The 55,767-nt window shown below is 71.3% G+C and carries 53 protein-coding genes; 19 read left to right on the top strand and 34 right to left on the bottom strand.

The window, feature by feature from the left end; translation table 11 throughout:
• Nucleotides 1–118: 118 nt before the first annotated feature.
• Entirely contained in the window at nucleotides 119–1,663 is a 1,545-nt protein-coding gene (gene hflX / locus QCD68_RS06120; protein WP_111075530.1) for a GTPase HflX, read from the bottom strand.
• A 61-nt stretch (nucleotides 1,664–1,724) separates the two neighbouring features.
• On the opposite strand from hflX, the gene QCD68_RS06115 reads away from it, so the two are divergent.
• A complete protein-coding gene (locus QCD68_RS06115; RefSeq protein WP_301222402.1) occupies nucleotides 1,725–2,336 on the top strand; it encodes a class I SAM-dependent methyltransferase in 612 nt (203 codons plus the stop codon).
• A 202-nt stretch (nucleotides 2,337–2,538) separates the two neighbouring features.
• Here QCD68_RS06115 and dapF read toward each other — a convergent pair whose 3' ends face one another.
• The 14 genes from dapF to QCD68_RS06045 form a co-directional block, all read right to left on the bottom strand.
• Nucleotides 2,539–3,429, bottom strand: a complete 891-nt coding sequence (gene dapF, locus QCD68_RS06110) for a diaminopimelate epimerase (RefSeq protein WP_111075494.1) — start codon at nucleotides 3,427–3,429, stop codon at nucleotides 2,539–2,541.
• Complete coding sequence (miaA, locus tag QCD68_RS06105; RefSeq protein ID WP_301222401.1) at nucleotides 3,426–4,439, bottom strand: tRNA (adenosine(37)-N6)-dimethylallyltransferase MiaA; 1,014 nt, start codon at nucleotides 4,437–4,439, stop codon at nucleotides 3,426–3,428. The genes dapF and miaA overlap by 4 nt, the downstream gene beginning before the upstream one ends.
• Complete coding sequence (gene miaB / locus QCD68_RS06100; protein WP_301222400.1) at nucleotides 4,426–5,934, bottom strand: tRNA (N6-isopentenyl adenosine(37)-C2)-methylthiotransferase MiaB; 1,509 nt, start codon at nucleotides 5,932–5,934, stop codon at nucleotides 4,426–4,428. Before miaB ends, miaA begins: the two co-directional genes overlap by 14 nt.
• A 73-nt stretch (nucleotides 5,935–6,007) precedes the next feature.
• Nucleotides 6,008–6,703, bottom strand: coding sequence for a regulatory protein RecX (locus QCD68_RS06095; RefSeq protein WP_301222399.1), 696 nt, complete (start codon nucleotides 6,701–6,703; stop codon nucleotides 6,008–6,010).
• Nucleotides 6,704–6,924: 221 nt separating this feature from the next.
• Nucleotides 6,925–7,977, bottom strand: coding sequence for a recombinase RecA (gene recA / locus QCD68_RS06090; protein WP_110904761.1), 1,053 nt, complete (start codon nucleotides 7,975–7,977; stop codon nucleotides 6,925–6,927).
• A 275-nt stretch (nucleotides 7,978–8,252) separates the two neighbouring features.
• Entirely contained in the window at nucleotides 8,253–8,477 is a 225-nt protein-coding gene (locus tag QCD68_RS06085) for a DUF3046 domain-containing protein (RefSeq protein WP_111075496.1), read from the bottom strand.
• Nucleotides 8,478–8,547: 70 nt separating this feature from the next.
• On the bottom strand, nucleotides 8,548–8,856 hold the full coding sequence (locus QCD68_RS06080) for a helix-turn-helix domain-containing protein (protein WP_110823882.1): 309 nt from the start codon (nucleotides 8,854–8,856) through the stop codon (nucleotides 8,548–8,550).
• A gap of 154 nt (nucleotides 8,857–9,010) precedes the next feature.
• Nucleotides 9,011–9,526 (bottom strand): CinA family protein, encoded by a 516-nt coding sequence (locus QCD68_RS06075; protein ID WP_301222398.1) that lies wholly within the window; start codon nucleotides 9,524–9,526, stop codon nucleotides 9,011–9,013.
• Entirely contained in the window at nucleotides 9,523–10,155 is a 633-nt protein-coding gene (pgsA, locus tag QCD68_RS06070) for a CDP-diacylglycerol--glycerol-3-phosphate 3-phosphatidyltransferase (RefSeq protein WP_253462317.1), read from the bottom strand. The genes QCD68_RS06075 and pgsA overlap by 4 nt, the downstream gene beginning before the upstream one ends.
• Nucleotides 10,156–10,159: 4 nt before the next feature.
• Nucleotides 10,160–13,174: an FtsK/SpoIIIE family DNA translocase gene (locus tag QCD68_RS06065; protein WP_301222397.1), complete on the bottom strand. Its 3,015-nt coding sequence runs from the start codon at nucleotides 13,172–13,174 to the stop codon at nucleotides 10,160–10,162.
• 102 nt (nucleotides 13,175–13,276) lie between these two features.
• Nucleotides 13,277–14,953 (bottom strand): ribonuclease J, encoded by a 1,677-nt coding sequence (locus tag QCD68_RS06060; protein WP_301222396.1) that lies wholly within the window; start codon nucleotides 14,951–14,953, stop codon nucleotides 13,277–13,279.
• 47 nt (nucleotides 14,954–15,000) lie between these two features.
• Nucleotides 15,001–15,978 (bottom strand): 4-hydroxy-tetrahydrodipicolinate synthase, encoded by a 978-nt coding sequence (dapA, locus tag QCD68_RS06055; RefSeq protein ID WP_301222395.1) that lies wholly within the window; start codon nucleotides 15,976–15,978, stop codon nucleotides 15,001–15,003.
• A 51-nt stretch (nucleotides 15,979–16,029) separates the two neighbouring features.
• Nucleotides 16,030–16,545: a dihydrofolate reductase gene (locus QCD68_RS06050; protein WP_301222394.1), complete on the bottom strand. Its 516-nt coding sequence runs from the start codon at nucleotides 16,543–16,545 to the stop codon at nucleotides 16,030–16,032.
• Nucleotides 16,545–17,348 carry a thymidylate synthase gene (locus QCD68_RS06045; RefSeq protein WP_301222393.1) on the bottom strand — a complete coding sequence of 268 codons (804 nt, stop codon included), beginning with the start codon at nucleotides 17,346–17,348 and terminating at the stop codon, nucleotides 16,545–16,547. Before QCD68_RS06045 ends, QCD68_RS06050 begins: the two co-directional genes overlap by 1 nt.
• Before the next feature lie 62 nt (nucleotides 17,349–17,410).
• Between QCD68_RS06045 and QCD68_RS06040 the strand changes: the two genes are divergently transcribed.
• Nucleotides 17,411–18,313: a TIGR01777 family oxidoreductase gene (locus QCD68_RS06040; RefSeq protein ID WP_301222392.1), complete on the top strand. Its 903-nt coding sequence runs from the start codon at nucleotides 17,411–17,413 to the stop codon at nucleotides 18,311–18,313.
• A gap of 54 nt (nucleotides 18,314–18,367) precedes the next feature.
• On the opposite strand, the gene QCD68_RS06035 is transcribed toward QCD68_RS06040, so the two are convergent.
• Nucleotides 18,368–18,814, bottom strand: a complete 447-nt coding sequence (locus QCD68_RS06035) for a tetratricopeptide repeat protein (RefSeq protein ID WP_441005171.1) — start codon at nucleotides 18,812–18,814, stop codon at nucleotides 18,368–18,370.
• Nucleotides 18,815–18,822: 8 nt separating this feature from the next.
• Nucleotides 18,823–19,569, bottom strand: coding sequence for a 4-hydroxy-tetrahydrodipicolinate reductase (locus QCD68_RS06030; RefSeq protein ID WP_301222391.1), 747 nt, complete (start codon nucleotides 19,567–19,569; stop codon nucleotides 18,823–18,825).
• A gap of 22 nt (nucleotides 19,570–19,591) precedes the next feature.
• Between QCD68_RS06030 and QCD68_RS06025 the strand changes: the two genes are divergently transcribed.
• Complete coding sequence (locus tag QCD68_RS06025) at nucleotides 19,592–20,083, top strand: GNAT family N-acetyltransferase (protein WP_301222390.1); 492 nt, start codon at nucleotides 19,592–19,594, stop codon at nucleotides 20,081–20,083.
• An 86-nt stretch (nucleotides 20,084–20,169) separates the two neighbouring features.
• Here QCD68_RS06025 and QCD68_RS06020 read toward each other — a convergent pair whose 3' ends face one another.
• Nucleotides 20,170–20,772 carry a histidine phosphatase family protein gene (locus QCD68_RS06020; RefSeq protein WP_111075506.1) on the bottom strand — a complete coding sequence of 201 codons (603 nt, stop codon included), beginning with the start codon at nucleotides 20,770–20,772 and terminating at the stop codon, nucleotides 20,170–20,172.
• An 8-nt stretch (nucleotides 20,773–20,780) separates the two neighbouring features.
• Nucleotides 20,781–22,115, bottom strand: coding sequence for a M16 family metallopeptidase (locus QCD68_RS06015; protein ID WP_301222389.1), 1,335 nt, complete (start codon nucleotides 22,113–22,115; stop codon nucleotides 20,781–20,783).
• Nucleotides 22,116–22,363: 248 nt separating this feature from the next.
• Here QCD68_RS06015 and QCD68_RS06010 point away from each other — a divergent pair, with 248 nt between their 5' ends.
• Both QCD68_RS06010 and QCD68_RS06005 read left to right on the top strand, forming a co-directional pair.
• On the top strand, nucleotides 22,364–23,035 hold the full coding sequence (locus QCD68_RS06010; RefSeq protein ID WP_221850565.1) for a TetR/AcrR family transcriptional regulator: 672 nt from the start codon (nucleotides 22,364–22,366) through the stop codon (nucleotides 23,033–23,035).
• Between the two features lie 70 nt (nucleotides 23,036–23,105).
• Nucleotides 23,106–23,633, top strand: a complete 528-nt coding sequence (locus tag QCD68_RS06005) for a YbhB/YbcL family Raf kinase inhibitor-like protein (RefSeq protein WP_301222388.1) — start codon at nucleotides 23,106–23,108, stop codon at nucleotides 23,631–23,633.
• 63 nt (nucleotides 23,634–23,696) lie between these two features.
• Here QCD68_RS06005 and QCD68_RS06000 read toward each other — a convergent pair whose 3' ends face one another.
• Nucleotides 23,697–25,985: a polyribonucleotide nucleotidyltransferase gene (locus QCD68_RS06000; protein WP_301222387.1), complete on the bottom strand. Its 2,289-nt coding sequence runs from the start codon at nucleotides 25,983–25,985 to the stop codon at nucleotides 23,697–23,699.
• Nucleotides 25,986–26,266: 281 nt separating this feature from the next.
• Here QCD68_RS06000 and QCD68_RS05995 point away from each other — a divergent pair, with 281 nt between their 5' ends.
• On the top strand, nucleotides 26,267–27,478 hold the full coding sequence (locus QCD68_RS05995) for a coiled-coil domain-containing protein (RefSeq protein WP_301222386.1): 1,212 nt from the start codon (nucleotides 26,267–26,269) through the stop codon (nucleotides 27,476–27,478).
• A gap of 18 nt (nucleotides 27,479–27,496) precedes the next feature.
• Here QCD68_RS05995 and QCD68_RS05990 read toward each other — a convergent pair whose 3' ends face one another.
• The 3 genes from QCD68_RS05990 to QCD68_RS05980 all read right to left on the bottom strand — a co-directional run bounded on the left by QCD68_RS05990 (nucleotide 27,497) and on the right by QCD68_RS05980 (nucleotide 29,184).
• Nucleotides 27,497–28,123: a CE1759 family FMN reductase gene (locus tag QCD68_RS05990; RefSeq protein ID WP_301222385.1), complete on the bottom strand. Its 627-nt coding sequence runs from the start codon at nucleotides 28,121–28,123 to the stop codon at nucleotides 27,497–27,499.
• Nucleotides 28,124–28,315: 192 nt separating this feature from the next.
• Nucleotides 28,316–28,585, bottom strand: a complete 270-nt coding sequence (rpsO, locus tag QCD68_RS05985) for a 30S ribosomal protein S15 (protein ID WP_110823867.1) — start codon at nucleotides 28,583–28,585, stop codon at nucleotides 28,316–28,318.
• A gap of 146 nt (nucleotides 28,586–28,731) precedes the next feature.
• Complete coding sequence (locus QCD68_RS05980) at nucleotides 28,732–29,184, bottom strand: VanZ family protein (RefSeq protein ID WP_301222384.1); 453 nt, start codon at nucleotides 29,182–29,184, stop codon at nucleotides 28,732–28,734.
• 120 nt (nucleotides 29,185–29,304) lie between these two features.
• Here QCD68_RS05980 and QCD68_RS05975 point away from each other — a divergent pair, with 120 nt between their 5' ends.
• From QCD68_RS05975 to QCD68_RS05965, 3 genes are all read left to right on the top strand, one after another.
• Entirely contained in the window at nucleotides 29,305–30,327 is a 1,023-nt protein-coding gene (locus QCD68_RS05975; RefSeq protein WP_290156608.1) for a glycoside hydrolase family 6 protein, read from the top strand.
• Nucleotides 30,328–30,394: 67 nt separating this feature from the next.
• Nucleotides 30,395–31,447, top strand: coding sequence for a M4 family metallopeptidase (locus QCD68_RS05970; RefSeq protein ID WP_301222383.1), 1,053 nt, complete (start codon nucleotides 30,395–30,397; stop codon nucleotides 31,445–31,447).
• A gap of 86 nt (nucleotides 31,448–31,533) precedes the next feature.
• Nucleotides 31,534–31,809, top strand: coding sequence for a protealysin inhibitor emfourin (locus QCD68_RS05965; protein ID WP_301222382.1), 276 nt, complete (start codon nucleotides 31,534–31,536; stop codon nucleotides 31,807–31,809).
• Between the two features lie 42 nt (nucleotides 31,810–31,851).
• On the opposite strand, the gene QCD68_RS05960 is transcribed toward QCD68_RS05965, so the two are convergent.
• The 3 genes from QCD68_RS05960 to QCD68_RS05950 form a co-directional block, all read right to left on the bottom strand.
• A complete protein-coding gene (locus QCD68_RS05960; protein WP_301222381.1) occupies nucleotides 31,852–34,110 on the bottom strand; it encodes a HelD family protein in 2,259 nt (752 codons plus the stop codon).
• 72 nt (nucleotides 34,111–34,182) lie between these two features.
• Nucleotides 34,183–35,025, bottom strand: coding sequence for an aldo/keto reductase (locus QCD68_RS05955; protein WP_301222380.1), 843 nt, complete (start codon nucleotides 35,023–35,025; stop codon nucleotides 34,183–34,185).
• Nucleotides 35,025–35,396 (bottom strand): FKBP-type peptidyl-prolyl cis-trans isomerase, encoded by a 372-nt coding sequence (locus tag QCD68_RS05950; RefSeq protein ID WP_111045050.1) that lies wholly within the window; start codon nucleotides 35,394–35,396, stop codon nucleotides 35,025–35,027. Before QCD68_RS05950 ends, QCD68_RS05955 begins: the two co-directional genes overlap by 1 nt.
• 69 nt (nucleotides 35,397–35,465) lie before the next feature.
• On the opposite strand from QCD68_RS05950, the gene QCD68_RS05945 reads away from it, so the two are divergent.
• Both QCD68_RS05945 and QCD68_RS05940 read left to right on the top strand, forming a co-directional pair.
• Nucleotides 35,466–36,785: an MFS transporter gene (locus QCD68_RS05945; protein WP_301222379.1), complete on the top strand. Its 1,320-nt coding sequence runs from the start codon at nucleotides 35,466–35,468 to the stop codon at nucleotides 36,783–36,785.
• Nucleotides 36,786–36,807: 22 nt separating this feature from the next.
• Nucleotides 36,808–37,884: a YihY/virulence factor BrkB family protein gene (locus QCD68_RS05940; protein WP_301222378.1), complete on the top strand. Its 1,077-nt coding sequence runs from the start codon at nucleotides 36,808–36,810 to the stop codon at nucleotides 37,882–37,884.
• A gap of 86 nt (nucleotides 37,885–37,970) precedes the next feature.
• Here QCD68_RS05940 and QCD68_RS05935 read toward each other — a convergent pair whose 3' ends face one another.
• From QCD68_RS05935 to QCD68_RS05925, 3 genes are all read right to left on the bottom strand, one after another.
• Nucleotides 37,971–39,482 carry an aspartate ammonia-lyase gene (locus tag QCD68_RS05935; protein ID WP_301222377.1) on the bottom strand — a complete coding sequence of 504 codons (1,512 nt, stop codon included), beginning with the start codon at nucleotides 39,480–39,482 and terminating at the stop codon, nucleotides 37,971–37,973.
• Nucleotides 39,483–40,455: 973 nt separating this feature from the next.
• Nucleotides 40,456–40,752, bottom strand: coding sequence for a hypothetical protein (locus QCD68_RS05930; RefSeq protein WP_111076238.1), 297 nt, complete (start codon nucleotides 40,750–40,752; stop codon nucleotides 40,456–40,458).
• Nucleotides 40,752–42,002, bottom strand: coding sequence for an inorganic phosphate transporter (locus QCD68_RS05925; protein WP_290157195.1), 1,251 nt, complete (start codon nucleotides 42,000–42,002; stop codon nucleotides 40,752–40,754). Before QCD68_RS05925 ends, QCD68_RS05930 begins: the two co-directional genes overlap by 1 nt.
• 113 nt (nucleotides 42,003–42,115) lie before the next feature.
• Between QCD68_RS05925 and QCD68_RS05920 the strand changes: the two genes are divergently transcribed.
• From QCD68_RS05920 to QCD68_RS05910, 3 genes are read left to right on the top strand one after another with little or no spacing between them, the layout of a single operon-like run.
• The gene (locus tag QCD68_RS05920; RefSeq protein WP_301222376.1) at nucleotides 42,116–43,804 is read left to right on the top strand and encodes a cation:proton antiporter; all 1,689 of its coding nucleotides are present in this window, start codon (nucleotides 42,116–42,118) and stop codon (nucleotides 43,802–43,804) included.
• A gap of 35 nt (nucleotides 43,805–43,839) precedes the next feature.
• Nucleotides 43,840–45,228, top strand: a complete 1,389-nt coding sequence (locus QCD68_RS05915) for an ABC transporter permease (RefSeq protein ID WP_301222375.1) — start codon at nucleotides 43,840–43,842, stop codon at nucleotides 45,226–45,228.
• A gap of 59 nt (nucleotides 45,229–45,287) precedes the next feature.
• Nucleotides 45,288–45,572, top strand: a complete 285-nt coding sequence (locus QCD68_RS05910) for a hypothetical protein (protein WP_301222374.1) — start codon at nucleotides 45,288–45,290, stop codon at nucleotides 45,570–45,572.
• Nucleotides 45,573–45,650: 78 nt separating this feature from the next.
• Here the strand turns inward: QCD68_RS05910 and QCD68_RS05905 are convergent, their stop codons facing one another.
• Complete coding sequence (locus tag QCD68_RS05905; protein WP_221850555.1) at nucleotides 45,651–46,169, bottom strand: 8-oxo-dGTP diphosphatase; 519 nt, start codon at nucleotides 46,167–46,169, stop codon at nucleotides 45,651–45,653.
• A 65-nt stretch (nucleotides 46,170–46,234) separates the two neighbouring features.
• Between QCD68_RS05905 and QCD68_RS05900 the strand changes: the two genes are divergently transcribed.
• A complete protein-coding gene (locus QCD68_RS05900; protein WP_111076232.1) occupies nucleotides 46,235–46,585 on the top strand; it encodes a tryptophan synthase subunit alpha in 351 nt (116 codons plus the stop codon).
• Nucleotides 46,586–46,658: 73 nt separating this feature from the next.
• Nucleotides 46,659–47,549 carry an aminodeoxychorismate lyase gene (locus QCD68_RS05895; RefSeq protein ID WP_301222373.1) on the top strand — a complete coding sequence of 297 codons (891 nt, stop codon included), beginning with the start codon at nucleotides 46,659–46,661 and terminating at the stop codon, nucleotides 47,547–47,549.
• A gap of 120 nt (nucleotides 47,550–47,669) precedes the next feature.
• On the opposite strand, the gene QCD68_RS05890 is transcribed toward QCD68_RS05895, so the two are convergent.
• Nucleotides 47,670–48,872 (bottom strand): amidohydrolase, encoded by a 1,203-nt coding sequence (locus tag QCD68_RS05890; protein WP_301222372.1) that lies wholly within the window; start codon nucleotides 48,870–48,872, stop codon nucleotides 47,670–47,672.
• A gap of 212 nt (nucleotides 48,873–49,084) precedes the next feature.
• On the opposite strand from QCD68_RS05890, the gene QCD68_RS05885 reads away from it, so the two are divergent.
• Nucleotides 49,085–50,296: a Fic family protein gene (locus QCD68_RS05885; RefSeq protein ID WP_301222371.1), complete on the top strand. Its 1,212-nt coding sequence runs from the start codon at nucleotides 49,085–49,087 to the stop codon at nucleotides 50,294–50,296.
• A gap of 9 nt (nucleotides 50,297–50,305) precedes the next feature.
• Nucleotides 50,306–52,525 carry a S9 family peptidase gene (locus tag QCD68_RS05880; protein WP_301222370.1) on the top strand — a complete coding sequence of 740 codons (2,220 nt, stop codon included), beginning with the start codon at nucleotides 50,306–50,308 and terminating at the stop codon, nucleotides 52,523–52,525.
• 100 nt (nucleotides 52,526–52,625) lie between these two features.
• Here QCD68_RS05880 and QCD68_RS05875 read toward each other — a convergent pair whose 3' ends face one another.
• From QCD68_RS05875 to QCD68_RS05865, 3 genes are read right to left on the bottom strand one after another with little or no spacing between them, the layout of a single operon-like run.
• Nucleotides 52,626–54,140 (bottom strand): CYTH domain-containing protein, encoded by a 1,515-nt coding sequence (locus QCD68_RS05875; RefSeq protein WP_301222369.1) that lies wholly within the window; start codon nucleotides 54,138–54,140, stop codon nucleotides 52,626–52,628.
• Nucleotides 54,137–54,967 (bottom strand): hypothetical protein, encoded by an 831-nt coding sequence (locus QCD68_RS05870; RefSeq protein WP_301222368.1) that lies wholly within the window; start codon nucleotides 54,965–54,967, stop codon nucleotides 54,137–54,139. The genes QCD68_RS05875 and QCD68_RS05870 overlap by 4 nt, the downstream gene beginning before the upstream one ends.
• A complete protein-coding gene (locus QCD68_RS05865; protein ID WP_301222367.1) occupies nucleotides 54,964–55,296 on the bottom strand; it encodes a PadR family transcriptional regulator in 333 nt (110 codons plus the stop codon). The genes QCD68_RS05870 and QCD68_RS05865 overlap by 4 nt, the downstream gene beginning before the upstream one ends.
• A 68-nt stretch (nucleotides 55,297–55,364) precedes the next feature.
• On the opposite strand from QCD68_RS05865, the gene QCD68_RS05860 reads away from it, so the two are divergent.
• Nucleotides 55,365–55,637 (top strand): mycoredoxin, encoded by a 273-nt coding sequence (locus tag QCD68_RS05860; protein ID WP_111076225.1) that lies wholly within the window; start codon nucleotides 55,365–55,367, stop codon nucleotides 55,635–55,637.
• Nucleotides 55,638–55,767 lie beyond the last annotated feature (130 nt).

Genomic DNA, 55,767 nt, shown 5'->3' with positions numbered 1-55,767 from the left:
ATTTTTATAAACCCACACCCCGCCAACCGAATTTTTGGCGTTCGCCGGGGGGGCGCGGAGAGGTGTAAACCTCACTGGCCCCACCTCCCACCGCGCCTCCCGTCAGTCAGGCCCGCCGTCAGGCGGAGGCGACCGGCGCGACCACGTACGGGTCGAGCTCGGCGACCTCCCGCTGGAAGACGCGCACCCGGAGGCGCGTGCCCTCCTCCACGTAGTCGAGCGACTCGACCGCGCCGGAGTCGTGCAGGTGCGACACGAGGTCGCCACGTGAGAACGGCACCACGACCGTGAGCTCGACGTCCGGCTCGGGCAGACGTGCCTCGATCGCCTCGAGCAGGTCCGGGATCCCCTCGCCCGTGCGGGCGGAGACGAACACGGCGTCCGGCGCGAGCCCGAGCAGCAGCATCCGCTGGGTGTCGTCGACCAGGTCGGCCTTGTTGAAGACGACGACCTCGGGCACGTCCCGGGCACCGACGTCGCCGATGACCTCGCGCACCGTGGCGAGCTGTGCTGCCGGGTCCGGGTGCGAGCCGTCGACCACGTGCACGATGACGTCCGCGTCGCCGACCTCTTCGAGGGTGGAGCGGAACGCCTCGACCAGCTGGTGCGGCAGGTTGCGGACGAACCCGACGGTGTCGGTGAACGTGAACTCGCGGCCCTTCGCGGTGTTCGTGCGGCGGACCGTCGAGTCCAGCGTCGCGAACAGCTGGTTCTGCACCAGCACGCCCGCGCTCGTCAGGCGGTTGAGCAGCGAGGACTTGCCGGCGTTGGTGTAGCCGGCGATCGCGACGCTGGGGACCTCGTTTCGGTTGCGCTCCGCACGCTTCGCCTCACGCGCCGGGGTGAAGCCGGCGATCTGTCGTCGGAGCTTCGCCATCCGCGTGTGGATCTTGCGGCGGTCGAGCTCCATCTTGGTCTCACCGGGGCCACGGGAGCCCATGCCCGCACCGCCCGAGACCTGACCACCGGCCTGTCGGGACATCGACTCACCCCAACCACGCAGACGCGGCAGCAGGTACTGGAGCTGCGCGAGCTCGACCTGCGCCTTGCCCTCTCTGGTGGAGGCGTGCTGGCTGAAGATGTCGAGGATCACGGCCGTGCGGTCGATCACCTTGACCTTCACGACGTCCTCGAGCGCACGGCGCTGCGAGGGTGCGAGTTCGGTGTCGGCGATGACCGTGTCGGCTCCGGTGGCCTTGACGACCATCGCGAGCTCCTGGGCCTTGCCCTTGCCGAGGTAGGTCGCCGGGTCCGGGTTCGGACGGCGCTGCAGCAGCCCGTCGAGCACCACGGCGCCGGCGGTCTCGGCGAGGGCCGACAGTTCGCGGAGGGAGTTCTCGGCGTCCGTGGCGTCGCCCTGGGGGTACACGCCGATCAGGACGACCCGCTCGAGCCGGAGCTGCCGGTACTCGACCTCGGTGACGTCCTCGAGTTCGGTGGAGAGGCCGCCGACCCGGCGCAGTGCCGCGCGGTCCTCGCGGTCGTACTGTTCGCCGTCGCCGTCCCAGCCCTGCTCGTCGATCGAGCGGGTCTGGATCGCCTGTGCCGGCGCGAAGATGGAGGAGGCGGCGCGCTGGTCGGCGTTGCGCAGCACTCGTTCGACGACACCGTCTGCGCTGTCGTCGTGGATGGTCTGTTCGTCCTGCTGATGGGTATCCGTCATGCTGTCCACAGGGTACCTCCGGAGGCCTCGGGACACACGGGGTTCCCGGTACGGTTCTTCCATGGCGAACGACCACTACTTCTCGGCCACCCCGGAGAGCGCGGCACGACCGCGGCAGATCCGGGTGACCCTCGCCGGTCGGACCCTCGAACTCACCACCGCGGCGGGCGTCTTCAGCCCCGACGGCATCGACCGCGGCACGAGCGTGCTGCTGCAGAACGTGCCCACTCCGGCCGTCGAAGGCGACCTGCTCGACGTTGGCTGCGGCTGGGGTCCGCTGGCGATCACGATGGCGCTGCAATCGCCGGACGCCCACGTGTGGGGAGTCGACGTCAACGAGCGGGTCCTCGACCTGGCGCGGACGAACGCGGCCGCCGCCGGTGCCGACAACGTCACCGTCGGGCTGCCGACGGAGATCCCGGCGGACCGGACCTTCGCCACGATCTGGTCGAACCCACCGATCCGGGTCGGCAAGGACGAACTGCACGACATCCTCCGCACCTGGATCCCCCGCCTGGCGGTGGGCGGTGACGCCTGGCTGGTCGTGTCGAAGGACCTCGGTGGGGACTCCTTGCAGCGCTGGTTGCAGCAGATGCTGGGCGACGGCTTCACGGTCACGCGGGCGACGACCGACAAGGGCTTCCGCGTCATCCAGGTGCACCGCACGGCCTGACGGGGCGTCACGCGGTCATTCGCGCACGCGGTCGCGTGGTCACGCGTTGACGGTCTGGAGGCGCGGATCACCGCAGCGACGTCGGCCCGGGTGATCCGGGCCTCCCGTCCGGCGTCACCACCACCCGACGTCGAGACGGCAGCGCAGCAACCCGATCTCGGGACGGCGGCGCATCAGCCCGTCGCACCGAGCGGGACCGAGCTCAGACCGTCAGGTCCCCCGAGAACACCAGCTCGGCCGGCCCGGCGAGCGACACGTGCTCGCCGTCCTCCGTCGCCGTCATGCGCACCGTCAGGACGCCGCCCGGCACGCGGACACGCCACGTGTTCGGCGCCGACGCTCCGGCCCAGTACCGCGTGGCGAGCGCCGCGGCCACCGCGCCGGTGCCGCAGGACAGCGTCTCCCCGCTGCCGCGCTCGTGCACGCGCATGGTGATCTCGCCGACGCCGTCGGTGACCAGCGGGTCGCCGGGCAGGACGAACTCGACGTTCGCCCCCGCGGCCGGTGCCGGGTCGAGGACCGGGATGTAGGTGAGGTCGATGCCGGCGAGTTCGTCCTCGCTGGCGACCGCGACGACGACGTGCGGGTTGCCGACGTCGATGCCCAGGCCGGGTCGTGCGTTCGGCAGGGCCTTGGCCCGGACCAGGACGTCGTCCGATCCCCCACCCTCGATGCCGAGGCCCCAGCGTCCGAGGTCCGCCGCGAACCCGTTCGTGGAGCGCTGGATGTCGACGACGCCCTTCCGGCTGCCGACCGTCAGCGTGCGGCCCGGCTCGAGGTCGACGAGCCCTGCTTCGGTCAGGTAGCGGGCGAAGACGCGGATGCCGTTGCCGCACATCTCCGCCACCGAGCCGTCGGCGTTGTGGTAGTCCATGAACCAGGTCGCGTCGGGGTCCTCGGCGAGGATCGCCCGCCCCTCCGGGATCGCCTCGGACCGCACGGCACGGATCACGCCGTCCGCGCCGACACCGAACCGCCGGTCGGCGATGGCGCGGATCCGGTCGGGGGTCAGGTCGACCGTGGCGTCGGGGTCGGCGAACAGGACGAAGTCGTTGCCGGTCCCGTGGCCCTTGGTGAAGTGCAGCTCGGTCACGGGACGATCCTACGGGCCAGCTCGGACAGCTCCGCCGTGCCGGCGCCGGTGACGTCGAGCGTCTCGACGTGGGTGGTGTCCCCGTCGACGTAGCGCTTGAACCAGGACACCTGCCGACGGGCGTACTTGCGGGTGGCGATGCTGGTCGCCTCGACGGCCTGTGCGACGCTCGCCTCGCCGCGGAGGACCTGCAGCGCCTGCGCGTAGCCGATCGCGGCGCGGGCCGTGGGGCCCTGCTCGAGCCCCTCGTCGCGGAGGTGCGCGACCTCGTCGACGAGTCCGTCGGCGAACATCCGCTCGGCCCGCACGCGCAGTGCGTCGACGAGCTGCTCGCGGTCGCGGCGCAGGTGCAGGACGTGGGCCGGCCGCCAGGACCGCGGGGCGGACGGGAGGCTCGGGGTGACGCGGTCGGACCGGCTCGCGATCTCCACGGCGCGGATCAGACGGCGCGGGTTCCGCGCGTCGATGACGGCGGCGGCCTCCGGGTCGAGGGCTCGGAGCCGCTCGAGGAGGACGTTCGGCCCACGCTCGCGGTGCTCACGTTCGAGCTCTTCGCGGAGGACGGGGTCGGTGCCCGGGAACGCGAGGTCGAACAGCACCGACGAGACGTACAGCCCACTGCCACCGACGAGGACCGCGACCCCGGCGTCGTCCGTGATGTCGGCGATGACGGCCCGGGCGTCGCGTTGGTAGGCGGCGACGCTGGCCTCGTCGGTGACCCGGAGGACGTCGAGCATGTGGTGCGGGATGCCCCGTCGCTCGGACTCGGGGACCTTCGCCGTCCCGATGTCCATGCCGCGGTAGAGCTGCATGGCGTCGGCGTTGACGATCTCCGCCCGTCGTCCCTGCGCTCGGTACCGTTCGGCGATGTCGAGCGCGAGTTCGGACTTGCCGGTGCCGGTCGCCCCGACGACCGCGACGAGGGGCGCGACCGCGACGAGGGGGGCGACCGGGACGAGGGAGGCCCCGGGAACGGCCGGGACGTCGCCGCTCAGGTCAGCGGCCGACACGGAGCGTGGGGAGGCCGAGCGACACCGGGCGGGGCCCCTCGCCCGGCACGGTCGGGGTCGGGACGCCGCAGGACTCGGCCTGCGCGGTGTCCCAGGCGTCTCCGGCCCGGGTGCGCCGGATGCGGAGCGGTGCGTTCGAGTCCGCGAGGAGGAAGTGTGGCGCCGCTCGGGTGATCTCCACCGAGACGACGTCGCCGGGCCGCGGGACGTCGGACCCGGCCGGGACGGCGAAGTGCACCAGGCGGGAGTCCTCCGCGCGGCCGGACAGCCGGTGCGTGGTGTCGTCCTTCTTGCCCTCACCCGTGGCGACCAGGACCTCGACCGTCCGGCCGACCTGCTGGGCGTTCTCCTCGGCGGTGATGCGTTCCTGCAGGGCGATGAGCCGCTCGTACCGTTCCTGCACGACCTTCTTCGGCAGTTGCTCGTCCATCGTCGCGGCCGGGGTGCCGGGGCGGATCGAGTACTGGAACGTGAACGCCGTCGCGAAGCGGGCCTGTTCGACGACGCGCAGGGTGTCCTGGAAGTCGGCCTCGGTCTCGCCGGGGAAGCCGACGATGATGTCCGTGGAGATCGCGGCGTGCGGGATGGCCGCGCGGACCCGGTCGAGGATGCCGAGGAACCGCTCGCTGCGGTAACTCCGGCGCATGGCCTTGAGCACCCGGTCGGACCCGGACTGCAGCGGCATGTGCAGCTGCGGCATCACGTTCGGGGTCTCCGCCATCGCGGCGATGACGTCGTCGGTGAACGCGGCCGGGTGCGGGCTGGTGAAGCGCACACGCTCGAGACCGGCGATCTGCCCGGTGGCGCGGAGGAGCTTGCCGAACGCCTGGCGGTCCCCGAACTCCACCCCGTAGGAGTTCACGTTCTGGCCGAGCAGGGTGACCTCGATCGCGCCGTCGTCGACGAGTGCCTGGATCTCGGCCAGGACGTCACCCGGCCGGCGGTCCTTCTCCTTGCCGCGCAGCGAGGGCACGATGCAGAACGTGCAGGTGTTGTTGCAGCCGACGGAGATCGACACCCAGCCGCTGGAGGTCGACTCCCGCTTGGTGGGCAGCGTCGACGGGAAGACCTCGAGCGACTCGAGGATCTCGAGCTGTGCCTCGCCGTTGTGCCGGGCACGCTCGAGGAGGGTCGGCAGCGACCCCATGTTGTGCGTACCGAAGACGACGTCGACCCAGGGCGCCTTCTCGAGGATGACGTCCTTGTCCTTCTGCGCCAGACATCCCCCGACGGCGATCTGCATGCCCGGGTGGTCGCGCTTGATCGACGCCAGGCGGCCGAGGTTGCCGTAGAGGCGCTTGTCGGCGTTCTCGCGGACCGCGCAGGTGTTGATGACGACGACGTCGGCCTGCTCCTGCTCGGACCCCGAGGCCGCAGCGTCGACGTACCCGGCGGCGCGGAGGGAGCCGCTCAGTCGCTCGGAGTCGTGCACGTTCATCTGGCACCCGTACGTGCGCACTTCGTAGGTACGCGGGCGCGCGGCGACGGTGTCCATGATCGACCAGTGTAGGTCCGGGGACGACGACGGCCGGAGCGCGTCCGCCCCGGCCGTCGTCACGCGTCGCGCCTCACTCGAAGCGGACGGTCCCGCCCCCGGTCGGCGGACGCCGCGGGCCGTCGAGTGCACGCTCGACGGCGACGCGGACGACCCCGCCGTTGTAGCCCTTGCGCATCAGGAACCCGGACAGCCGACGTTCGGCGGTCGCCCGGTCCAGTCCACGCATCTGTCCGGCACGCTTGGCAGCCAGTTCGAGCGCGCGGACGAACTCGTCGTCCTCGTCGTCGGCGGCGGCTTCGAGCGCGGCGTCGATCGCCGTCTGGTCGATCCCCCGGCGCCGGAGGTCGGCGACGATCGCCTGCCGGCCCAGGCCCTTCCGCGCGTGCATCCGGTCGACCAGGTCGGTCGCCAGTGCCACGTCGTCGAGGAGCCCGACCCGCGTCAGCCGTTCGATCTCGTGCTCGATCACGTCGGCGTCGAACTCGTCCTGCTTGACGAGCATCGTCCGGAGCTCGGAGGTGCTGACCCCGCGACGACTCAGCGCCCGCATGCTGATGCGTTCGGCGTCCGCACGCTGTTCGTCGAGCGGCCGCGGTGCGTCGGCGGGGTCGATCTCCCCGCCGGTGATCGAGAAGACCGAGGCGGTCGGAGCGTCGGCTTCCTCGCCGTCGTACCCGCTCTGCTCGGCACGAGCCGTCCGCCCCGAACCGTCGCCGACCACGGGAGACAGCCACTCGGACTGTGCCCCGCGGATCGGCAGCGGCACCGGGGTGTCCGCGTCGGCGCCGTCGACTTCCGCGCCAGCGCCGACGTCAGCACCAGTTTCGGCGTCAGCACCAGCTGTCCTGTCGGATCCCGGAGACTCGTCTACGGGGCCGGCCGACTCCGGGCCTGCGGCGCGGGACCCGGCAGCGGACGAACCCCGACGGGACCGTGCACCGAACAGGTCGGTGACCGGTGCGAGGTCCGCGTCGTCGTGTCCGGCCGTCACGCGCCCTTCGCGACCTTCGGCGCGATGGACTCGACCGGTGCGGCTTCCTTGGCCCCGCCGACACCGAGCTTGGCGAGGATCTTGCCCTCGATCTCAGCGGCGATCTCGGGGTTCTGGATCAGGAAAGCGCGGGAGTTCTCCTTGCCCTGCCCGAGCTGGTCGCCGTCGTACGTGTACCAGGCACCGGACTTCTTGACGATGTTGTGGTCGACACCGAAGTCGAGCAGCGAACCTTCGCGGGAGATGCCGACGCCGTACAGGATGTCGAACTCGGCCTGCTTGAAGGGCGGCGCCATCTTGTTCTTGACGACCTTGACGCGGGTCCGGTTGCCGACGGCTTCGGTACCGGTCTTCAGCGTCTCGATGCGACGGATGTCGAGGCGGACGGAGGCGTAGAACTTCAGCGCCTTGCCACCGGACGTGGTCTCCGGCGAACCGAAGAACACGCCGATCTTCTCGCGCAGCTGGTTGATGAAGATCATCGTGGTCTGCGTCTGGTTCAGGCCACCGGCGAGCTTGCGGAGGGCCTGCGACATCAGGCGGGCCTGCAGACCGACGTGCGAGTCACCCATCTCGCCCTCGATCTCGGCACGCGGCACGAGTGCTGCGACGGAGTCGATGACGATGAGGTCGATGGAGCCCGAACGGACGAGCATGTCCGCGATCTCGAGTGCCTGCTCGGCAGTGTCCGGCTGCGACACCAGCAGTGCGTCGATGTCGACGCCGAGCTTCTTGGCGTACTCCGGGTCGAGCGCGTGCTCGGCGTCGATGAACGCTGCGATGCCACCGTTGCGCTGGGCGTTGGCGATGGCGTGGATCGTCAGCGTCGTCTTGCCGGAGGACTCCGGCCCGTAGATCTCGATGATGCGGCCACGGGGAAGTCCGCCGATGCCGAGCGCGACGTCCAGCGCAACGGAGCCGGTGGGGATGACGGCGACCGGAGCGCGCTCGTCGGTACCGAGGCGCATCACGGCACCCTTGCCGAACTGACGGTCGATCTGGGCGAGTGCGGTCTCGAGGGCCTTCTCGCGGTCTACTGCTGATGGCATGGGATGCTCCTTCGTGCTGGTGACGGCCGCCTGTAGGCTGTCGCGTCCGGACCGGCCGATGGTGCAAGGCCACTCGTTCTGCGACAAGGCTTCGGACGTGTTCCGATGTCCATGAACCTACGGCCGCCCACCGACATCACTGCCGTGGCGAGCGTCGGTTGTGGATGGAGCATCCGGTCAACGTCGCTGTGCAGGAACGTAGCACCGACCGAACACGTGTTCGAGCGACACGCCGAACAGGTGTTCCCATCGGGGAGGGCCGGACAGGCCGTTCGTCAGTCCCGCGGGTCCTGCAGACCGCGCCCGTGCCGACGCGCTTCCGGGACGTCCTGCGAGTCGCACAGCGCTTCCCAGACCGTGCGGGCGTCGATGCCCGCGGCCAGGGCGTCCGCTGCGGAGCGACCGCCGAGCTGCTCGAGCACGACGTCCCGCGCGACGACGGCGCCGTAGGCATCCCCGAACACCTGGTCGACGGCTCGCCAGAACTCACTCACGCGCATCGGACCACCCTAACAACGGGGAACGCCCCCGCCGGCGGACCGGCAAGGGCGTTCGTTCATGCGATGGGCGTCAGCGCACCGCGAGGTCGTTGTCGAACTCGGCGACGAGTTCATCGGGAAGCGTGTCCGGGACCCGGGTGAGTCCTTCGACCACCGCGAGGCGGTCGCCCACTTCGCGCATGATCGTCGAGATGGGGGTGTCGAGAGCATCCGCAACCGAGGCGAGGATCTCCGAGCTGGCCTCTTTCTGACCACGCTCCACCTCGCTGAGGTACCCGAGGGCAACGCTGGCCTTGGACGCGACCTGACGGAGGGTCCGGCCCTTCTGCAAGCGGAAGTCCCGCAGCACATCGCCGATTTCCTGACGAACGAGAACCATGAGAACTCCTCCTTCCTGTCATCTCCGCGCCCGCTCGGTCGGGATGACCGAGCTCGGGTTCGGCAACGATGAGGTTGCCGGTTGCAGCATGTTAGCCAGTGCGGCTGCCGTCCTGCTGGAGATTGCGTGAGATGTAACCTGACGGTCACGCCGCCTATTCCACGCCCTGCAGTCTGGATCGCAGTCGTGTCAGGAGTTCGGAGACGACGGCCCGACGGATTGCTCCGCGGTCCCCGTCCAGGTGCAGTTCGACCGCTTCCGCGCCGGTCGCGCCGGCGATGCCGATGAACACGGTCCCGACCGGCTGACCGTCCTGGGGATCCGGTCCGGCGACACCCGTCGTGCTGATGCCCCAGGTCGCCGGGACACCGTCGACCGCCAGCGCGATCCGGACACCAGCGGCCATCTGGCGCGCGACCTCCGGATCGACCGCACCGCGTTCGGCGAGCAGCTCGGCATCGACGCCGAGCACGGTCGCCTTCACCGGGGTCGCGTAGGCCACGACTCCCCCACGCACGACCGCACTGGCTCCGGGGACGCCGACCAGCTCCGCCACGACGAGTCCGCCGGTCAGCGACTCCGCCACCGCGACGGTCTCACCGCGAGCGGTCAGCTCCGCGACGAGCGCACGAGCGACGTCAGTGACCGCAGCGGAGGCCGGGAGGGTCATGCTGCGGTCCGGTTGTGCCGCCACGCCTGCACGAGGTAGTCCACCCCGCTGGCGACCGTCGCGACGACCGCTGCGGTCATGAAGATGCCGTTGACCCAGTGCGCCACGTCGCCGACGAGGTTCCACCACGGGAACAGTGCGAGCGTGAGCGCGACGGCCTGCAGCACCGTCTTGATCTTGCCGCCGCGGCTGGCCGGGATCACCCGGTCGGACAGCACCGCGAACCGGAAGACCGTGATGCCGATCTCGCGCACCATGATCAGCACGGTCACGTACCAGGGCAGTTCGTCGAGGATCGACAGGGCGACGAGCGCGCCGCCGATCAGCACCTTGTCGGCGATCGGGTCGACGAGCTTGCCGAAGTCGGTCACCAGGTTCTGTCGGCGGGCGATGATGCCGTCCGCGCTGTCGGTGACGATCGCCACGACGAAGAGCACCGCGGCCCAGATGCGCACCGGGCCGTCCGCACCGGCGTCGGCCAGCAGCAGGACGAAGAACAGCGGCGCCATGAGGATGCGCACCACGGTGATGATGTTGGCGACGTTCGCGGTGGACGCGGGGCCGGGACCCTTGCGGAGGATCCGGCCACGCCACGGGAACCGGTTCGTGTTGCCGTCAGAGGCGGTCATGGTCTCACTCCCTGCCCGTCAGGCCCCAGGCGTCTTCGTCGTCGTCATCGCCTGTCACCTCATCGTACCCACGCGTCATGCCGGCGACCGGGTCGTTGCCGTACCGGTCGTCGGACTCCGTGGCCGAGGACGGCACCGCGGCGGACGACGACGGCAGGGCGGCGGTCGGTGCTGCCGCAGCAGGTGCCACCGGCGGCTCCTCACCCCGGAGCTTCGCGAGCACCGACGGCAGCTGGTCCCCGGTGACGAGGACGTCGCGCGCCTTCGACCCCTCGGACGGACCGACGATGTCGCGGGACTCCATCAGGTCCATGAGACGCCCCGCCTTCGCGAACCCGACACGGAGCTTCCGCTGCAGCATCGATGTCGACCCGAACTGCGTCGAGACGACCTGCTCGACCGCCGCGAGCAGCAGCTCGAGGTCGTCGCCGATGTCGGCGTCGATCTCCTTGCGCTCGACCACGGCCGCGACGTCCTGGCGGTACTCGGGCTGTGCCTGCCGGGTGACGTGCTGGACGACCTCGGCTACCTCGCTCTCCTGCACCCAGGCGCCCTGCACGCGGACGGCCTTCGAGGAACCCATCGGCAGGAAGAGCGCGTCGCCCTGGCCGATGAGCTTGTCGGCGCCCGGCTGGTCGAGGATGACGCGGGAGTCGGTGACGCTCGTCACGGCGAACGCGATCCTGGACGGCACGTTCGCCTTGATGAGGCCGGTGATGACGTCGACCGACGGACGCTGCGTGGCGAGCACGAGGTGGATGCCGGCGGCGCGGGCGAGCTGGGTGATCCGGACGATCGACTCCTCGACGTCGCGCGGGGCGACGAGCATGAGGTCCGCGAGCTCGTCGACGACGACGAGCAGGTACGGGTACGGCTTGAGCTTCCGCTCGCTGCCCGCCGGCAGGACGATCTCCTCGTTCTGGACGGCCTTGTTGAAGTCGTCGACGTGGCGGAACCCGAAGGACGCCAGGTCGTCGTACCGCATGTCCATCTCCTTCACGACCCACTGCAGCGCTTCGGCCGCCTTCTTCGGGTTCGTGATGATGGGCGTGATGAGGTGCGGGACCCCGGCGTAGATCGACAGCTCGACGCGCTTCGGGTCGACCAGGACCATGCGGACCTCGGACGGCTTCGCGCGCATGAGCAGCGAGGTGATCATCGAGTTGATGAACACCGACTTGCCGGAGCCGGTGGAGCCCGCGACGAGCAGGTGCGGCATCTTCGCCAGGTTCGCGACGACGAAGCCGCCCTCGACGTCCTTGCCGACGCCGATCGTCATCGGGTGCTTGGACTTGGTGGCCGCGCTCGAACGGAGCACGTCACCCAGGGACACGATCTCGCGGTCGCTGTTCGGGATCTCGACGCCGATCGCGCTCTTGCCCGGGATCGGCGAGAGGATGCGGACCTCGTTCGAGGCCACCGCGTACGACAGGTTCTTCGACAGGGCGGTGACGCGTTCGACCTTGACGCCCGGGCCGAGCTCGATCTCGTACCGGGTGACCGTCGGCCCGCGGGAGAACCCGGTGACCCGCGCGTCGACCTTGAACTCGGTGAGCACACCGGTGATCGCCGCGACGATCTCGTCGTTGGCCTGGCTGCGCGCGACCGACGGCGTGCCGGGGGTCAACGTGGTCGCGGCGGGCAGACGGTACGGGTGGGCCGGGTCGTCGGTGCCGGCGACCGGCAGGCCCTCCGGCTCGTCCTCGACCCCGACCTCGCCGAGGTCCGATGCACCCGACACCACGGGCACGGGAGCAACAGGCGCGGGGGCGGCTGCGGCTGCAGCGCTGGACGGGAGGCCCGTGGCCACTGCCGCCGCGACGTCGCGGTCCGGACGGAACGCCTCGGTCGGTGCAGCCGCGGCCGCAGGCGACCCGAAGTCGCGGAGGGCCTGCTCCGCACGGTCGAGGTCGTCGGCGACGTCCTGCTCGAGGGAGTCGTTGAGGTTGACCGACTCGGGTGCGGCGGGCGTCAGGTCGCGGAGCCCGGGGGCAGCACCGGCAGCACCCGCACCGCGCGGACCGGCACCGGCCGCAGCCGCACCGGCCGGCGGGATGACCGGACTGTCGAACGCCGGGTCCTCTTCGCGCCCGGACTTGTTGCGCCGCCACCAGGGCAGGTGCTCGTCCGCGCCCGGCTCCACCGGAGCGCCGTCCTCGTCGAACCCGAGGTCCTCGAACAGCGGGAAGTCCTGCGACTGCCCCTTCGCGCCGCGCTTCCGGGTCGGCTTCGTGGTGACCGCGCCGGTCTCGGCAGCGCTCGGGGTCTCGTCCGTCTCCGCCGCGGGGCCGGGAGCCCCGAACAGGTAGGCGTAGAGCTCGTGCAGTCGGCGACCGAGCTTGTTCGGCGGCGTCTTGGTGATGATGAAGAGCGAGAGTGCGAGCAGCACGACCGCGACCGGGACGGCGACCCAGGCCGTGGCGACCGCGACGAGCCAGCCGATGACGACCCAGCCGAGCACCCCACCGGCCGCGGCGAGGGCGGGCATGCCGTCCACCGCGCTCGGCTGACCACCGAACACGTGACACAGCGACGCGATCGACACGAGCATCAGCCCCAGGCCGATGCCGATCCGGGTGTTGTCGTGCACGGACGCCGGGTGTCGGAAGAGCCAGCCGGCGAACACGACCATGATCACGGGCAGCGCGAACGCCAGCCGGCCGAACAGCCCGCCGAACGTGTACGCGTCGAGGGCGATGGAGACGGCGTTCGTCGGGTTCAACCACTCGACGACCCCGCCGGCGATGGCCAGGACGAACAGCAGGAACGGGAACCCGTCGCGGCGCTGGTCCTTCTCGAGGGACTCCTTGCCGAGCAACCGGAAGCCGGCACCGACGCCGTGCGCCATGCCGAGCCACGCCGTCACGAGCGGGTTCTGCTCGCGGAACACCGGTGTCGGTGCCGCCTGCGGCAGTTTCTTCGTCGTGGCCTGGGTACGCGACGTCCCGCGCGACCCGCCTCCACGGGTCGACGATGACGACGCGCGCGTGCGCGTGGTCGACTTGGTGCCTCCGGCCATGGGGACGACCCTAACGCCAGCCGACGACGAAGGACGAGAGGCCCGCCGCAGCGTCCGTGGCGGACGTGCGACGGGCCTCCCGTCAGTCGGATCTGCGAGGCGTCACGCCTCGATGACCACCGGCACGATCATCGGACGACGACGGTGCTTCGTGTTCACCCAGCGACCGACCGTGCGGCGGACCACCTGGCTGAACGCGTGCGCGTCCCGCGTGCCGTTGCCCGCGGCGTCGGCCAGGGCCTTCGCGATCTGCGGACGCACGTCGTCGAACACCGAGTCGTCCTCGGCGAACCCGCGCGACTGGATCTCCGGGCCGATGACGCACTGGCCGGTCGTGAAGTCGACCGCGCAGAAGACGGTGATGAAGCCCTCTTCGGCCAGGACGCGGCGGTCCTTGAGGTCGGCGTCGGTGATCTCGCCGACCGTGGAGCCGTCGACGTACACGTAGGCGATGTCGAGCTGCCCGGCGACCGTGACCTGGCCGTCCTTGAGGTCGACGACGGTGCCGTCCTCGCCCAGGATGACGTTGCGCGGCGGGACACCCGTCTGGATCGCCAGGTCGGCGTTCGCGAACAGGTGGCGGTGCTCGCCGTGCACGGGCATGACGTTGCGCGGACGCAGGATGTTGTAGCAGTAGAGCAGCTCGCCGGCAGAGGCGTGTCCGGAGACGTGCACCTTGGCGTTGCCCTTGTGCACGACCTTCGCACCGAGCTTCGTCAGACCGTCGATGACGCGGTAGACGGCGTTCTCGTTGCCCGGGATCAGCGACGAGGCGAGGATGACGGTGTCGCCCTCGCCGATCTCGATCTGGTGCTCGAGGTTCGCCATCCGCGCCAGGACGGCCATCGGCTCGCCCTGGGACCCGGTCGACATGTAGACGATCTGGTCGTCGGGGACGTTCTTCGCCTTCTTCGTGTCGATGAGCACGTTCTCCGGCACGCGGAGGTACCCGAGCTCGGCGGCGATCGTCATGTTGCGGATCATCGAGCGCCCCATGAACGCGACCTTGCGGTTCGCGGCCGCGGCGGCGTCGAGGACCTGCTGCACGCGGTGCACGTGGGACGAGAAGCTCGCCACGACGACCTTCTTGCGGGCCTTCGTGATGATGCTCTCGAGCACCGGGCCGATGTCGCGCTCCGGTGCGGTGAAGCCCGGCACGTCGGCGTTCGTCGAGTCCGGCAGGAACAGGTCGACGCCGAGCTCGCCGAGGCGCGCGAAGGCACGGAGGTCCGTGATCCGGTCGTCGAGCGGGAGCTGGTCCATCTTGAAGTCGCCGGTGTGCAGCACGCGGCCAGCCGGGGTGGTGATGGCGACGGCGAGGGCGTCCGGGATCGAGTGGTTCACGGCGACGAACTCGAGGTGGAACGGACCGATCTGCTCGGTCTGGTCCTCGGCCACGTTCAGCGTGTAGGGCTTGATCCGGTGTTCCTTGAGCTTCGCCTCGACGAGCGCGAGGGTCAGCGTGGAGCCGATCAGCGGGATGTCACCGCGGAGCTTCAGCAGGTACGGGACGGCGCCGATGTGGTCCTCGTGACCGTGCGTGAGCACGACACCGAGGACGTCGTCGAGGCGGTCCCGGATCGGCGCGAAGTCCGGCAGGATCAGGTCGACACCGGGCTGGTGCTCCTCGGGGAAGAGCACGCCGGCGTCGACGATGAGGATCTTGCCCTCGAACTCGTACACGGTCATGTTGCGACCGATCTCGCCGAGTCCCCCGACGGGGATGACACGCAGCGTGCCGGGCTCGAGGGGCTGGGGGATGGAGATCTGTGTGGGCATTCGGTCCTACGGATTCAGGCGACGCGCTGTGCACGCCGCGGTGTTCGCTAGCGGGTGGTGCCTGGCACCTTCGGTAGTGCGCCACCGGCCGCGGCGTTGCGGTCGGGGCGGAAGTTCGAGAAGTCGGCGCCCGGGACGTCCCGGACGGCTTCGAGCGAGGTCTCGATGGCGTACGCCTCGGAGTCCTCCGGGCCGACGAGGGGCAGCCGGACGCGCGGGCTGCCGATGCGCCCGAGGCCGTGCAGCACGTACTTCGCCGCCACGGTGCCGGGCACGTGGGTCATGACCGCGCGGACGAGCGGCTCGAGGCGCTTGTGCTCGGCGGTCGCGGTCGCCAGGTCGCCGCGGTTCACGGCGTCGACGATGGTGCGGTACGGGGCACTCGTGATGTTCGCGGTCACGCCGATGAGCCCGGTGGCGCCGATCGACAGGTGCGGGAGCACGTTCGTGTCGTCGCCGGAGAAGTACATGAGGTCGGTGTTGTTGAGCACGCGGGACACCTCGGCGAAGTCGCCCTTGGCGTCCTTCACGGCGAGGATGTTCGGGTGCTTCGACGCACGGAGGATCGTGTCGTACGTGATCGGGATGCCGGTGCGGCCGGGGATGTCGTACAGGATGACCGGCAGGTCGGTCGCGTCGGCGATCATCCGGAAGTGCGTGAGGACACCGGCCTGGGTCGGCTTGTTGTAGTACGGCGTGACGATCATGACGCCGTCGGCGCCGGCGCGCTCGCTCTGCTTGTAGAGGTGGATCGCGTGGGCGGTCTCGTTCGAGCCACCGCCGGTGATGATCTTCGCGCGGCCCGCGGCGACGGACTTGCCGACCTCGACCAGCCGGAGCTTCTCCGGGTCGGTGAGGGTGGAGGTCTCTCCGGTGGTGCCGGTGACCACGATGCCGTCGGCACCCGCGGTGATGCAGTCGTCGATGTGCTGCTCGACGCCCGGCCAGTCCACCTCGCCGTCGGCGGTGAACGGGGTCACGAGCGCGACGAGGACCTGGCCGAAGGGATTCTCACGCGTGGACACGGAGACCAGCGTACCGGGCCGAGCGCGCACGGCGTCCGTCCACCCGGACGGTCAGCGGCGGCGCCACTCCAGGAAGCGGTAGCGGGTGCCGGTCCGGGACTCCTGCCAGGGGCCGTCCTCGACGAGCTCCCACGCGTCGTCGATGGTCGGCGCGCGGGTGTCACCGGCGACCACGACGTCGACGATCGTCTCGGCGATGCGGTCGGCACGCGCCAGGGCGTCCTGGTACACGGCACCACCGCCGATCACCCAGACCGGTCCACCGGCCGACTGCGCCTGTCCGATCGCCGCATCGAGGTCGTGGACGGCCTCGGCGCCCTCGGCGTGGAACGCCGGGTCGCGGGTGAGCACCACGTTGCGGCGACCGGGCAGCGGGCGGAACCGCTCCGGCAGGGACTGCCACGTCCGCCGGCCCATCAGCACGGTGCCGGTGCCGGTCACGGTGCGGAAGTGGGCGAGGTCCTCCGGGACGTGCCACGGGATCCCGCCGTCGGCGCCGATGACGCCGTCCGTGGAGCGGGCCCACACCAGACCGACGGAGCCCGCACCACCAGCCCCGTCCACCATCAGACCGCGACCTTGCCCGAGATCGCCGGGTGGTGCTCGTAGCCGACGACGGTGATGTCCTCGTACTCGTAGTCGTCGATCGAGTCGCGCGGGGCGAGCTCGAGCGTCGGCAGCGGGAACGCCGTGCGTGACAGCTGCTCCCGGACCTGCTCGACGTGGTTGTCGTAGACGTGGCAGTCGCCGCCGGTCCAGATGAAGTCGCCGACCTCGAGCCCGGTCTGCGCGGCGACCATGTGGGTGAGCAGGGCGTACGAGGCGATGTTGAACGGGACGCCGAGGAACATGTCCGCGCTCCGCTGGTACAGCTGGCACGAGAGCTTGCCGTCGTTGACGTAGAACTGGAAGAACGCGTGGCACGGGGCCAGCGCCATGTTCGGGATGTCCGCCACGTTCCAGGCCGAGACGATGAGCCGGCGGGAGTCCGGGTTGCTCCGGATCTGCTCGATCACCTGGGCGATCTGGTCGACGTGCTCGCCGGACGGGGTCGGCCACGAGCGCCACTGCACGCCGTAGACCGGTCCGAGGTCGCCGTCCTCTCCCGCCCACTCGTTCCAGATCCGGACACCGTGCTCCTGCAGCCAGCCGACGTTCGAGTCGCCGCGGAGGAACCACAGCAGCTCGTACGCGATCGACTTCATGTGCACGCGCTTGGTGGTGATGAGCGGGAAACCCTGCGACAGGTCGTAGCGCAGTTGGGCACCGAACAGGCTTCGTGTGCCGGTGCCGGTGCGGTCGCCCTTCGGCGACCCCTCCTCGAGCACTCGGCGCAGCAGGTCTTCGTACGGCGTGGGGTTCTCGGTCACGACGTCGAGCCTAAGCGACACGGTCCCGGGCTCACGGTCAGCTGACTGGGTACCGTGGCGGCATGACGCAACAGCCGCTCTCGATCCTGGTCGCCGGCGCATCCGGCTTCATCGGGACGCCCCTGGTCCGTGCCTTCCGTGACGCCGGCCACCACGTCTCGACGCTGGTCCGCCGGGAACCGCGCACCCCGACCGAGTTCCGCTGGGCCCCGGGCGAGCGGCCGCTCGACCCGGCTGTCCTGGACGGCGCGGACGTCGTCGTCAACCTGGCCGGGGCGAGCCTCGGCAAGCTGCCCTGGACGACCTCGTACCGTCGTGCGATCCGGTCCTCCCGGATCGACTCGACGACGACCCTCGTCGACGCGATGCGTGCCGCGAGCACCCCGCCGCGGGTCTTCCTGTCCGGTTCGGCGTCCGGCGTCTACGGCGACCGTCCCGTCGACGTGCTCGGTGACGACGCGGCCGTCGGCACCGGCTTCCTCGCCGACGTCTGCCGTGCCTGGGAAGCGGCGGCCGAGCGGGCACCGGAGGGCGTCCGTGTCGTCTTGCTCCGCACCGGCATCGTCGTCGGCCAGGGCGGCGGTGCCCTCGCGCCGCTGGTCCCCCTGACGAAGGCCGGCGTCGGCAGCCGACTGGGCACCGGTGGCCAGTACTGGCCGTGGATCGCGCTGGAGGACGAGGTCGGCGCGATCGTGCACCTCGCCACCGCCGACGACGTCTCCGGTCCGGTGAACCTGGCCGGCCCCGAGCCCGCCGTGGCCGAGCGGATCACCAGGCGCGTCGCCGAGGACCTGCACCGCCCGTACCTGTTCCGGGTGCCGGCGTTCGCGCTCCGTGCGGTCCTCAAGGACGCGGCCGACGAGATGCTGCTGTCGAACCAGCGGATGGAGCCGACGAAACTGCTCGAGTCCGGCTACACGTTCCGGTACACCCGCGCCGAGGACGCCGTCGACGCGGCGTTCTGAGCGTCGGCGACGCTGAGAGTCGACCAAGGGGCCGGACCCGGGGCCGGGGCGGGGTCACCGCGCGTGGGTCAGTGCCGTCCGCATCGCGGCCCGGGCCCGCTTCCGGTCCCCCGCTGCGTCGTAGACCACTCCGAGGCGGTACCAGACGCGCCAGTCGTCGGGTGCCGCCTCGACCGCTGCCCGGTACTCGGGGAACAGCTCGTCGGCCGCCGCGCGCGCGGGGCGTCCGGAGGGCCGGACGTCCACCACGTCGTCCGGCGCACCGCCCTCGCGCTCGAGTCGGGTGCCGAGCCGGGTGATCCGCAGGCCGAAGCGGAGTTCCAGCACGAGCAGCACCGCGCCGATGACGGCGATGACGATGAGCGCGACGCCGATCCCGATGCCGACCGGGATCCCCGTCGACAGGAACGCGACCGCCCGCTGTCCGACGAGCACGATGTAGACGACGAGCAGGACGGTCATCAGCAGCACGCCCCAGAGCGGTGACCGGAGGCCTCGCACGACCGCCCCTAGCCGATGCCGAGGACGGAACCGAGCCCGACCGTCAGGCCGCGCATCGACCCGACGGCCTGCAGTGCCGCGCGGATGCCGGGCAGGTACGCGGTGTCGTCGCCGGTGTCGTGCCGGATCGTCAGGGTCTCGCCGGGGCCGCTCAGCACGACGTCCTGCACGGCCTTCACGCCGGGCAGTCGGAGCGAGTGGATCGGCACGCTCGCGACCTGCTGGCCGCGGGCCCGCTGGTCCACGTGCGGCGCGTCGACCGGTCCGACGTCACGACGGGCGTCGGCGATGAGTTCGGCCGTCCGGACCGCGGTGCCGGACGGTGAGTCGATCTTGCCGGCGTGGTGGCTCTCGACGATCTCGACCGAGGGGAACCACGGAGCCGCGATCGTGGCCAGGTGGGTGCCGACGACGGAACCGATCGAGAAGTTCGGGACGACGAAGGCGCCCTGGTCGGGGCGTGCCTCGAGCGCGGTCCGGAGCGTGCCGAGTCGCTGCCCCGACCAGCCGGACGTGCCGACGAGCACGTTCGCCCCGGTCGACAGGGCGTTCTCGACGATGGCCGGGCTGAGTGCCGGGACCGTCACGTCGACGACGATCCGCGCCCCGGCGAACACCGAGCCGTCGGCCTCGTGTGCGCGGTCGGCGGACGACAGCCGGGCGACGAGCGCGAAGTCGGGCAGTTCCTCGACGACGGCCGCCACGAGGGCACCGAGCCGACCGGAGGCGCCGACGACGGCGACGGGAGTGACCATGCCCCCATCCTAGGATCGGGGCATGCCCGACGATCGCAGCCAGGTCACCGTCCGTACCGTCAGCGCCGGTGCTCCGGAGGTCGACGTCCTGCTCGACCGGTACCTCGACGAGCGCGAGGCGACCTTCCCGAGCGCGCAGGGCACCTACACCCGGAAACGCACCCCGACGCCCGAACTCACCCCGCCGAAGGGCACCTTCGTGGTCGCGTACGACGGGGACACACCGCTCGGTTGCGGCGGGCTCCGGCGCATCGCGGACGACGGCGGCGACGTCCGCTTCGAGGTGAAGCACGTCTTCGTCCTGCCCGAGGGGCGTGGCCGCGGGGTCGCGACCGCCGTGATGGACGTCCTCGAGCAGGCCGCGGTGGACCTCGGCGCGACGAGCATCGTCCTCGACACCAACGACGCGCTGGTCGCGGCCGGCGCGATGTACCGCAGTCGCGGCTACGACCGGGTGCCACCCTTCAACGACAACCCGAACGCGACCGCCTGGTACCGCAAGCCGGTCCGCTGACGCACCACGGGCCTCCCGGGAGGCACGGTGCCGGTCCGACCCGCCGGTCGCGACCCGCAGATCGCGACCCGCAGACGGGCCTGACCCTAGAGCGGCTGCGGCACCGGCAGGCCGGTGCGGAGTTCGACCGGCAGGTGCGCGAGGTCGTTGAGCGTGACGAGCTCAGCGGGCTTCGCCGAGCGGATCCGGATGATCGTCAGCGAGCTGTGCGCCACGTTCGTGCCCATCCAGCGCCACTCGGGGGCCTGGAAGACCTCGCGGACGAACCAGCCGATGACGGCGTTGTGGGTGATGAGGAGGTCGTGCCGGTCCTCCATCGCGGGGGTGAACCACTCCGCGACGGCATCGCCCATCTGTGCCTGACCGGCGACGATCTCCTCGTCGGTGATCCCGCCGTACCAGCCCTTGTAGGCGTGCGGCATGTCGGGCGTCGGGCCGGACGGGATGCAGTCGAACAGCAGGGTGGACGGCTCGGGCTGGATCGCCGGCAGACGCTGCTGCAGGAAGGACGCGGTCTCGCTCGGCGCCTCGAGCGGGGAGTGCCAGACGCCGTCGAAGGGCACGCCGCCCAGGCGGTCGGCGATCAGCATGGCCTGACGCTTGCCGCGTTCCGAGAGCTTGCCGTCGCGGAGGCCGTGCTCGGCGTCCTGGTGTTCGCCGTGGCGGACGAGGTAGAGGTAGTGCGACATCGTGGAGTTCAACCGTCGATCCCGAGCGCCGCTGCCAGGCGCTCGCGCTGGACGTCCCCGACGACGGCGGTCACCGTCGGTCGGGTCAGGAGGTCGCGTGACAGGTCGAGCACATCGGCGGCGGTCACGCGGTCCACCCGCTCGAGGGCGGTCGCGAGGTCGGTGAACTCGCCCGTGCCGAGCTCGGCGCGACCGAGGCGGGTCATCCGGGCGTCGGAGTCCTCGAGCGAGAGTGTCAGCGCGCCTTCGATCTGGCCCTTCGCGCGTCGGAGCTCTTCGTCGGTGATGCCGTCGTCGGCCATCCGGCGGAACTCGCCGTCGATGATGTCGATGACCCCGGCGACGTTGTCCGGAGCACAGCCCGCGTAGACGCCGAAGGCTCCGTTGTCGAGGTAGGCCGGGGCGAAGGAGGACACGGCGTAGGCCAGGCCGCGGCGCTCGCGCACCTCCTGGAAGAGCCGGGAGCTCATGCCGCCACCGAGCACGGCGTTGAGCACGCTGAGCACCGGACGGCGGTCGTCGCGGAGGTCGAGGCCCTGCGACCCGCGCAGCATGCTGACCTGCTCCGTCGGCCGGTGCACGACCGCCAGCGACGACTCGACCGGGTCGGCGGCAGGGCTCGCCTGGCGACGGGCGAGGGGCACTGCGGGGGATGCGTCTGCGAAGACGGCCTCGACCAGGGCGCAGAAGTCGTCGTGGTCGACGGCGCCGGCGGCGGTCACGACGATGCCGTTCGGCTCGTAGTGCTCGGCGTAGTGCGCCATCACCTCGTCCCGCTGGACTTCGCGGATGCTGTCCGGGGTGCCGCCGATCGGGCGTCCCAGGGCGTGCCCGTCGAAGGTGGCGGCGAAGAAGGCCTCGCCCGCGACGTCGGCCGGGTCGTCCGCGGCCATCGCGAGCTCTTCGAGGATGACCCCGCGCTCGATGTCGAACGCCGAGTCCTCGAGCGTGGAGTTCGTCACCATGTCACCGATCACGCCCACGGCCATCGGGACGTCGGTGTCCCGGACCCGGGCGTAGTAGCAGGTGTACTCCTTGGCGGTCGCGGCGTTGTGCTCGCCACCGACGGAGTCGAAGGCGACGGCGATGTCGAGGGCACTGCGCTCGGTCGTGCCCTTGAAGAGGAGGTGCTCGAGGAAGTGCGTCGAGCCGAACTGTCCGGCCCGTTCGTCACGCGATCCGACACCGACCCAGTACCCGATGCTCGTGGAGTGGACGGACGGGACGGCTTCGGTGAGCACACGGACGCCCGAGGCGAGAACGGTGCGCCGGACGAGGGCTCCACCGGACGTCACGAAGGACGTTTCCGGAGCCTCGAGCGGCAGCGGCACTGGGCGGTTCATCGTCATGACTCTACTGAAGCGCGGACACCCGTCGCCCAGTTTAACGGGCTGGCGGGGCACGCCACTCGAAGTGGGGTACAAGAATTGCGGACAGACCGACTCGTCTGTCTGTCCTCCTCGTGCTACAGTGATGTCACCGGGTCGAGAGCCCCCCTAGATCTCGACCCGGTGGCTCGGGACATCAGTCCTGCGCGGCAACGAGTCCCCCCACTCCGCCGCGGAGCCGATGACCCAAGGAGAGCCACGCTGTGACGGTCGATTCCCCCCAACCGACCGTCCAGCGTCTCCTGGGTCAGCGTCTGCAAGGACCGGCCCCGAGCACCCAGAACCTTCCGTCGCCGGACGGGTCGAGCGTCCCCCCGGCTCCCCGTTCCGGCGGCGCGAAGGTCCGGATCCTCGAGACGGCCCTCCGGCTGTTCTACGAAGAAGGCATCCGCGGCGTCGGCGTCGACCGCCTCATCTCCGAGGCGAGTGTCACGAAGGCGACGTTCTACAAGCACTACGGCTCGAAGGACAACCTGATCCTCGCCTACATGCACGAGCAGCATGCCCGCGTGCAGGCCCGCATGGACCGGATCGTCACCGGCGCGGACGCCCCGGAGTCAGCGGTCCGCGCCTGGGTCGACGCCCTGGCCGCCGAGGTCAACCAGGCCGAGTTCCGCGGCTGCGCGTTCCTCAACGCCGCCGCCGAGTACCACGACCCCCGCGACCCGGTCCGACAGGTCGTCGCCATGCACCGCGACTGGTACACGGAACGCCTCGGCGACCTGCTGCAGGACTCCGGTCACCCGCTGCCGGGCGACGGCGCCGACGAGCTCATGCTCGCGCGCGACGGGGCGATGAGCGGTGCCTACGCGGGCGATGCGATCGCCGCGACGGCAGCACTCGGCCGCGTGGCCGAGCGCGTGCTCGCCGCCTGAGCGCAGCTGCCTGAGCACTCCCCCGGGTCGTTCCCCGGTTCCGTCGGGTCGGCGGGTGTTGGCTCGGAGCATGACCAACGACCCCAACTGGAACCTGCCGGACGTCCCGACCTTCGACCTCACCAGCCCCGAGTTCACCGACGGCGGCACGCTGCCGCAGGAGGCCCGCGGCGCTGACGCCGGCGGCGCCGACCGCTCCCCCGAGCTGACGTGGTCCGGCGCACCCGAGGGCACCCAGAGCTTCGTCCTCACCGTGTACGACCCCGACGCCCCGACCGGCTCCGGCTTCTGGCACTGGACCCTGTCGGACATCCCCGCCTCGGTCAGCTCGCTGCCACAGGGCGCCGGCACCGACGATGCCCTGCTGCCCGCCGGCGCCACACGCCGCCGCAACGAGTTCGGCACCGACACCTTCCTCGGTGCCGCTCCGCCCGCCGGCCACGGCCTGCACCGCTACGTCTTCACGCTGAGCGCGCTGGACGTCCCGACGCTCGAGGTCCCCGCCGAGGCGACCCCGGCCGTCGTCGGCTTCATGTTCCGCGAGCACCTGCTCGGTCGCGCGCAGCTCATCGGCATCCAGGAGACGCCCGCCTCCTGACCGCACGACAACGGCCGCCGTCCAGCAGGACGGCGGCCGGTGTGGGCGTCAGGTGATCAGTGATCAGCCTTCGGCGGGGACCTCGGTGTGGGTGCCGTGGTCGTCACGACCCTCGGTGTCGACCTCGTCGGCCACGACCGGGGCGAGCGAGAGCTTGCCACGGTCGTCCACCTTGGTGACCTCGACCAGGATCTTCTGGCCGACGCCCAGGACGTCCTCGACGTTCTCCACACGCTTGCCACCGGCGAGCTTGCGGACCTCGGAGACGTGCAGCAGACCGTCACGACCCGGCATCAGCGACACGAAGGCACCGAACGTCGCGATCTTGACGACCGTGCCGAGGAACTGGTCCCCGATCTCCGGGTTCGTCGGGTTCGCGATCGCGTTGACCTGCGCACGCGCGGCCTCGGCGGACGGGCCGTCGACGGCACCGATGTAGACCGTGCCGTCGTCCTCGATCGAGATGTCGGCGCCAGTGGTGTCCTGGATGCCGTTGATCGTCTTGCCCTTCGGGCCGATCAGCTCGCCGATCTTGTCGACCGGGATGTTGACCGAGATCACGCGCGGGGCGGTGTCGGCCATCTCGTCGGGTCCGTCGATGGCCTCGTTGAGGACGCCGAGGATGGCCGAACGGGCTTCCTTGGCCTGCTTCAGCGCGGCGTCGAGCACGGACGACGGGATGCCGTCGAGCTTGGTGTCGAGCTGGATCGCGGTGACGAACTCGGAGGTACCGGCGACCTTGAAGTCCATGTCACCGAGTGCGTCCTCGGCACCGAGGATGTCGGTCAGCGCCGCGTAGCGGGTCTGGCCGTCGACGGTGTCGGAGACGAGGCCCATCGCGATGCCCGCGACCGGGGCCTTGAGGGGCACACCGGCGTTGAGGAGCGACAGGGTCGAGGCGCAGACGGAACCCATCGAGGTGGAACCGTTGGAGCTGAGCGCCTCGGAGACCTGACGGATGGCGTACGGGAACTCCTCGCGCGACGGCAGCACCGGCACGAGGGCGCGCTCGGCGAGGAAGCCGTGCCCGATCTCGCGACGCTTCGGCGAACCGACGCGACCGGTCTCACCGGTCGAGTACGGCGGGAAGTTGTAGTGGTGCAGGTAGCGCTTCTTCGTGATGGGCGACAGCGAGTCGATCTGCTGCTCCATCTTGAGCATGTTCAGCGTGGTGACGCCGAGGATCTGCGTCTCGCCGCGCTGGAACACCGCGGAACCGTGGACGCGCGGGATCACGGCGACCTCGGCGTCGAGCGGACGGATGTCGGCGAGGCCGCGACCGTCCATGCGGATCTGCTCGGTGAGGATGCGGCCGCGGACGACCTTCTTCGTGACCGACTTGTACGCGGCACCGACCTGGCTGTTGGCGACCTCGGGCAGCGTGCCCGCGGCGACCTGCTCGGCGATGGCGGCCTTGACGCGCGAATTGAGCGCGTCGTCGGCGTCCTGGCGCTCGGTCTTGGCGGCGATCTTGTAGACGTCACCGAGCTCGGAGAGCGCGAGGGACTCGACGGCCGCGTAGACCTCGTCGGCGTAGGGCGGGAAGACCGGGAAGTCCTGGATCTCCTTGGCCGACTGCGCGGCGAGCTTCGCCTGCGCCTCGACGAGGGCCTTGAGGAACGGCTTGGCCGCTTCGAGGCCCTGCGCGACGACGGACTCGTCGGGCTTGGTGGCGCCGCCCTGGATGAGGTCCCAGCTGTGCTCGGTGGCCTCGGCTTCGACCATCATGATCGCGACGTCTTCGTTGCCCGCTTCGTCGGTGACGACACGGCCCGCGACGGTGAGGTCGAAGACGGCCTCGGCCAGCTGCGACGCCTTCGGGAACGCGACCCACTGGTCGGTGCCGTTCGCGCCCGGGATGAGCGCGAGACGCACACCGGCGATCGGGCCGGAGAACGGCAGACCGGAGATCTGCGTGGACGCGGACGCGGCGTTGATGGCCAGCGCGTCGTAGAACTCGTCCGGAGCGATGCTCAGGACGGTGATGACGATCTGGACCTCGTTGCGGAGGCCGTCGACGAACGACGGGCGCAGCGGCCGGTCGATCAGGCGGCAGACGAGGATCGCCTCGGTGCTGGGGCGGCCTTCGCGGCGGAAGAACGAGCCGGGGATCTTGCCGGCGGCGTACGAGCGCTCTTCGACGTCGACCGTCAGCGGGAAGAAGTCGAAGCCCTCACGCGGGTGCTTGCCGGCGCTGGTGGCCGACAGCAGCATGGTCTCTTCGTCGAGGTACGCGGCGACGGCACCCTGTGCCTGCTGCGCGAGACGACCGGTCTCGAACCGGACCGTCCTGGTGCCGAAGCGACCGTTGTCGATGGTCGCTTCCGCGAACTTGATCTCGGGACCCTCCATAGAGGATGCCTCCTTGCGTTTTTCGTGCAGCAGACCAGGCCTCGGGCACACTCGTGCACGTGCGCTCCACGACGCGGAACGCATGTCTGGCCAGCAGTAGAAGCACACGGGACGACAACCGGCCCGGACGCCACCACCGATGACCAGCTTCGTGCCGGTCTGCGTGCGATGTCATGGTTCGTCTCGGGGAACGGTCCCCAGACCAGCCGACCTTAGCATTCCGTGGTGGACGAGCGGCGGTGCTCCAGGAGAACGGGCGTGTCCTCACCTAGCCTGCTGGCATGCCTCGGAATCCCACCTTCGTCCGTCGGCCGCACGGGCGACACGTCCTCTTCGCCGTCACCGTGCTCGTCGGCGCCCTGGTCGTCCCGGTGGTCGGTGCTGCGCCGGCCTCCGCCACGGACTACCCGACGTGGCAGGACGTGCAGCGCGCGAAGGGGAACGAGCAGGCCAAGCAGACCGAGGTCACGAGGGTCCAGGCAGCCCTGAAGTCGGTGCAGGCCGATGCCGCCGCGAAGTCGCAGGTCGCCCTCGATCGCTCCGCGGAGGCGACGCAGGCCGAGGCGGACCTGGCCCAGGCCACCCAGACGGCCACGAGCCTCCAGGCCCACGCGGACCAGGCGGCGGAGACCGCGAAGCGTGCGCAGACCCGGGCCGGGCGGCTGGCCGCGGACCTGTACCGCGACGGCTCGACCGACCAGATGACGACGCGGATCGCGACCGCCGGCAACCCGGATGCGCTGCTCTACCAGCTCGGCGCACTCGACCAGCTGTCCACGACGTGGGCCGGCGTGCTCGACGACGCCTCGGTGTCGGCGAAGACGGCGTCCTCGCTGCACGACCAGGCTGCTCGGGCCGAGGACGAGCGCGCCTCGCTCGCGGCCGCGGCCGAGGCGAAGGCGGCGACCGCGAAGGTCGCCCAGCAGCGTGCGGATGCCGCGGTCGCGTCGACCGAGTCGCACAGCGACGAGCTCTACCAGCAGCTAGCGACACTCCGGGACTCGACCGCCGAGACGCAGCGTCGCTACGAAGTCGGACAGGCGGTCGCCGCGCAGGCCGCGGCGCAGGCGGCAGCGGCGCAGGCAGCCGCCCAGGCCGCGGCGGCAGCAGCGGCGGCACCCACCCCGTCGGGCGGGGCGTCATCGGGCAACGACTACCCCAGCACGGACGGCGTCGCGGTCGACCCGGCCGCCGCGCAGGCCTACGCACGGAGCGTCCTCGGCAGCTACGGCTGGGGCGACGACCAGTTCGGCTGCCTGGTGTCCCTGTGGACGCAGGAGTCCGGCTGGCGCGCGAACGCCCTGAACGCGTCGAGTGGTGCCTACGGGATCCCGCAGGCACTGCCGGCGTCGAAGCTCGCCGCCGCCGGAGCGGACTGGCGGACGAACGCGCAGACCCAGGTGAACTGGGGTCTTGCCTACATCAAGAGCAGTTACGGGACGCCGTGCGGCGCCTGGAACCACGAGATGAGCGTCAACCCGCACTGGTACTGAGTGGCGGCAGGGCTGCGGCTAGCGCTGCGCCCCACCGAGGAGGGACGCGAAGTCCACGACCTCCGGCAGGGCGTCCGCCGGCTGCGGCTGCCGACGGGAGGCCCGCATCATCCACGCCAGGTCGGCTCCGGCCCGGCGGATGCGCGCGTCGAGCGTGCCCGCGTCGTCGCTCCCCCAGTCGTCGGTCGCGGCGAAGACCCCGGTGGGGACGACCGCGGCGCGCAGGTAGGCGAAGACCGGACGGATGCCGTGCTCGAGGGCGAGCGAGTGGCGTGCGGTGCCACCGGTCGCACCGAGCAGCACGGGCATGTCGGTGAGGGCGTCCTTGTCGAGGACGTCGAGGAAGGACTTCGCCAGGCCGCTCATGCCGGCGGTGAAGACCGGGGTGACGAAGACGACGGCGTCCGCCTCGACGACCGTCGCCATCGCGGTGGTCAGGGCCGGGGCGGCGAAGCGCGTGAGCATGGCGTCGGTGATCTCGTGCGCCAGCGGGCGGAGGTCCACGTTCCGGACTTCCACCCGGTCCCCGGCGACGGCGCTGTCGGCCGACAGGGCCTCGAGGGTCGCGGCGCCGAGGCGGTCGGCGAGCAGGCGGGTCGAGCTGGGCTCGGAGAGACCGGCGGAGACGACGGCGATGGTGGTCATGGAGACTCCCGACTTTCGATGCGTTTGCATGAACAGTAGCAGGAACCGTCGACGCCACACACGCATTCCCGCGACGGATGCGCTGGGAACGGCCCGGGCCCGGGCCCGGGGACGACAGAAGCCCCGTCCCTCGCCAGGAGGAACGGGGCTTCCGATCAGCAGGACTGCGCGGTGGCAGTGCTCCGGCTGTGACTAGCGGCGCAGGCCGAGACGCTCGATGAGCGCGCGGTAGCGGGCGATGTCGACGTCGGAGAGGTACCCGAGGAGACGGCGGCGCTGACCGACCATGAGGAGCAGACCACGACGCGAGTGGTGGTCGTGCTTGTGCTCCTTGAGGTGCTCGTTCAGGTCGTTGATACGACGCGTCAGAACGGCGACCTGGACCTCGGGGGATCCGGTGTCGCCCGGGTGGGTCGCGTACTCTTCGATGATCTCCTGCTTGATCTTCGCGTCAAGTGCCATGGAGGATCCCCTTTCCTGCTCTGCGTGAGAGCTCTGTCCGTTGCGCGGTGCCCACACCTGATGTGTGAGCGCTCTTGATCCGCGGCCGTTCGACGGCAACCGAACGAGCATACCAGAGCAGGGACGCGCCGACGGGGCGCGGTCGCTCAGACCGTCCGTGCCCGCAGCGGCCGGCGACGGCGTCGACGCTCGGGCAGCATGCTCCGCACGAACCCGACGAGCGTCGCCCCGAGCAGGCCGCCCATGCCGTTCGACAGCACGTCGCGGGGGTCGGCCACCCGGGCCGGCAGGTACTCGGCCTGCGCGAACTCGATCCCGACCGACAGCCCGACCGCCACCAGGGCGCCGAGGATCCACCAGCGTCGGGGCAACCACAGCGCGGCGATCACCCCGACCGGGACGAACATCGCGACGTTCGCCAGGAACTCGGTGCGGTCGTACGTGAACCAGGCACCGTGCGGCAGGTGCTGCACCCAGGCGATGGCGTGCAGGACCAGCGAGTTCTCGGCCGACGTGAACACGTGCGGGGTCAGCGTCATCCGGTAGATCACCCAGGCGTAGCCGCCGGTCAGGGCCAGGAGGAGCAGTTTCCGCAACATCAGGTCAGTCTGGGGCACGCCTGCTGTGCAGCGCCCTGGCATCGCATGACGATGGGATGGGAACATGACGGCAGCAGCGGACGCGGGTCGGGGGCGTCGCGCAACAGGGAGGAACGGCCGATGCCGAGACCGGAACGCGCATCGTCCACGCGTCAGTGGGTGTGGATCGGGATCGTCGGCGCGCTCGTCGTGGCCGTCGTCGTGGCGGTGAGCGTGGTGCTGCCGCACGGCGCTGACCGCCCGGTCGCCCACCGCAAGAGCGTTGCCCAAGCGTGGCCCGGCGGCCTCGCGCGCCAGCCGTCGACCGCGAACCAGGCACGCTGGCACGAGACGGCCGCGCGGAAGGCGGGTCGGGCCTCCACCGCGGACCGCCTCGCCGTGATCGCGGACCAGCCGGTCGCCACCTGGCTGACGAACCCGTCCGTGCCGGAGACGGTCGCGACCGTGCAGCGTGTCCTGGCGTCGGCGCGCGAGCAGCGCGCGACCCCGGTGTTCGTGCTCTACGCGATCCCCGACCGCGACTGCGGACACTGGTCGAGCGGCGGCACCGCCGAGGACGCCTACCTGCCGTGGGTCCGCGCGGTCGTCCGCGCCCTCGCCGGCTCGCACGCCGTCGTCCTGGTCGAGCCGGACTCGATCGCGCAGATCGCGGTCTGCGAGCGACTGCGGGACACGCGGCTGCCGCTGCTCCGCAAGGCCGTGACGGCGCTCACCGGGCACGGGCTGACCGTGTACCTGGACGGCGGCAACGAGAACCGGGTACCGGTCCGGACGATGGCCGACTGGCTGCGGCGCGCGGGCGTCGACCGGGTGCAGGGCTTCGCCACGAACGTGTCGAACTTCTACCGCGTCGACCAGGAGCGCGCCTACGCCGACGAACTCGCCGACGCGATCGGCGGTGACCCGCACTTCGTCATCGACGTCTCGCGGAACGGTCAGGGCTGGCGCGGGGACTGGTGCAACCCCGAGGGCGCCGGGCTCGGACAGCTCCCCCACGTCACGCTCGGCACGACCCGGCTCGACGCGTTGCTCTGGGTGAAGACGCCCGGCCTCAGCGACGGCAGCTGCAACGGCGGACCGGCCGCCGGGCAGTGGTGGGAGTCGTACGCGCTCGCCCTGGTCGAGAACCGCAAGCGCGACTGACGCGCGCACCACGGCCGGGAGGCCCGACACCGGTCCGCCTGTCGGCCGCCGGTGGTTGCATGTCGCCATGACCAGCCGTCGCCTGCGTTCCGTCGTCCCGCCGTACCTCCTGCGCGCCGTCGCGGCGGCACCCGAGGACCGCTTCCCCCGTGCCGCCTCGGCCGCGCGGACCGCCCTCGCCTCGATGGACCTCGTGCAGGAGCCGAAGCGGGCGACCGGGCTGCGCGCACCCCGGAGCGTGGGCACGCCGGACACCTCGCCACAGCGGACGATCGCCACCGCGGCCGGCACGACGACCCTGCCGGGCACGGTCGTCCGACGCGAGGGCGACGGCGACACCGGGGACGCCGCCACCGACGAGGCGTACGCGGGCCTGGGCGCGACGCACGCGTTCTGGCTCGACGTCTTCGGACGGGTGTCCATCGACGGCGCCGGACTGCCCCTCGACGCCACCGTGCACTACGGCCAGGAGTACGACAACGCCTACTGGGACGGGCAGCGGATGGTGTTCGGCGACGGGGACGGCGAGGTCTTCCGGCGCTTCACGATCGCGGTCGACGTGATCGGGCACGAGCTGGCCCACGGAGTCACGCAGTACACCGCCGACCTGGTCTACCAGGGGCAGTCCGGGGCGCTGAACGAGTCGATGAGTGACGTCTTCGGCTCGCTCGTCGCCCAGTACGCGGCCGGACAGACCGCCGAGCAGGCCACGTGGCTGATCGGCGAGGGGCTGTTCACGGATGCCGTGCACGGAGTCGCCCTCCGCTCGATGGGCGCTCCCGGCACCGCCTACGACGACCCGGTGCTCGGGAAGGACCCACAGCCGGCGACCATGGCGGACTACGTCGAGACCGCCGAGGACCAGGGCGGGGTGCACCTGAACTCGGGCATCCCGAACCACGCGTTCTTCCTCGCGGCGACCGCGATCGGCGGGCCGGCGTGGGTCGGTGCCGGGCAGGTCTGGTGGGACGCCCTGACCTCGGCCGAGGTGTCCGCGTCGATCGACTTCGCCGGGTTCGCGGCCGTCACGGTCCAGGCGGCGGCGACGCGGTTCGGGGCGGAGTCCGCCGAGCACACCGCCGTGACCGAGGCCTGGCGTGCGGTGGGCGTGCTGTCCTGACGCCCTGCGGGTGCGGCCGGTTCCGGGTTCGGGTTCGGATTCGGGTTCGGGTCCGGGCTCGGGGTCGGAGGGCGTAGGTTCCGGTCATGCAGATCGTCGTGCGTCGCAGTGGCGGGTTCGCCGGCCTGACCCGTGCCTGGCAGGTCGACACCGACGCCCGGCCGGACGCCGACCGGTGGGCGGAGCTCGTCGGGGCACTCCCCCGCGATGCGGCCGTTCCGGACGCTGACGCCCCTACGCCGGACGACTTCGTCTGGACCGTGACCGTCGCCCGCACCACGGTGACGATCCCGGGCCGCCGGCTGGACGGGCCGTGGGCGACGCTCGTGGCCGAGGTGCGGGACCAGGGCGAGCCGGCCTGACGGACGGGTGTCGGGCCTCCCGTCAGGCGATCTCGACGACCGTCAGGCGACCTCGATGACCGTCAGGCGGCGGGTCGGACGGGTCATCGCGACGTAGACCGCCGCAGCCGCGCGGGCCGCGTCGGACCCGACCCGGTCCGGGTCGACGAGCAGCACGCCGTCGAACTCCAGGCCCTTCGCGTCGGCACCCGTCAGCACCGTGAGCGAGCCCGGACGCGGCGAACCGAGCCCGCGGACGTCGGCCTCGGTGCGGGCCAGGCGCTCCCGGACGGCCGTGACGTCGGCTTCCGGCACGATCACGCCGATCGTCCCCGCGCCGATCAGGTCCCGCTCGCTGTCGACCCGGCGGACGACGGTGTCGAACAGGTCCGCCCGGTCGACGCGCAGCCGCTCGACGGGGTCGCCGTCACGGACCGCCTCGTTCGCGGTCACCGTGAGTCCGGCCGAGGCGGCGAACGCCCCGGCGGCCTCGACGATCGAGCGCGGCGTGCGGTAGTTCACGGTCAGCTCTTCCAGCCGCGAGTCCAGCGGCACCTGCGGCGCACGACCACGACGGCGTCGGGAGAGCGCACCGCGGACGTCGTCCCAGGTGCGGGCGGCACCGGGCGAGGAGCCCTGCGCCATGTCGCCCACGATCGTGAAGGACCGCAGCGGGTTCCGGCGGGCGAGGATCCGCCACTGCATCGGCGAGAGCTCCTGCGCCTCGTCGACCACGATGTGCCCGTAGGTCCACTCGCGGTCCTCGGCGGCACGCTCGGCCGTGGAGCGGGGGTCGCCGCCCTCAGCGAAGGCCCCGGCCACCTGTTCCGCGCTGACGATGCCCTCGACGCCCATGTTCTCGATGGCCTGGCGGGCGTTCTCGATGTCGCGGTTGCGGCTGGCCTTCGCCTGCCGCTTCGCCGCACCACCGGTCGGGTCGAACTCGCCGAGCAGCTCGGCGGCCTCGTCGAGGAGCGGCACGTCCTCCACCGTGAAGGCCGCACCACGCTCGCGTCGGAGGAGTTCGCGGCGCTCGGGGCTCCAGTTCGGGGTCAGCGACGCCAGCCAGTTCGGGCGGGCGTAGAGGTCCTCGAGGAACTTCTCGGCCGGTAGCGGCAGCCACGCGGTGTTGAGCAGGACGCGGGCGTCGTACGAGCTGCGGATGTCCTCGCGCAGTACCTTCTCGTCCGCCTCGTCGACCGTGGTGCCGCGATGCCGCAGCTGGTCGGCGAGCAGGCGGGTCATGGCGTCGAGCGCGTTCTTGTTGAACGACACCCGGGCGACGTTGTGCGGCTTGCCGCGGTCCTGGGCGCGGCGCATCGCCTCGGCCACGAGCTGCGGCGGGACGACGAGTCGCTCGCCCTCGACGTCGAGCGTCACCGACTCGGTCGGGACGACCTGGCGTGAGCGGACGGCCCGCCGCAGCAGGTCGGCCATCTCGCCCGAGCCCTTGACCGCGGCGACGTCCCGGCGGTCGTGGACCGTGGTGTGCAGCCCCGGGTACAGCGAGCCGAGCGACGCCATCACGACGCCGGTCTCGCCGAGGGACGGCAGCACCTGCTCGATGTAGGTGAGGAACGCCGGCGACGGGCCGACGACCAGGACGCCGGAGCCCCGGAGGCGCTCGCGGTACGAGTAGAGCAGGTACGCGGCGCGGTGCAGTGCGACGGCGGTCTTGCCGGTGCCGGGGCCGCCCTGCACGATGAGCACACCCTCGAGCGGGGAGCGGATGATGCGGTCCTGCTCACCCTGGATGGTGGCGACGATGTCCGTCATCCGGCCGGTGCGCTCGGCGGTGACCGCGGCGAGCAGCGCGCCCTCCCCCTGCAGGTGGGTGCGCTCGTCGTCGTAGAGCGTGGCGTCGAAGACCTCGTCCTCGACCCCCACGACCGTGCGGCCCTCGAGCGTCAGGTGCCGACGGGCGCGCATGCCCATCGCGTGCGCCGCAGTCGCCTGGTAGAACGCGCTGGCACCGGGCACACGCCAGTCGAGCAGCAGCGGACGGTGGTCGGCGTCACGGAGGCCGACCCGACCGATGTACCGGAAGGCGTCCTCGTCGGCCGGCGGGTCCTGGACCTCGAGCCGGCCGAAGACCAGCCGGTCACCGACGCGTTCGAGCGTGGCGACGGTGTCCTCGTAGAGCCGGGCGAAGGCATCGCGCTCGGTGCGGCTCTGGTGGTTGCCGCCGACGGTCTGTCGGCGGGTCTCGGCGAGTCGCTGGGCAGCTTCGGCCGTCAGCTCGTCGAGTCGGTGGAAGAGACCGTCGACGTAGCCGCGTTCACGGTCGATCTCGGTGGGTTCGGAAACACGCGCTTCGGACACTCGCAACCCTTCGGGACAGGGGGACCAATCGTATCCCCCTGCCCCGGTCGGGCTCGACGCGAACGCGCCCGGCTACATCTCTTCGTGCGTGTCCGGGTCGCCGTCCCACAGCCGACCACGCTCGAGCGCGGAGATGGCCTGGACCTCGTCGTCGCTCAGCGTGAAGCCGAACACGTCGAGGTTCTCGCGCTGGCGGTCCGCATCGCCCGACTTCGGCACCGGGACGGCACCGAGCTGGACGTGCCAGCGGAGCACGACCTGGCCGGCCGACACCCCGTGCGCGGCGGCCGCGGCGGTGACGGGCTGCTCGGTGAGGAGCTCGGACTGCTTCGCGAGCGGGCTCCAGCTCTCGGTGACGATGCCGAGCCGCTGGTGCACGGCGCGGAGCTCGGTCTGCGGGAAGTACGGGTGCAGTTCGACCTGGTTGACGGCCGGGGCGACCCCGGTGGCGTCGATGATCCGGTCGAGGTGCTCCGGCGTGAAGTTCGAGACACCGATCGAGCGGACCTTGCCGCTGTCGCGGAGGTCGACGAACGCCTTCCAGGTCTCGACGAACTTGCCGACCGACGGGTTCGGCCAGTGGATCAGGTACAGGTCCAGGTGGTCGAGCCCCAGGTTCGCCAGGGTCTCGTCCACCGAACGGTGCGCCTCGTCGTAGCCGTGGTGGCGTCCCGGCAGCTTCGACGTCACGACGAACTCGTCGCGCGGCACGTCGGCGCGGCGGACCGCTTCGCCGACCGCGTCCTCGTTGCCGTAGTTCAGTGCGGTGTCGAGCAGGCGGTACCCGCTCGTGATCGCCGCACCGACCGCCTGGATCCCCTCGTCCCCGTCGAGCGAGTACGTGCCGAGGCCGAGCGCCGGGATCCGGTGCCCGTCGTTCAGCTCGAGGGTCGGGACCGCCGGGACGCCCGCCATCAGCGGACGCCGAGCAGGTCGATGACGAAGATCAGGGTCTTGCCGGACAGGAAGTGTCCGCCGCCGGCCGGGCCGTAGGCGAGCTCCGGCGGGACGACGAGCTTGCGGCGGCCGCCGACCTTCATGCCGGGGATGCCCTCCTGCCAGCCGCGGACGAGGGCCGCGAGGGGGAAGTCGATCGGTTCGCCACGGCCCCAGGAGCTGTCGAACTCCTCGCCGGACTCGTACTCGACGCCGGCGTAGTGGACCTTGACGGTCGAGCCGGACTCGGCGACGGCGCCGTCACCCTCGACGATGTCGGTGATGACGAGGTCGGTGGGGGCCGGGCCCTCGGGAGCGTCGAACTCGGGCTTGCTGTTCAGGTCAGTCATGTCCGTCAGTCAACCAGAGAACGAAACGGGGCCCCGCAGGCGGCCTCCAGGCCACAGAATGGTTCCACCGTGACACCAGATGCCCCCGCGAAGCCCCGCCGCTCCCTGTTCGCCGACCTGACCCCGCTCCGCCGCTCTCCCGCTTTCGCTCGACTCTGGATCGGCAGCTCGATCGCCGGCATCGGCACGATGATGACGAGCGTCACCGTCGGGCTCGAGGTGTACGAGATCACCCGCTCGACCTTCATGGTGTCCCTGGTCGGCGTGATCTCCCTGGTGCCGATGATCCTGGCCGGTCTGTACGGCGGGATGCTCGCGGACGCGTTCGACCGCCGCACCGTCGCCCTCGTGTCGGCCGTCCTGGCGTGGGTGTCGACCGCGATGATCGCCGCGCACGCCTGGCTCGGCCTGGACAGCGTCGTCCTGCTCTACGTCCTGGTCACGGTGAACGCCGTCGCCGGCACCGTCATCGGTGCTTCCCGCGCCGCCATCGTGCCGCGCCTGGTCGGCATCGAGCTGCTGCCCGCGGCGAGCGCGCTGAACAGCATCAGCGCCGGCTTCTCGGTGACGGTCGGTCCGGCGGTCGGCGGGGTCCTGGTCGCCGCGTTCGGCTTCGCGCCCACGTACACGGTCGACGTCGTCCTGTTCAGTGCGGCGTTCCTCGGGGTGGTCACGCTGCCCCGGATGGCCCCGGAGCACGACGCCCTGCGCCCCGGACTGTCGTCGCTGATCGAGGGGGCGAAGTTCCTCCGGCGCTCCCGCAACATCACGATGACCTTCGTGCTGGACATCATCGCGATGACCTTCGGGCAGCCCCGCGTGCTGTTCCCCGCCATCGGCGCCCTGGTCGTCGGCGGCGGGTCGATCACCGTCGGGGCCCTGACCGCGGCGTACGCGATCGGTGCGCTGCTGTCCGGCATCTTCTCCGGCCCGCTCGGCCACGTGCGACGCCAGGGTGAGGCCGTCGGGTGGGCGATCACGGTCTACGGCGGGGCGATCGCGGCGTTCGGTGTCGTCGTCGCCTGCGCGCACCTCCTCGGCGGGCGGCCGTCCGAGACCTTCTCGACCGGGATCCTGCCGGCGCTGGTGCTCTGTGCGCTGTTCCTCGCGGTGGCCGGCGGTGCGGACAACGTGAGCAGCGTGTTCCGCGGGACGATCCTCCAGGCCGCCGCACCGGACGGCATGCGCGGTCGACTGCAGGGCATCTTCATCGTCGTCGTGACCGGCGGCCCGCGGGTCGGCGACCTGTACGCCGGGCTGGTCGTCGCGGCCGGGTTCGCGTACCCGCCGGTGATCGGCGGTGTCCTCATCATCGCGTTGGTCGCCCTGCTGCTCCGGCTGGTCCCCTCGTTCCGCCGGTACGACGCCCTGCACCCGAACGCGAACTGACGGAGCCGGTACGGTCGACCCCATGCCGGCGAGCCGCGAACGCGACCTGCGCCGCTCGGGTGTCCGGGCGGTGGTGCGTCGGACGTACCACTCGGTCATCCGGCACCGGGTCGTCGACTCGGCCGCATCGCTGACGTTCTTCGCGCTGCTGACCGTGTTCCCGACGGCCCTGACCGTGGTGTCGCTGCTGGCCGTCGTCGACCAGGGCGGGGACAGCGTCGCGGACGTGATCGGGATCCTCGGCGTCATCGTGCGGCCCGAGACGGCCGAGCACCTCGAGACCCCGCTGCGGCAGCTGCTGACCCTCGACAACCCGTGGCTCGGCGCGACCGTCGGACTCGTCCTGACGCTGTGGTCGTTGTCCGGGTACGCGACCGCGTTCGGCCGGGCGATGAACACCGCCTACGAGGTCGAGGAGGGCCGGCGGATCTGGAAGTTCCGCAGCATGATGCTCCTCGTCACGCTGCTGATCATGGTCGGCGGCGCCGTCGCCCTCGTGATCCTGCTCGGCACCCCGGTGATCTCCGCCGCGATCGTGCAGCAGGTCGGCTGGCCGTCCTGGGTGGACGACGTCTGGAACGTCGCGAAGTGGCCGGTGCTCGTCGCGGACCTGGTGGTCATGGTCGCCGTGCTCTACACCGCCACCCCCAACGTCAAGACGCCGCAGCTGCGGTGGGTCTCCGCTGGCGCCGGCTTCGCGATCGGCACCTGGGCGATCGCCACGGTCGGCTTCGCGGTCTACGTCGAGACGATCGGCGGCGGCAACCGCGCCTACGGCTGGCTCGGCGGGGCGCTGCTGCTGCTCGTGTACCTGTACATCTCGAACTTCGTGCTCGTCGTCGGCGGGGAGCTCGACTCCGAGGTGATCCGGATGCGCCAGTTGCTCGCCGGCATCGAGGCCGACGAGACCATCCGGCTGCCGCTCCGCGACGTCACCCGGAACTTCACGCTGGCCCGGTGGCGGGACCAGGACATCGCAGCGGCGGCGCAGGTGCGGGCCGCGGCGGCGGAGCTCCCCGACGACGAGGCCTCACCTGAGGACGACGAGCTCCGGCGGGTGGCGGGGCAGGTGCGCGCGGGCGAGCGGCCGATGCCCTGACGGACGGGAGGCGCGTGGCGGGGCCGCCACGGGCCTCCCGTCCGTCAGGGGGTCCAGCCCGTCTGCCTGCAGGCCTGCGTATCGGGTCAGGCCTGCGGCGGACGCGGGGCCGCGTCGCGGGCGTGCTGCTGGAGCATCGCCTCGGTGATCACCGGGATCGCCCCCGTGGCCATCTCGATGCCGGACAGGCGCGCCGGGCTGAGGACGCGGTGCACCTGGTGCTCGTCCATCAGACCCGCCGCGATCACCAGCGTGGATATCGGCGTCGAGGTCGTCAACGCCGTGTGCGCGATCGACGCCGCCGCCGAGTAGCCGATGTACGGCGTCAGTGCGGTGACGACACCGACGTTCGTGTCGACCTGGGCCGCGAGCTTGGCCTCGTTCGCCTCGATGCCGATGACGCAGTGCTCGCGGAGGGTGGCGCACCCGCGGGCCATCCACTGCAGCGACTGCAGGATCGAGTGCGCGATGATCGGCTCGAAGGCGTTGAGCTGCAGCTGCCCGCCCTCGGCCGCCATCGTCACCGTGGTGTCGGCCCCGGCGACGGCGAACGCGATCTGGTTCACGACCTCCGGGATGACCGGGTTGACCTTGCCGGGCATGATCGAGGACCCGGCCTGCCGCGGCGGCAGGGTGATCTCACCGAGGCCCGCCTGCGGCCCCGACGCCAGCAGTCGCAGGTCGTTGCAGATCTTGGACAGCTTCATCGCACTGCGCTTGACCGTGCCGGACAGCGTCATGAACGAGCCGGCGTCACTCGTCGCCTCGATGAGGTCCGGCGCGGTGACGACGTCGATGCCGGACGCATCGGCCAGTTGTCTGCGGACCTCGTCGCGGTAGAGCGGATCCGCGGTGATGCCGGTGCCGATTGCGGTCGCGCCGAGGTTCATCTCACCGAGCAGCGGCACCACGCGGCGGAGCTGGACGACGTCCTCCTGGATGGTGTGCGCGAAGCCGGTGAACTCCTGCCCGAGCGTCATCGGCACGGCGTCCTGCAGCTGCGTCCGACCCACCTTGAGGACGTCCGCGAAGGCGCGGCCCCGCTCGGCGAACGCGTCCGACAGCTGCTCCAGCTGGTCGGCCAGACGGCGCACCCCGTAGATCATCGCGATCTTGATGCTCGTCGGGTACGTGTCGTTCGTCGACTGGCTGCGGTTCACGTGGTCGATGGGGTGCAGGTACGCGTAGTCGCCCCGCTCGCGGCCGAGGAGCTCGAGGGCCCGGTTCGCCAGGACCTCGTTCGTGTTCATGTTCGTGCTCGTGCCGGCGCCGCCCTGCACCACGTCGACGACGAACTGGTCGCGGAGGGCACCGTCACGCACCTCCTGCGCGGCACGGTCGATGGCGTCGGCACGCTCGTCGTCGAGGACCCCGATCGCCCGGTTCGCCCGCGCAGCCGCCTGCTTCACCGTCACCAGGGCCGCGACGAGGTCCGGGTACACCGCGATCGGCACGGAGGCGATCGGGAAGTTCTCCATCGCCCGGAGGGTGTTGATGCCCCAGTACGAGTCGACGGGCACCTCCCTCGAGCCCAGGGAATCGGTCTCGGTGCGGGTGGCAGCGCTCGTCACGTGGTGTTCCTCTCCGTCGCGGGTCACGTGTCGAGGGTAGTCCGCGACCGTCCGGCCGGTGCGGGAGGCGCGGGCGCGGCGGGCGCGGGTGCGGGTGCGGCGGGTGCGGGTGCGGGTGCGGGTGCGGGTGCGGCGGGTGCGGCGGGCGGGAGCGAGTGCGGGGGCGGGTGCGTTCGGGCGGGAGGACGGGTCGGAGCGCGAGCGGGCGGAATGCCAGGGGTGCCTGGTCATGCACCACGGGATTCCGCCCACTGACCACCCGCGGGACGGGAGGCACGGCATCCGGCCGGCCACGGGCCTCCCGTCCGCCAGCCGCCGGCTCCTCTGACGGCGAGCGGGCGGGAACGCTGGGATCGCGCGCCGCCCACCCTCGCATTCAGCCCGCTCACGCCACGGGACGGACGGGAGGCGCGGCACCAGCCCGCCCCGGCCCTCCCGACCGCCGGCTGCCGGGTCCCCGTCGGCGAGTGGGCGCAAACGTGCCGCGCATGGCTGACGCACTCTGGCATTCCGCCCGCTCGCCTCAGGGGCATCCGCGAGCGGGCGGGAACGGGTGGTGCGTCCGCGACGACCCCTGGCATTCCGCCCGCTCACGCACGAGGCGGACGGGAGGCGCGGCACCAGCCACCACGCGCCTCAGGTCCGCCGACCACCGGCCACGCGACGGCGAGCGGGCGCAAATGCGCCGCGCACGGCTGACGCACCCTGGCATTCCGCCCGCTCACCTCAGGGGCGTCCGCGAGTGGGCGAAGACGCGCGGTCCGCCGTCCACGCACCCTGGCATTCCGCCCGCTCACGGCCAGGGCGGACGGGAGGCGCGGGACCAGCCCGGCCCGCGCCTCCCGGCCCGCAGACGGCGAGCGGGCGAGAACGCGCGGTCCGCCCGCCACGCACCATGGCATTCCACCCGCTCACGCCGACGAGGGCGGACGGGCGCACCCCCCGACGCAGCAACGGCCGGCCCGGAGGCCGGCCGCTGCCGGAGAGGACGTACCGCGCGTCAGTGGAAGGCGGGCACGATCAGGTAGATGCCGTACAGCACGGCCGCACCGCAGAGCACGAAGCAGACCACGGCGAGCGCCCGGAGCATCCGGACGGCCCCGGCGGCGGCGTTCGGGTCGGGGAAGCCGGCGGTGGCCGGGCCGATCGTGCCGTCGTCCTTCACGGTGTACTTGCCCGCACGGGTGTCAGCGGCGCTCCAGAAGCGCAGCCCGACCGAGTACACGGAGACGACGAAGCAGGCCGAGACGACGGCGACGAGCGCCACGAGCAGGAACGCTCCCCAGTCGATGCCCATCAGCGACGGCCTCCCTTGCGTCCGGCCATGCGGCGGAGGGTCCGCTCACGGCTCAGTTCGGCGCGGCGGGCGGCGACGGCCTCGGCACGCTTCTTGCGCTGCAGGCCGCGCTGCTCCTTGCGGGTGAGCACGGCGTTCGCGGCGACGTCGATCTCGATGGCCGAGTCGTGCGGCTTGCGCAGCGACCAGAGGTACAGGCCGAGGACCACGATCCCACCGGCGACGGCGTCGATGACCAGGCCGATCACGCCGAAGCGGGCGATGCCGGAGGCGATCGCTCCGACCGCGGCGGCTGCCGGCAGGGTGATGAACCAGGCGATGACGATCTTGCCCGCGGTCGACCACTGGATCTTCGACCCGCGGCGGCCGAGGCCCGCACCGATGATCGAGCCCGAGGACACCTGCGTGGTGGAGAGTGCGAAGCCGAGGTGGCTCGAGGCCAGGATCGTCGCGGCGGTCGAGGCCTCGGCCGCGAAGCCCTGCGTCGCTCGGATCTCGGTGATGCCGGAGCCGAGGGTGCGGATGATGCGCCAGCCGCCGGTGTAGGTGCCGAGGGCGATCGCGAGCGCACAGGCCACGACGACCCAGAACTGCACGCCCTGGTTCGCCGACTGGGCACCGGACGCGATGAGCGTGAGCGTGATGACGCCCATCGTCTTCTGCGCGTCGTTCGTGCCGTGTGCGAGCGACACCATCGACGAGGTGAAGATCTGGCCGATGCGGAAGCCACCGCGTTCGTTCGGGAACACCGGGCGACGGGTGATCCGGTACGCGATGCGTGTGGCGAGCAGTGACACGAGGGCCGCGATCACCGGCGACAGGAAGGCCGGGATGATCACCACCGTCAGCAGCGCTGCGTAGTTGACCGAGTCGAACCCGGCACCGACGATCGCGGCACCGATGAGGCCACCGAAGAGCGCGTGCGAGGACGACGACGGCAGGCCGCGCAGCCACGTGATCATGTTCCAGACCACCGCGCCGATCAGCCCCGCGAAGATCATCTCCGGACTGATGGCGACGCCACCGGGTCCCTCGTTGATGAGCCCGTGCGAGATCGACGTCGCCACAGCTGTGCTGAGGAACGCCCCGACGAGGTTGAGCACCGCTGCGACGGAGACCGCGACCGTGGGCTTCATGGCGCCGGTCGCGATCGGGGTCGCCATTGCGTTGGCGGTGTCGTGAAAACCGTTTGTGAAGTCGAAGAAGAGGGCCAACGCAATGACCAGGACGACTATGAGCGTGATGTCCACCGCGGGCAAGTGTCCCAGGCGGAGGGGCATCGGGCAAGCCGAGCAGACACCTGTTGTTCATCTGCCCTTCACGTCTGCTCAGGTCCACACCCTCGGGATGGGAAGATGGACCCGTGGACATCGCCGAGTTGCTCATCCTGCTGGTCGGATCGCTCGCCGTCACCGGGTTCGCCCGCGCATGGGGACTCCCGGCTCCGCTCCTCGTCACCGCGGTCGCCCTCGGCGTGTCGTTCATCCCCGGTCTGCCCCACATCGAGATCGACTCGGAGGTCATCCTCACGGTGGTCCTGCCGCCGCTGCTCTACTCGGCGGCGCTCGACGTGTCGTGGCAGAGCTTCCGCGGGTCGATCAAACAGATCCGACGACTCGGCATCTTCCTCGTCATCATCACGGCGCTCGCCGTGGGCCTGGCCGCCTACCTGATCATCCCCGACATGACGTGGCCGGCCGCGATCCTCCTGGGTGCGATCGTGGCGCCGCCGGACGCGGTGTCCGCGGCGGCGATCGGCCGCAAGCTCGGCCTGCCCCGCCGCGTGATGACGGTCCTGTCCGGCGAGAGCCTGATCAACGACGCCGCGTCCCTGACGCTCGTCCGGGTGTTCACGCTGATCATCGCCGGTGCGTCACTGACGATCTGGCAGGACCTCGGCATCTTCGGCCTGGCGATCGGCGTCGGCCTGGTCGTCGGCGGTGTCCTCGGCGTGGTCGTGCACTGGATCCGGATGCGGATCAACGACCCGGTGGTCGAGACGATCATGAGCATCCTGCTGCCGTTCGTGGCGTACATCCTGGCGGAGGAGCTCTCCGGCTCGGGCGTCATCGCGGTCGTCACCGCGGGGCTGTACATCGGCTACAACTCCCCCAAGGAGGGCTACGCGACCCGCCTGCAGGAGCGCCCGCTCTGGACGAGTGTCGACGTGATCCTCGAGGGCTTCGTCTTCGCGCTGATCGGTCTGCAGCTCAACACCGTCGTGCAGGACCTGGTCGAGAGCGAGCGGAGCCTCGGCCAGACGCTGACCGCCGCGGCGGTGGTCCTGGTGGTGGTGATCGTGGTCCGCCCGCTCTTCATCTTCGAGTCGTACGCACGCAACCGCCTGCACGGCCGGTTCATCCGTCCGTTGCGGATCCGCGCCTCCCGAGGGCACCGTTCCCTGCGCTGGATCCGAGGCACGGCCGAACCGAGGCTCAACTGGCGGGAACTGACGGTCATCTCGTGGACCGGCATGCGTGGTGTGGTGACGCTGGCCGCCGCGGTGTCGGTCGTCGCGAGCCCGACGAAGATCCCCGCCCAGGACACGATCTTCGTGATCGCGTTCATCGTCACGGTCGGCACCCTGCTGCTGCAGGGGCTGACGCTGCCGTTCGTGATCCGCGCGCTCAAGGTGCAGGACCCGGGCGAGGACGACAAGGACCGGCGCAGCGAGATGCTGCTGAACCAGCGCACCACCGTCGCCGCGATCGAGCTGCTCGACAAGCGCCGTCCGGAGTGGGGCACGCGGTACGGAACGGACGCCGTCGACTCGGTGGTCTCCCGTCTCAAGGCCCGGCTCGAGCGCCAGGCCGAGACGTTCCGGCAGGACGCCGAGGAAGAGGAGTCGGAGGACCGCATGGCCCCGATGCGTCTGCGCGGCGCCCAGATCCAGGACATCCGCCGCGAGCTGCTCGACCGCCGGCGCGAGATCGTCCTCGAGGAGCGCGAGAAGGGCAACCTCGACGAAGAGGTCATGCGCCGCGTGCTCGTGACCCTCGATGCGGAAGAGCTCGCGATGGACTCGGCGCAGGCCTCCCGCAGTCGTTCCTGACCGGTCCTCACTCCGGTACCCAGGCGTACCCTGGGATGCCAGACGACAGGACAGGAGCGCACCGCCGAGTGAGCACGCCGCGGAACGAAGCACGCAGGAACAACGACCTCCCGACGCGCAGCGCCGGAGACACGGCACGGGCCGCGGACGACCGGTCACGCCCGGCACGCCGCCCCGGCCGGGAGGCACGCCCCACGCCGCCGCCGAAGCAACACATCGGCCGCTACCGCCGTTGGTACGCCACCCTGCACCCATCGCTGCAGCTCATCGGGCTGCAGCTGTGGATGCCGCTGTTCTTCATCGTCGGTTTCTGCCTCTGCTACGTCTTCGCGTTCCACGCCCCGCACCCGCACGACGTGCCGATCGGCATCGTCGGCAGCGACCAGACCCTCGTCGGAGCCGTGCAGAAGGCGCTGCCGGGCGAGTACCTGTTCTCCTCCTACGACTCCCTCGCCAGCGCGAAGCGCGATGTCCTCGCCGGGACGATCGCCGTCGCGTACGACCCGTCGGCGAACGAGCTGTTCAAGGCCAGCGCGCACCAGTTCCAGGTCGCGAACCTGGTGCCGGCGACCCTGAGCGCCGTGCGGACCGGTGCCGGGCTGACCGCTCCCCGGGTGACCGAGCTCGCTCCCCTGCCTGCGTACGACGAGTACGGCACGGTCGGGATGTACGTGATGCTCGCGTGGTGCATCGGCGGCTACATGGTCGCGATGTTCATCGGCATCATGGGCGGCCCGCTCCGCCACCGCACCCGGATGGCGGTCATCGTCACCGGCGGTCTGGTCATCTCGCTCATCACGAACACCCTCGCCGGCCCGGTCGTCGGTGCGATCCACGGCCACTTCGTCCCGCTCGTCCTCATCGCGTGGGGGTGGATCGTCGCGATCGGCCTGGCGGTGAACGGGCTCAGCTACTTCGTCGGCCGGTTCATCGCCGCTCCCGCCATGATCTGCTTCGTCTTCCTGTCGATGCCGTCCTCCGGTGGCGCCTACCCGAAGTGGTTCATGCCGGAGCCGTTCGCGTGGCTCAACAACGTCGTGGTCGGCTCGAGCATGGTCGACATGATCAAGCACCAGCTCTACGGCGTCGGTCCGGGCCCGGAGCGCGGGCTGATCACGATGGGCTGCTACGCCGCGGCCGGGCTGGTGCTGATGTTCCTCGGCAAGAAGTGGTGGGAGCGCCGCCGGATCCGCGCGATCGTCACCGGCCGGACCACGATGTTCCAGGACGCGAACACCGCGAACCGCGAGTTCCTCGGCCGCCAGCGCGACGCCGAACTCGAGCGGAACGGCCTCATCTCGACCGAGACCGGGACGCTGCAGGTCCTGCGCGACGACGACTGGGAGGACGAACGTGCCGCCGGGGACGTCTTCACCGGCGGCCGCGACGGGCTCGAGAACGAGCCGCTGAACCCTCGTCGGTGAGCGCCCGGCGGTGAGCGCCCGTCTATGAACGCCGGGGCGACGGCTATCCTGGTCCGATCATGACCCGAACCGCCTGGCACCGCCTGCTCATGACGATCGTCGTCGTCTTCCTCGTCATCGCGGCGCTGTCCTACGTCACGAGCATCGTGCTCGCGCCGAGCGGCGGCCGCAGCGTCGCCGGGCTCTGGGACGGCTGGGCGATGTTCGCCCTCATCGCCGCGATCGCGTTCGGCGTCGTCGACTTCTTCGTCCGCCCGCTCGGTGGGCGGAGCGGGGACGCCGACGTCATGGCCGAGGCCGAAGCCGCGCGCACCGGCACCACTCCCACGCAGCGCGCACGCTGACGGGCACGCTGACGGGCGTTCCGCGGCCCGGCAACGCCGACGCTGACGCGGCAGGTCCGGCAGACGTGGCGCGGCGGCTCAGACGGGCTCGCCGATCCCCGTCCCGGTGAACCCCGCGACCGACGCGTTGTCCTCCGCGAACACCACCCGGGCGTCGACCTGGCCCCCGTCGAGGACCGCGGGCAACCAGTAGCGCGCGTCGTCCCACATCGCGTCGTAGGGGACGTCCCGGACCGGCACCCAGCGCGGCTCCAGCTCGTCGCCGCCCGACGGGTCTCCCTGCCAGCGGCGGCACACGAAGACGTCCGAGACCTGGGACCAGGACGGGCGGAACGGGAACCGGTAGTCCAACGTGCCACGGGCCTCCAGGTCGGCCGGGTCGATGCGGAGGCCGACCTCCTCCGCCACCTCGCGCACGGCCGTCTCGACCGCCGTCTCGGTGCCCTCACGCTTGCCGCCGGGGCCGACCACACGACCGGTGCCGAGACCCCGTCGCTTCTCGCCGAGCAGCACCTCCGGCCCGTCCGGACCGTTCCGCAGGAGGTACACGACGACGACGGCCGGGTGCTGGGTCTTGCTCTCGTCGCGCTCCGTCATGTGGTCCAGTGTGGCCGATCCGATGACGTACGCTCGTTGCATGGCAGGCGTGCTGTGGGGGCGTCATGGCTGAGTCACGCAGGACGGGGCGCAGCCTCGAGGTGCTGCGCGCCGAAGCCGCCGAGGAGATCTCGGTCATCGTCGAACACCGGTGTCGGCAGGGTGACGATCCCTGGGACTTCATGCACACGCTGCCGAGCGTCGACGAGCAGGTCGTCCTGATCCTCCGTGCCGAGGCGATGGAGGTCGACGTCCGCATCGGCCAGCGCAGCGCACAGTGGTCCTCGCACCCGGCATCGGGGCAGCGCACTGAGCACGGCGAGGAGTACCACCGCCTCCGGCGCATCGCGCTCCAGCACCCGGAACTCACCGAGGCCGTCTGGAAGCTGATGGACGCGCTGCCCGGTGCGCGCTGAGAACCGCGCTCGCTGACACCTGCGCTCGCTGACACCGGTGCTCGCTGACACCGGTCTGGGGTTGGATGGGGGCATGACCGACACCGTCCTCGCCGTCCTGAACCAGCCCTCCCGCGCCGCAGCGCCGCACGACCCGGAGGCCGACGCGTTCACCTGGGCGAAGCCGCTCGAGGAGCACATCCAGGTGATGGACCTCGGACTCACCCGAGGCGACGGCGTGTTCGAGACGATCACGGTCATCGACGGCCGTCCGCAAGCCCTCGAGGCGCACCTCGCCCGCTTCGGCCGGTCCGCCGCGAAGCTCGACCTGCCCGAGCCGGACCTGAACGCCTGGCGCCAGGCCATCGAGGCCGCCTGCGCGCGGCTCGACCCGGTGCGCGAGGCGTACGCCAAGACCGTCCTGACCCGCGGCGTCGAGGGCCTCGGCCGTCCGACCGGCTGGGTCTACGCCGCACCGTCCGCCGACCAGACCCGCGACCGCACCGAGGGCATCGGGGTCGTCACGCTGGACCGCGGCTACCGGCACGACGTCGAACGGACCTCGCCGTGGCTGCTGCAGGGAGCGAAGACGCTGTCGTACGCCATCAACATGGCGGCGCTCCGCGAGGCCGTCCGACGCGGTGCCGACGACGCGCTCTTCATCTCGACCGACGGCTACGTCCTCGAGGGCACCCGCGCCAACCTCATCATGTCCGTCGGCGGTCGCTTCGTCACCCCGCGCACCGACATCGGCATCCTCGACGGCACCACGCAGGCCGACGTCTTCCGATTCGCCGAGCAGGAGGGCATCGAGACCGCCTACGAACTCGTCACCCTGGACGACCTGCGGGCCGCGGACGCGCTGTGGCTGGTGTCGAGCATCCGGCAGGCGGCGCCGATCCACACCGTCAACGGCGTGTCGCAGGAGATGGACCTCGGCATGACCGAGCGGATCAACGACTTCCTGCTGTCGCGCCAGGGCTGAACGGGCCCGGCCCGGCCCGCACCGGCCTGGCCTGGTCGAGCCCAGGGTCGGACGGGAGGCGCGGTGCGGGCCTGCGCCGCGCCTCCCGTCTGTCATCTGGTCATGTGTCGACCCGCATCGTCACCAGCGCGGGGTCGTCACACCCTGCCCGTCGACGTACGCGTAGACCTGATTGCCCTCGATCCACACCCGCTGTGCGCGGCTGGTGGCGTCGAGCGGATCGCCGTCCCAGAGGACGAGGTCGGCATCGAGTCCCTCGGCGATGCGACCGACCCGGTCACCGAAGCCGAGGATGTCGGCGGGCGCGGAGGTGATCGCCTCGAGCGCGGTCTGTCGGGGCAGCCCGTCGCGGACCGCCATCGTCGCCTGGGTGACGAGCATGTTGATCGGGACGACGGGTGCGTCGGTGGTGATCGCGACCCGGACGCCGGCCGCAGCGATGGTCGTGAGGTTCGGGATGCCGCGATCGCGCAGCTCGACCTTGGAGCGACTGGTGAACAGCGGCCCGTAGATCACCGGGATGCCCTTCTCGGCGAGCAGGCCCGCGATCTTGTGTGCTTCGGTGCCGTGGTTGACGACCAGGCGGTAGCCGAACTCTTCTGCGAGACGGACCGCGGTGGCGATGTCGTCGTGCCGATGGGTGTGCTGGTCCCAGGCGAGCTCGCCGTCGAGGACGCGGACCAGTGCCTCCTTCGTGAGGTCGCGGGTGAACGGTTCGTCCTTCGCGTGGGCGGCGTCGCGGGCCGCGCGGTAGTCCTGCGCGGCGACGAACGCTTCACGGATCACCTTGGCGACGCCGAGGCGGGTGGAGGGCGTCTGCCCCTTCTCGCCGTAGACGCGCTTCGGGTTCTCACCGAGGGCGCTCTTGATGCTCACGGCGTCCGAGATGAGCTGCTCGTCGATCGTGCGGCCGCCCCAGGTCTTGATCGCGACGGTCTGTCCACCGATCGGGTTGCCGGAGCCGGGCTTCACGACGATGCTCGTGATGCCACCGGACAGGGCATCGCGGAAGCCCTCGTCGTCGATGTCGACCGCGTCGATCGCCCGGACGGCAGCCATGTTCGGGCCGGTCATCTCGTTCGTGTCGTTGCCCGCCGAACCGTTCGCCTCTTCGTGGATGCCGACGTGGCCGTGCGCCTCGACGAAGCCGGGCAGGAGCCAGGCACCGGCAGCGTCGACCACGGGCAGGCCTTCGGGTGCCACGACGTCGGGTCCGACCGCCGTGATGCGGCCGTCCTGCACGACGACCGCGCCGCCGTCGAACGCGTCGCCGTCGACGGGGACGACGTGGGCACCGGTGATCACGAACGAGTTGTCAGTCATCCCACAACGGTACCGATGCCGTCGCCGGACGCCACGGAGTTCGTGTACGGAATACAGGTTCTTGGTGCTGCCCGCTCGGTGGTCGGTACCTTCTGTCGGACCCGACGAGCGGAGGCACGATGCACCTTGACGACACCCGGCCCGGCTGGCCTGCGCACCGGACGACGACCCGACCGTGGCGGAGCAGCGGGCGGCCGCCACGAGCCGACCGGATGGTCCGCTCGGTCCGCTGCTCCCTGCCGCCGCGGATCGCGGACCGCACCTGGACCCCGTCATCGGGCACCGCCGATCTGGTGTCGCGGGTCGCCGAGCGGCTCGCCGACCTCGACCGACGTCTGGGCGACCGCACCGCGACGTTCGACCTGCTGCTCGCCCGGACCGAGGCAGTCTCGTCCTCCCGGATCGAGGACGAGCACGCGACGCTCGACGACTACGCCCGCGCCCTGGTCGGCATCCGCGCGAACGGCAGCGCCACCGCGATGGTCGGCGCGACCGCGGCCCTGCGGGCGATGATCGACGACGCCGGGCAGGTCGGCATCACCGAGCGCTCGGTGCTCGACGCGCACGCGGTGCTCATGCGGGACGACCCGGTCGACGGTCCGGTGGCCGGGCGCTGGCGGCAGGTGCAGAACTGGATCGGTGGCGGCGCGTCACCGCGGGACGCCGCGTACGTCCCGCCACCGGCCGACGACGTCCCCGACGCCATGGACGACCTGTTCGCGTTCCTGGAGCGAGACGACCTCGACCCGGTCGTGCAGGCGGCGATCGCCCACGCCCAGTTCGAGTCGGTGCACCCGTTCACCGACGGCAACGGGCGGATCGGCCGGGCGCTGGTCAACGCCGTGCTGCGCCGGCGCGGACTGACCTCCACGCTCGTGGTCCCGGTCGCGGCGGCGCTCGTGGCGGACCGGGCGGGGTACTTCGCCGAACTCGTCCACTACCGGGACGGACACGTCGACGGCGTCGTGCGCCTGGTCGCCGCGGCGATCGGCACCGTGTGCGACGAGGTCGAGTACGCGGCCCTCCGGCTGGACGAACTCGAGCAGGACCGTGCCGCGGTGCACCCGGCGGGTCTCGGGGATCGGATGGCACACGACTCGACGGTGCTGCGCGTCCTGCTCGCCGACCCGGTGCTGACCGAAGCGGCGATCACCGCTGCGCTGCCGCCGGACCTGCCGTGGACGGACGCCGTGATCGACGAGCTGGTCGACGCGGGTGTGCTGCGCCCGGTGACCGAGCGACGACACGACCGGGCGTGGGTGGCGTCGGACGTGCTGGCGGAGCTCGATGCGCTGGCTGAGCGCATCCGGGCGGCGGCAGTGCCGACACCGGGGCGGGCCGGACCGGGGCAGGCCGTACCGGGGCAGGCCGGACCGGCAGCCGCTGCCCCGGAGCCGGGTCGGGCCTCCATCCTGAGCGCATAGGGTGGGCCGGTGACCAGCGAGCACGACGTGACCACCCCGCCGACCGCCGCCAAGCGGCCTCGTACGCGGACCCACCACGGCATCGACTTCGTCGACGACTACGAGTGGCTGCGCGACAAGGAGTCCCCGGACACCATCGCGTACCTCGAAGCCGAGAACCGGTACACCGAGGCGCAGACCGACCACCTCGGCGCCCTCCGTGAGCGGCTCTTCGACGAGGTCAAGACCCGCGTGCAGGAGACCGACCTCTCGGCCCCCGTGCGCATGGGCCAGTGGTGGTACTTCACCCGGACCAGCGAGGGCAGCCAGTACGGCGTGCAGTGCCGGACCCCGATCAGCGGGCCGGACGACTGGACCCCGCCGTCGCTCGAGGCGGACACTGCGGGATCGGACACCGCCGGGGCGGGGGCTCCGGGATCGGCGAGCGCCGGCACCCTGCCCGGCGAAGAGGTCGTCCTGGACGGCAACGCCCTGGCCGAGGGGCACGACTTCTTCTCGCTCGGCACCTACGACATCAGCGACGACGGTCGTCGGCTGGTCTACGGCGTCGACGTCGAGGGCGACGAGCGCTACACCCTGGCCGTCCGTGACCTCGAGACCGGGCAGGACCTCGGCGACACGATCCCGAACACCGGGGCCGGCGCCACGTTCGACCCCTCGGGCCGCTACGTGTTCTACCCGACCGTCGACGACTCCTGGCGCCCGGACCGCATCTGGCGCCACACCGTCGGCACCTCGGCGGACGCCGACGTCGTGGTGTTCGAGGAGCCCGACGACCGCTACTGGGTCGGTGTGGGCGTGACCCGCTCGTCGCAGTACATCGTCATCGAGCTCGGGTCGAAGATCACCTCCGAGGCGCTCGTCCTCGACGCGTCCGACCCGACCGGCGAGTTCCGCGTCGTGTGGCCCCGTCGAGAGGGCGTCGAGTACGAGATCGAACACGCCATCGTCGGTGGCAGCGACCGGCTGCTCGTCCTGCACAACGACGGCGCCGAGAACTTCGAGCTCGTCGACGTCCCCGCCGACGACCCGACGTCCGAGTCCGACCGCCGTGTCGTCGTCGCGCACCACCCCGAACGACGCATCGAGTCGGTGGACGCCTTCGCCGGGCACCTGGCGCTCGAGTACCGGTCCGAGGCACTCCCCCGGATCGCGATCATCCCGATCGAGGGCGACGGCTACGGCGACGCCCACGAGGTCCCCTTCGACGAGGCACTGTTCTCGGCCGGGCTCGGCGGCAACCCCGAGTGGGACCAGCCGACGCTCCGACTGGGCTACACGTCCTTCGTGACCCCGTCCGAGGTGAGCGACCTGGACCTGGCGACCGGTGCGGTCACGGTGCTCAAGCGGCAGCCGGTGCTGGGCGGCTACGACCCGGCCGACTACGTGCAGGAGCGCGACTGGGCGACGGCGTCCGACGGCACCCGGATCCCGATCTCCCTCGTGTGGCGCCGTGACGCCGTCGACGCGGACGCCCCGGCCCCGCTGCACCTGTACGGGTACGGCTCGTACGAGCACTCGATCGACCCGGGCTTCAGCGTGATGCGTCTGTCGATGCTCGACCGCGGTGTCGTCTTCGCCGTCGCCCACGTCCGCGGTGGTGGCGAACTGGGCCGTCACTGGTACGAGGACGGCAAGACCCTGACGAAGAAGAACACGTTCACGGACTTCGTCGCCGTCGCCGAGCACCTCATCGACAGCGGCCGGACGACACCCGAGCGTCTCGTGGCCGAGGGCGGCAGCGCCGGCGGTCTGTTGATGGGCGCCGTCGCGAACCTGGCGCCCGAGCGGTTCGCGGGCATCCTGGCCGCGGTGCCGTTCGTCGACGCGCTGACGAGCATCCTCGACCCGGACCTGCCGCTGACCGTCATCGAGTGGGACGAGTGGGGCGACCCGCTGCACGACCCCGAGGTCTACCGGTACATGAGCGAGTACACCCCGTACGAGAACGTCCGCGACGACGTGCAGTACCCGCGCATCCTCGCCGTGACCTCCATCAACGACACCCGCGTGCTGTACGTCGAGCCGGCGAAGTGGACCGCGAAGCTGCGGGAGGTCGGTGCGCCGGTGCTCCTGAAGACCGAGATGTCCGCCGGACACGGTGGCGTCAGCGGTCGGTACGACTCGTGGAAGGAGCGTGCGTCCGAGCTGGCCTGGCTGCTCGACGTGCTCGGCCTGGCCGACGTCTCCCCCGCGGCGGCGAGCGCGGACCCGATCGCGGCCGGCTGACAGGCCGGCTGACAGGCCGGCTGACACGCAGCAGGCCTCACGACGACGGCGCGCACCCTGCTCGGGTGCGCGCCGTCGTCGTGTGCGGACGGACAGTCCGTCACACGCGGTTGAGCGCGTGCACCGCCTCGTCGTAGGACTCCTCGGCCACGCGGACCCGGTCGCCGGCCAGGACGCCGTACCCGAACGTGCCCTCACCCGCGCGCTCGGCGATGCCGGCCTGCACGCGGAGCTGCTCGAGCGCGTGCAGCGACCGGACCCGCTCGGTCAGCACGTCGGCCGCGGTGCCGATCCGCTTCCAGAGCGCGTGCGGGAACGCGTCGTCGCCGAGGACGTCCATCGCCATCCGGGCCCGGAGCGTGGCGTGCCAGGCGCGCTGGGTGGCCTCGCGGTCGCCGGCCTCGTCGGCGGGGTCGTCCCCGACGGCTTCACGGACGAGGTCGCGGACGCGCGGCTTCTCGATCGCCGAGACGTCCTGGGCGACGCGCTTCGGGTCGCGGAGTGCCCACTCGGTCGGCTGAGGGCGTTCGACGGCGTCGTCGAGGGCGTCGAGCAGTTCGAGGAACGACTCCTCGTGCAGGGACAGCACGACCTCGCGGGTGGCGTCATCGCGGCGCTGGCGCGTGGAGGCCAGGATCCGCTCGCGGGTGATCGAGTCGATGAGTGCTTCCTGCGCCGGGCTGGAAGCGCGCGGCAACCGGTCGACGAGGTACTCCGCGAGGGCGGCTCGTGCCGTCACGGCCGCGAGCGCATCGGCCGCAGCGGCGGCACGGTCCATCTCGTCGCCGTCGGCGAACGCCGGCCGGTACGAGCCGAGGACCGCGGCGATGCCGAGGGCGGTCTCGGCCACCTCGGACAGGTCGGTCGGAGCGCCGGACCGCAGTCCGGCCTCCAGGCAGAGCAGCGTGCCCCGCAGTTTCCGCAACCGCTTGGTGAGTGCGCGGGCCGCGGTGCCCTTGTGCGGCTTCTCCTCGGTCTGGAGGCGCGGTGCCGGTGCCCCCGCCAGCCCACGTGCCAGCTTGGACGCGACTGCGGCGGGGCCGGCGCCGACGGCGGCGAACCGACCGTCCAGGGCGGCGAAGAGCGCGTGCGCGATCTGCGGGTCGACACCCTCGACGGCTTCGACCTCGACCTCCCGCCACGTGGTCGGGTGGGCCGGCGCGTCGTCGTCGAGGCGTTCGGCGACGACCTGGTCGTCGGCGAGTTCGCCGACCTGGTCACCGTCCTCGTCGAGCAGGCGGGTGACGGTGCGGGTGGTGGTGATCCGGACGACGGGGTGCAGTCCGCGGCCACGCCGTTCGGTGAAGAGTGCGGCGAGGACCTCGACGGGCACGGTGTCCGGGTCCTCGGTCAGTGGGAAGTGCTCCTCGTGCCGGACGGTGTCGGACTCGGCGCGCTTGATGTGCCAGCCGGCGTCGTGCCCGCCGGTGCGCCGACGGACGGTGACGTGGGCGGCGACCAGGTCGTACCGCTGGGTGTCCCAGTAGGTGGCGTCGAGCTCGAACGGCTCCTGGGTGTCGGTCTGCATGATCCCGCCGGCGCCGACCAGGTCGGGCAGTGCGGCGTCGGCGGACAGGTCGTAGGTGCGCTCGATCTCGAGGTGCGTGTCGCTCACACGGTCTTGTCTACCAGGGTGGGGGCGTGGTCCTCGCCACGGGTGCGCCGGCGGAGGGGCGAGGTCGTCCAGGCGAGCAGTCCGGCGACGACGACGGAGAGCGCCGGCACGGCCAGGAGGCACGGGACGAGTCGGGCGGGGACGAGCGGCCAGAGCACCCCGGCCGCGTCCACGGCGGCCGCTCCGAGCGGGAGCAGCACGAGCAGCCAGGCACGGCCCGGAGCGTCGATGGCGACGAGCCAGCCGGCGAGTGCCACGAGGAGCGGCACGACCGTCGGCAGGATGCTCACCGGCCACCCGGACGGCGGTCCGACGATCGGCGCGACGACCGCCCCGACGGCTGCGGCGACGACGAGGACCGCACCGAGGCGCCGACGACGGGCAGCGGCGCCGGGCAGGAGCAGGATCGCCGCGCTGATCGCAGCACCGGGCACCAGGTCGAGCAGCAGCCAGACACCGCCGACGCCGATCATGCGGTCGACGGCGCTCTCGTACCCGGAGTTGGGCTGCAGGATCAGCCACGGTCCCGCCATCAGGACGGACAGGACGGCCACCGTGACCAGCAGCGGGACGGTTCGGATGGTGTGCGGTGCCGCGGGTGCGGCGAACGGTGTGGTGGTCATGGTGTCTCCCCAGCTGGTGCGCCGAGCCCCTCGGCGGTGGAACAGTGCGGTGGTCAGGGCGCCGAATGCCAGGGCGGTCGGCGAGAGCCCCACCTCGGCAGCGTCGCGGAGGTCGGCGTGCCACTGCTCGCGGCGGACCGTCCGGTGTTCGGCCGGCGAGACGGCGATCGCGGTGTCGACGAGGACACGGCTGAGGGCGCTCACGAGGTCGCCGGCCGGGTGCTCGGACGGGTGGCGGGACGGGAGGCGCTGGCCTCGGCCGCGCGTCGGGCGGCGACCAGGTCGGTCGCGGCCTGCTGCCCGTCGGCGGTGAACTCGTAGAGGCGGCGACGCGGGCCGGGCCGATCGGCGTCGTCGTCCCAGTCCGAGGTGATCCACCCCTGCCGCTCGAGTCGTTCGAGGATCGGGTAGACGGTGCCGGACGGGCGACCGAGCTCCTTGATGAGCCGCAGTCCCCAGGCCGGCCCCTCGGCGGCGAGGAGGGCGGCGAGGACGTCGAGCGTGGGTGCGGTGACGCGGACCAACGGTTCCATCCCATGAACCTACCTATGTAGGACTAGCCGGTCAAGCGCCTCCCGGGATCCGGGGTTACCGTGAGCACATGAGCGAGACGATCACCCGTGACGCGTTCGTGCCCGAGGCCGGCGGCGTCACCATGTTCACGACTACCTGGTGCGGCTACTGTGCCCGGTTGAAGAACCAGATGACCAAGGCGGGCGTGCCCTTCCGCGAGGTCGACATCGAGACCACCCCCGGGACGGCCGAACTCGTCGCCGAGGTCAACGGCGGCAACCAGACCGTGCCGACGCTGGTCTTCCCGGACGGCAGCACGGCGACGAACCCGTCCCTGGCCGAGGTGCAGTCCCGCGTCTGACCCGCCGCGGCGCGGCGCCCGCGGCCCCGGCGCCAGCCGGCCCCCGCCCACCCAAAAACCCCCCGAGCCCCCGCGGCCCGCGGGGGGGGGGGGGGGGGGTTTTGGGGGGGCGCCCGCGCGCCCCCCCCCC

Origin of the sequence: Curtobacterium sp. PsM8, assembly GCF_030433875.1 — a bacterium.
Classification (GTDB): domain Bacteria; phylum Actinomycetota; class Actinomycetes; order Actinomycetales; family Microbacteriaceae; genus Curtobacterium.
Note: the sequence above shows the minus strand (reverse complement) of the source record. Positions and strands in the feature narration are given on the sequence as shown.

What these genes read in the sequence shown, in the direction of transcription:
- hflX (WP_111075530.1), bottom strand. Translation starts at nt 1,663, where the DNA reads ATGACGGATACCCATCAGCAGGACGAACAGACCATCCACGACGACAGC.
- QCD68_RS06115 (WP_301222402.1), top strand. Translation starts at nt 1,725, where the DNA reads ATGGCGAACGACCACTACTTCTCGGCCACCCCGGAGAGCGCGGCACGA.
- miaB (WP_301222400.1), bottom strand. Translation starts at nt 5,934, where the DNA reads ATGGACACCGTCGCCGCGCGCCCGCGTACCTACGAAGTGCGCACGTAC.
- recA (WP_110904761.1), bottom strand. Translation starts at nt 7,977, where the DNA reads ATGCCATCAGCAGTAGACCGCGAGAAGGCCCTCGAGACCGCACTCGCC.
- QCD68_RS06085 (WP_111075496.1), bottom strand. Translation starts at nt 8,477, where the DNA reads ATGCGCGTGAGTGAGTTCTGGCGAGCCGTCGACCAGGTGTTCGGGGAT.
- QCD68_RS06080 (WP_110823882.1), bottom strand. Translation starts at nt 8,856, where the DNA reads ATGGTTCTCGTTCGTCAGGAAATCGGCGATGTGCTGCGGGACTTCCGC.
- QCD68_RS06075 (WP_301222398.1), bottom strand. Translation starts at nt 9,526, where the DNA reads ATGACCCTCCCGGCCTCCGCTGCGGTCACTGACGTCGCTCGTGCGCTC.
- pgsA (WP_253462317.1), bottom strand. Translation starts at nt 10,155, where the DNA reads ATGACCGCCTCTGACGGCAACACGAACCGGTTCCCGTGGCGTGGCCGG.
- QCD68_RS06065 (WP_301222397.1), bottom strand. Translation starts at nt 13,174, where the DNA reads ATGGCCGGAGGCACCAAGTCGACCACGCGCACGCGCGCGTCGTCATCG.
- QCD68_RS06060 (WP_301222396.1), bottom strand. Translation starts at nt 14,953, where the DNA reads ATGCCCACACAGATCTCCATCCCCCAGCCCCTCGAGCCCGGCACGCTG.
- QCD68_RS06050 (WP_301222394.1), bottom strand. Translation starts at nt 16,545, where the DNA reads ATGGTGGACGGGGCTGGTGGTGCGGGCTCCGTCGGTCTGGTGTGGGCC.
- QCD68_RS06040 (WP_301222392.1), top strand. Translation starts at nt 17,411, where the DNA reads ATGACGCAACAGCCGCTCTCGATCCTGGTCGCCGGCGCATCCGGCTTC.
- QCD68_RS06030 (WP_301222391.1), bottom strand. Translation starts at nt 19,569, where the DNA reads ATGGTCACTCCCGTCGCCGTCGTCGGCGCCTCCGGTCGGCTCGGTGCC.
- QCD68_RS06025 (WP_301222390.1), top strand. Translation starts at nt 19,592, where the DNA reads ATGCCCGACGATCGCAGCCAGGTCACCGTCCGTACCGTCAGCGCCGGT.
- QCD68_RS06020 (WP_111075506.1), bottom strand. Translation starts at nt 20,772, where the DNA reads ATGTCGCACTACCTCTACCTCGTCCGCCACGGCGAACACCAGGACGCC.
- QCD68_RS06015 (WP_301222389.1), bottom strand. Translation starts at nt 22,115, where the DNA reads ATGAACCGCCCAGTGCCGCTGCCGCTCGAGGCTCCGGAAACGTCCTTC.
- QCD68_RS06005 (WP_301222388.1), top strand. Translation starts at nt 23,106, where the DNA reads ATGACCAACGACCCCAACTGGAACCTGCCGGACGTCCCGACCTTCGAC.
- QCD68_RS06000 (WP_301222387.1), bottom strand. Translation starts at nt 25,985, where the DNA reads ATGGAGGGTCCCGAGATCAAGTTCGCGGAAGCGACCATCGACAACGGT.
- QCD68_RS05995 (WP_301222386.1), top strand. Translation starts at nt 26,267, where the DNA reads ATGCCTCGGAATCCCACCTTCGTCCGTCGGCCGCACGGGCGACACGTC.
- QCD68_RS05990 (WP_301222385.1), bottom strand. Translation starts at nt 28,123, where the DNA reads ATGACCACCATCGCCGTCGTCTCCGCCGGTCTCTCCGAGCCCAGCTCG.
- rpsO (WP_110823867.1), bottom strand. Translation starts at nt 28,585, where the DNA reads ATGGCACTTGACGCGAAGATCAAGCAGGAGATCATCGAAGAGTACGCG.
- QCD68_RS05980 (WP_301222384.1), bottom strand. Translation starts at nt 29,184, where the DNA reads ATGTTGCGGAAACTGCTCCTCCTGGCCCTGACCGGCGGCTACGCCTGG.
- QCD68_RS05975 (WP_290156608.1), top strand. Translation starts at nt 29,305, where the DNA reads ATGCCGAGACCGGAACGCGCATCGTCCACGCGTCAGTGGGTGTGGATC.
- QCD68_RS05970 (WP_301222383.1), top strand. Translation starts at nt 30,395, where the DNA reads ATGACCAGCCGTCGCCTGCGTTCCGTCGTCCCGCCGTACCTCCTGCGC.
- QCD68_RS05965 (WP_301222382.1), top strand. Translation starts at nt 31,534, where the DNA reads ATGCAGATCGTCGTGCGTCGCAGTGGCGGGTTCGCCGGCCTGACCCGT.
- QCD68_RS05955 (WP_301222380.1), bottom strand. Translation starts at nt 35,025, where the DNA reads ATGGCGGGCGTCCCGGCGGTCCCGACCCTCGAGCTGAACGACGGGCAC.
- QCD68_RS05950 (WP_111045050.1), bottom strand. Translation starts at nt 35,396, where the DNA reads ATGACTGACCTGAACAGCAAGCCCGAGTTCGACGCTCCCGAGGGCCCG.
- QCD68_RS05940 (WP_301222378.1), top strand. Translation starts at nt 36,808, where the DNA reads ATGCCGGCGAGCCGCGAACGCGACCTGCGCCGCTCGGGTGTCCGGGCG.
- QCD68_RS05930 (WP_111076238.1), bottom strand. Translation starts at nt 40,752, where the DNA reads ATGGGCATCGACTGGGGAGCGTTCCTGCTCGTGGCGCTCGTCGCCGTC.
- QCD68_RS05915 (WP_301222375.1), top strand. Translation starts at nt 43,840, where the DNA reads ATGCCAGACGACAGGACAGGAGCGCACCGCCGAGTGAGCACGCCGCGG.
- QCD68_RS05910 (WP_301222374.1), top strand. Translation starts at nt 45,288, where the DNA reads ATGACCCGAACCGCCTGGCACCGCCTGCTCATGACGATCGTCGTCGTC.
- QCD68_RS05905 (WP_221850555.1), bottom strand. Translation starts at nt 46,169, where the DNA reads ATGACGGAGCGCGACGAGAGCAAGACCCAGCACCCGGCCGTCGTCGTC.
- QCD68_RS05900 (WP_111076232.1), top strand. Translation starts at nt 46,235, where the DNA reads ATGGCTGAGTCACGCAGGACGGGGCGCAGCCTCGAGGTGCTGCGCGCC.
- QCD68_RS05895 (WP_301222373.1), top strand. Translation starts at nt 46,659, where the DNA reads ATGACCGACACCGTCCTCGCCGTCCTGAACCAGCCCTCCCGCGCCGCA.
- QCD68_RS05890 (WP_301222372.1), bottom strand. Translation starts at nt 48,872, where the DNA reads ATGACTGACAACTCGTTCGTGATCACCGGTGCCCACGTCGTCCCCGTC.
- QCD68_RS05885 (WP_301222371.1), top strand. Translation starts at nt 49,085, where the DNA reads ATGGTCCGCTCGGTCCGCTGCTCCCTGCCGCCGCGGATCGCGGACCGC.
- QCD68_RS05865 (WP_301222367.1), bottom strand. Translation starts at nt 55,296, where the DNA reads ATGGAACCGTTGGTCCGCGTCACCGCACCCACGCTCGACGTCCTCGCC.
- QCD68_RS05860 (WP_111076225.1), top strand. Translation starts at nt 55,365, where the DNA reads ATGAGCGAGACGATCACCCGTGACGCGTTCGTGCCCGAGGCCGGCGGC.